Below are 57671 nucleotides of genomic sequence, written 5' to 3'. Positions count from 1 at the left end.
GCAAAGCCTGTTCAGCCTGCTTAAGCTCTTCAGACGATTGCTGGAGCTGCTGCTGGATTTGCTGAATTTGAACCTCTTGCGTAATTTGTTTCGTTTGCTCGGCAATTTGATCCGCCTGAGCAGCCGCATGCTGAACCGCTTGTTGAAGCTGCTGCTGAGAGTCACCTTGGCCTGACTGCTGTCCCGAGCCTTGCCCGGCATTTTGCTGCTGATTTTGCCCTGGCATGACGTTCACCTCCTATAAGTTTCCTTATAAGGATTTGTCAAATAAACGCCATCTATTCGCATGTAAAATCGGCATGACAAAATAACCTCAACGATATTTAACCTACAGGGTCAAACGTCCATAACGCCAAGGGGGTCCCAAGCATAACTTAATTTCGGGGCTATCAATTAAGGCTCACTTCAAAAATAGCATGAAGGGAGATATGAAACATGGGTGGACTCGTAGGTGGAGCAGGCTGCGGCGTAGGCGGCGTAGGCGGCGTATTTACAAGCGTTGGCGTTATTCTGGTTCTGTTCATTTTGTTGGTTATCGTTACTCGCGGCTGCTTGTACTAATATTTAAAAACAAACCCGCGTCCTATCAGGGACAGCGGGTTTTTATTTGGCTAGAAGGTTGGATTATTCCGCCGCTTCCGCTGCGGTCTCTGCTGCAGGTTCCACTTCGGAGATCGTATGGAACGGCGCGGCAATGACTTCATCGGCACGGGTCAGCACATGAACCCCTTCCGGAATGTCCAAATCCTTGACGAAGATAGCCTTACCTTCCCGTATCGGCGTCAAATCAAGGGCAATGGCCTCCGGTATTTGGCCGGGCAGGCAATCGACATGAATTTCATGAAGAAACATTTGATAAGGAATCATTTTACCGTCCGGGTCCGGAATCGGTTCAATACGAACATGCACCTTAACCCGTTCGTTCAATTGAATTTGATGCAGGTCAACCGCCAGAATGCGGTGATGAATCGGATCACGATCGACGGCGTGTATGACGGCCAGCTTGTTAAGGCCAGGCGCCTCCAGCTCAATAAGCGCATTAGGATAATGAAGCGCCTTTAGCAAAGCCTTCTCATCCAATGCAATGGAGACAGGCTCCGTCATTTTCCCGTATACGACTCCAGGAACCTTCTTTTCCTCACGCAGCTTGCGTATGGCAGATCTGGTTGTTGTTTGACGCAATTCCGCTTGCAGTTGTAATTTCATCGATATGTCCTCCCCTATGGTGTCAGGGCGAACACCTCTAGCCAGATTTGAGCTGTCACTTCCTTATGATTGAATTGGGGAAATCCCGGAGGTGTTCTCCCTGGCTTGATCTTGTCCTCATTATTTTACCATTGTTGGCTCCGGCAGTCAGAACGCTCGTTCCGCAAAATCAGCGATCCTATCGTAAAATGAACGATAATCTCCAATCATTGAAGGCTGCTCCACCCTTTTTGTCCATTTCCTCAAAGTTGGAACGCTTTGCCGGGAGCATAAGTACAAAGGATGTATTTTTCATAGCTGCATAAGCTCCAATTGCCGTTGACAAGTCATATCTGTCCGCCTCTATTAATAGACTACTTTGTACCTGACTATTAGGAACGGAGGGTTGTCCGTGCAATATTATTATGGAGATAAAATGCCGCTGCGCATTTTGGACGAGGGAGAATTCTGGAAGCTGCAGGAGACGGAGCATACCGATGTTATTCGGGCACTGGTTCCCGACCTGGAGCAGCCGTTCGTTGAAGCCTTGCAGGAATGGGAGCAGGCGCTGGCACAAACCCAAGCGAGGTTCGTGCGCTACATAGAGCTGGTCGGAAGGACGGGCCACCAGGTCAGCGGAGAGGTGTATAAGCAAATTATGGAGCTGGTTCAGTTTGCGCTTCATCAAAGCGAGCAATTCATTCAATTGCTTAACCAGCTTGGCAGCGGAAGTGCGGCCATGAGGAAAAATCCGACGGCTATTACCGTATTAAACCATATCCGGCGAGAATCCGAATACTTTATCGGCATCGCTCAAGCGCTGCTCTCCAGGGAGCAGAGTTATTAGTCTAATGATCCGGCAGGCAGTCTGCCTCATCTTCTTATGATTCCTGCCTCTATCGTTTGCGTTCCATTTGTGAGGACGTGTACAATAGAACCTAAATAAGGGATGAGGTGGATATGAAGATGAATCAAGCTGCAGCATTTGCAAGGCCTCCATTGGCGGATTGCATCCCGGATCTGGTTGCGTTTGCCTGTGGAGAAAAGAAGGCGACCCTGTTCATCCGCAACGGCAGTCTGGTTAATGTAATGTCCGGCGAAATTCTGCCGAATACCTGCGTAGCTGTCGTCGGAACGCGCATTGCCTATGTCGGCCCTTTCGTCGAGGGAATGATCGGCTCCGATACGAAGGTTATCGAGGCGGAGGGCAAATATATTGCTCCCGGCTTGTTGGACGGGCACTGCCATATTGAGAGCAGCCTGCTATCCGTAACGGAATTTGCGAACGGCGTCCTTCCGCTTGGAACGACAGGCGGCTTCTTCGATGCCCACGAAATATCGAATGTCCTTGGTCTGCCAGGACTGCGCATTATGCTGGACGAAGCAAGACAAACGCCGATGGCCGCTTATATGCAGGTAGCCTCCTGCGTCCCTTCGACGAACCCCGAGTTCGAAACGTCGGGAGCTGAGTTCGGACCGGAGGAGGTAGCCGAGGCATTAAGCTGGGGCCCGGATATGATTGCTCTTGGAGAGGTCATGAATTTCCCAGGTGTCGTCTACGGCGATCCGAAGATGATCGGTGAAATTCAGGCGACGCTCCGGGCGGGCAAGGTCGTGGACGGCCATTACACCTGGCCTGCCAATGACCCCCGGCTTGCCGCTTATGCAGCTGCAGGAGTATCGGGATGCCACGAGAGCGTCACGAAGGAAGACGTTGTCGAGCGTGTGAGACTTGGCATGTACGCCAAGATGCGCCGCGGCTCGGCATGGCATGATGTGGCCGCTACGATCAAGGCGCATACCGAGCTTGGCATTGATTCCCGCCGGATGATTCTTGTGTCGGACGACCGGATTTGCAGCTCTTTAAAAGAAGAAGGCCACATGAATTTCATTGTAAGACATGCTATCCAGCAGGGCGTGAAGCCGGTGACCGCCTTCCAAATGGCAACCTTAAATACGGCAGAGCGCTTCGGTGTCGCAAGAGATGTAGGCTCCGTAACGCCGGGCACGATCGCCGACATTATTTTGCTGGACGGCAACCTGGCTGATGTTAACGTCGTTATGACGATCGCCCGTGGCAATGTAGTCGCCGAGAATGGCGCCATGACCGTGAAGCTGACCCCGTTCGACTATCCCGATTATGCGGTGAATTCGGTTAAAATCAATAAAAAGCTGGCTCCTTCCGATTTTGAAGTGCAAGCGCCGGTATCGTCGGGCACTATTAAGACCCGTGTGGCCGTCGTGAGAGAAAATCACGTGGAGACGGAGGAAATCTTCGCCGATATTCCTGTGAAGGACGGCAAGCTTCAGATCACTCCGGAGAGCACGCTGTGCAAGATGGCCTTGTTCGAGCGCCATGGCAAAACCGGCGGTTCGGCTATAGGCATTGTCGGCAATGTAGGCTTCGATCAACCGGCGGCTATCGCCATGACCGTCGCTCATGACAGCCATAACCTGCTCGTCATCGGCAACGATGACGCAGTGATGGCCCAAGCCGCGAACGCCGTCATTGGCATGCAAGGCGGCATCGCCGTTGCGACAAGCCAGACCCTCGTCGAGCTGCCGCTTCGTCTGGCCGGCCTTATGTCGACGGAGCCTTACGAGAAGGTGGTCAAGCAGTCCATTGAGATCAACCAAGCGCTGGTGAAGGCCGGATGCACGATGAATTATGCGTTCATGACCCTATCCCTGCTCGCCTTGGTCGTGATCCCTACGCTGCATATTTCCGATACGGGCTTGATTCGGATATCCGACGCAGGGTTCGAGAAGGTATCCCTGTTCGCGGACGAAGGATAAGAAAATAAACAGCGGGGGCTTTGTGCCTCCGCTGTTTTTGTTTGAAACCTTTATCACTTGAAATATCGCCAATATACTCCGGTGGAATATACCCCTCCGGCCGCTATTGAAACCCGTGAAAGATGAATGTATTCAGCGGTATTTTCACGGGTTTCAAAGGCGGACGTAAACTCCTCCGAGGCATACCCCACCTCCATATGTAGCTATATTTCACGTAAATCGAGTCTCAAGACAACCACATCGGAGGCTTACGCCCCGACGTGGTTATTTTCTTTTTTCGTCCGCGGTGCTTTAATAGGTTGTTTCGCGCTGGGGGCGGTAGCGCTCACGGGGACGATTATATTGCGCCGGGAGTTACGGCTGAGCGATAGCCTGATGAAGCGCTTCGATATAAGCGAGCGCAAGCTTGGACAGCGCCGCATTTTGGTGACAGATCCAGCCGACATGAATCGTCTCCTCGCATGCCAGAGGGACGGGAATAATCTCATTCCCGTTCAAATCGGCGCTCAGCACCCCGGTAGAGATCGTATAGCCGTTCAACCCGATCAACAAATTGAACAGCGTGGCCCGGTCATTGACACGAATGCTTTTGGGATGCGTCAGCGTGCTCAATATTTCTTCGGAGAAATGAAAAGAATTATACTCCCCCTGCTCGAAGAACAGGTAAGGATAATCCTGAAGCTGGTCGATCGTCACGACGGATTGCTTGGCGAGCGGATTATGTACGCTTATAAAAATATGCGGCTTCGCCGTAAACAAGCCGGTAAATTTCAGATTGGCATCCTTCAGCAGCCGGTTGATGACCTTGGCGTTAAATTCATTGAGATACAGGATGCCGATCTCGCTGCGTTGGCTTTTGACATCCTGAATGATCTCATGTGTCTTCGTTTCGCGCAGCGCCAGCTCGTATTCCTCGTGGCCGTACTCACGAACCAAATGCACGAAGGCATTCACGGCAAATGCATAATGCTGTGTCGATACCGAGAAATGCTGGGGAGATGGCTTCGCGTTCAAGTATCTGCTCTCCAGCAGCTCGGCCTGCTCAATCACCTGACGGGCGTAGCCGAGAAACTCGGCCCCCTCCTTCGAGAGAGAAATGCCTTTGTTCGTGCGCTCGAAAATGGTGATCCCGATTTCCTCCTCGAGATCTTTTATCGCATTGGACAGACTCGGCTGGGAGATAAACAGCCGTTTGGCCGCTTCATTCATGGATCCCCGGTTGGCAACCTCAATCACATATTTCAACTGCTGCAGCGTCAATGTACTTCCTCTCTTTCGCCCTTAAATTGCTGCTTATTTGACCTGGACCACTTGTCCGCCGGTCATGGCAACCAGTTCTTCCGGCGTCAGCTCGAATACCGCCTTGGGATGTCCCGCTGCTGCCCACAGCGTCTTGTACTGGAACAGGTCCTCGTCAATGAGAGTCATCACGTCTTCGGCGTGCCCGATCGGAGCCACTCCGCCGATGACAAAACCGGTTCTCTCACGAACGTAGTCCGCGTCCGCTTTGCCGAGCCGGTCATTCAGCTTTCCGGCGATAAGCCTTTCATTAACCCGATTCACACCGCTGGCGACAACCAAAAGCGGCTTATCGGAGCTCTTAAGACGAAATATAATCGATTTGGCAATTTGCGCAACCTCGCAGCCAATAGCGTCTGCGGCCTCCTGGGCTGTGCGTGCGCTATCGGGCAGCTCCACAACCTTATTTGCATAACCCCACTCCGCCAGCAAGTCCTGCACTCGCTGAGCGCTTTCTTTCAGCGAACCCATCTCATAATTCCCTCCAATCCTTGATTTATGCCCTCTGATGAGGGAGGGGCCCCCAGGAAAGGAACCCCTTCGGGATAAACCTAGACAGCAGACCCTTGCTTCGCCATATCATCCAGCAAAGCGCCGTTAACGGCATTCAAGAACGCATTCGCGCTGGCTTTAATAATATCGGTGTCCATAGCGCGGCCGGAATATGTTTTGCCCTCGTATTGGATGCGGATGTTGACGCGGCCGATCGCTTCCTTGCCTCTCGACAGGCTGTTGATTTTATAATCCTTCAGCTGAACATCCATGCCTACCAAGGCTTTGATGACGCTGTACAACGCATCAATCGGACCGTCGCCTACTTCAGAGCCTTTCAAAACCTCAGAGCCCTTTCTCAATTTCACGGTAGCCGTAGGGTAAACATCGTTGGTCACCACCTGGAAGGATTCCAGCTCATACAGCTGCTTCTCGGTATCGCTGACGGTGCGGTGACTTGTCACCAAATAAAATACGTCATGATCATACACTTCTTTTTTGGCATCGGCCAGGGTAAGGAATTTTTGGAACAGCTGCTCAAAGTCCTCGTTATCGCTCGTATCAAAGCCCATCTTCTCGACGGCGTTCTTGAACGCGTGACGGCCGGAACGGGCGGTAAGAATCAGCTCCATGCTCTCCGCTCCCACATCCTCCGGAGACATGATTTCATAAACCTGCTTATCCTTAAGCAGCCCGTCCTGATGAATGCCCGAGGAGTGGGCGAAGGCGTTCTCGCCTGTAATCGCTTTGTTCACCTGAACATCCAGGCCGGTCAAATGAGTGACCAAGCGGGACGTTCTCAGAAGCTCTTTGGTCTGAATTTCGGTATAGGCTTGGAAGGAGCTTTCCCTTACCTTCAAGGCCATTACGACTTCTTCCAGCGAGGCGTTACCCGCGCGCTCACCCAAGCCGTTAATCGTGCATTCGATTTTGTCCGCTCCGTTCTTGACCGCGCTGAGCGTATTCGCGGTTGCAAGCCCCAAATCGTTATGGCAGTGCACGCTGAGAATGACCTTGTCGTTCAAGTTCTTCAAGCGGTCATTAATTCTGCGGATCAAGTCCCCGAATTCATCAGGGACGGCAAAGCCGACCGTATCCGGCACGTTAATCATCGTCGCCCCTGCTTTGACAACGGCTTCGATCGTTTTCCACAAATATTCGAAATCTGATCTCGATGCATCCTCTGTCGAATATTGAACGTAAGGCAGCAGCGTCTTGGCATATTTGACGGCTTCAACGCCCATCTCCATGACCGCTTCCTTGGATCGGTTGAACTTCTTCTCCACATGGATGTTGGAGGTTCCGAGAACGATATGGATGAGCGGATTTTGCGCCGCCTTAATGCTTTGATAGACAGCGTCAATATCGGTTCGAACGGCGCGGGCCAGCGCAGTAATCGATACGCTGTCGCCAAAGGTGCGGGCAATTTCCTGCACCGCCTGAAAATCTCCTTGGGAAGAAGCCGGGAAGCCCGCTTCGATAATATCTACATTCAGCCGTTTCAATTGCTGGGCGATTTCAATTTTTTGATGCATATTTAACTTAGCGCCAGGAACCTGCTCTCCGTCACGCAATGTAGTATCCAATACAATTATTTTACGATTCATGGTTAGTTCCTCCTAAACGAAATGGATATAATATATATCTATATAAAGCGAGGTTGGTTAAACCCGGAATTTAACCAACAAAAAAACCCCGTCTCTACGTATAGAGACGAGGTTGAACTCGCGGTACCACTCTAATTCATTTCATTAACGAAATGATCTCCTTCGATGGCCATCACCATCTATCCCTGTAACGGTGGAAATCCGGCTTACCCTACATATCAGGCAGCTGTTCATAGACGAGTTCGAAATGAAGGTCACTGCCGTTTCGCACCTGCCAACGGCTCTCTGAAAGGTCCAATCAATTCTACTATTTCTAATCGTAACATTTGGCTAATGAAATTAATGGTTATTATAGGGCATTCCTGATTCATTGTCAACAGCTGAAATTGGATAAGGGTATGGATTAGGCGAACGTTTAGATTTACAGCTGCATACAGTAACCGCATAGGGTCAAACGCCTAATATCCAATGAAAGTAGGGAATGACGTGGCCGTTTCATATATGGATTATGCCTCGCCATCGGCAGCATTTTCTTATGATTTAAGCGACAATCGATTTTTCACAAAAGATCCGCAGAACTACATTAACGCGCTTTCCATTAAACAGCTTAATACGCTTGGAAACGTATCTCTGCTCGATATTTTTCTCAGCGCCGGTAACATCGTAGAACCCCATATACACCAGAATGCTTCGGAATTGGTCTATTGCATTTCGGGAGCTGCTGTCGTCTCGTTGATCAATCCCTTTACGAAGGAACTGCTTAACTTCCCCATTCAGCCGGGTCAAGTAGCTAACGTGCCTCAAGGATGGTGGCATTATGAGGTTGCGTCCGTCGACAACACGCATTTGTTAGCCATCTTCGATGCCCCGACTCCGGAATTTATCGGCGGCTCCGATCTATTGCGTCTGACGCCCGCCAACATATTCGCACGCTCCTACTGCCTCGATGAAGACAAAGTGAAGGATACGCTCTCCCCCATTACCGGGACAGTTTTCATCGGTCCTCCAAAGGATTGCGATAAGTTTGAGGTTCAGGGCACCAGTGAGAAGGAAGCCAAACCAAACTATTCGAAGCCGATGTACCCGAATCCGCCCTTCCCTAATCAAGCATTCCCTAACCAGTCCTATCCGAACCAAGCCTTCCCGAACCAACCCAATTCCAGCATGCCGCAGTACCATCAAAGATACGAGTATCCCCTGCAGCAGCCTTATATAGGCAATGGATGGGGTTACAATTATAACAGCAATCTGTAAGACGCAGCGAACAACGGAAGACCATTCAGGACTGCTTGAGGCAGCTTGGAATGGTCTTTTTTCGTCTTCTATCCCATTGGGATAGATACTAGATGCTAATCCTTACCCATAACCTGCTTCGCCACGGAAACGGCTGACGCTGCCCGCGGCCAGCCTACATAGAAGGCCAAATGCGTGATGACCTCAATCAGCTCTTCCTCGGTAAGGCCATTATCCATAGCCAGCTTCAAATGGAAAGGCAGCTGGTTCGTGTGCTCGCCTGCCACAAGGGCGGCAACCGTAACGAGACTTCGGTCGCGAAGCGATAGCTCCTCCCTTCTCCATACATCCCCGAACAGCACCTCCTCCGAATAGTGTGCCAACGCCGGTGCCACATTCCCCAATGTTTCTCTCGCATTCGATACGATACGTCTGTGCTTCATCGCCTGCTCTCCTTTCACGTACTCGTTATAACGACGCTTTTCATAAAATCATCTGCGCGATCCCTTTGCCGAACGTCCAATCCTCCAGCTCGGTTTCCATCAAGACAGCGAATACGTCCTCTTCTCTGATCTCGCACTCTGCCGCCAATAGCTCAGCGAGCCTGCGGTAAAATGCTTTCTTCTGATCCCTGCTTCTCCCTGACCCTAACGTGATTTGAATATAGAGGAGCTTATCCGTTCTCTCCACATTTAGATAATGGGGGCTGTAGTAAAATTCGCTTCGCTTATGCGCATGAAAAACCTGAAAGTAATCATCCTCCGGGACATGAAAATGCTCTCTTAAAGCACGCATAATACATTGACTGATGATTGGCAACTCCTTGTCCCCGTATTGCTGCTCCAAATAACCGACTCGAATGAACGGCATGCTGGTTCCCTCCCTTTCAAGATAATTTGATTGTACACCTCAATTCTTCATCTGTATAATTGAATTAATTCATAAATATTATCATTTTATTAGATGGAGATGAGTGGTATGGATTTGAAGGAGCTCACGACCTTCCGCACGATTATTCAAGAGGGTACCTTCTCCAAGGCAGCCGCCAGATTAAATTACGCGCAGTCCACGGTGACCAATCAAATACAAAGGCTGGAAAAAGAGCTTGGGATCAAGCTGTTCAAACGGGGCTGGGATGCGGAGCTTACTCCTTCCGGGAAGGTATACGCGGAAGAGGTGGACAAGCTGATTCAGCACTGGAATTATGTATTGGATCAGGCCAAATCGCTGCAAAAGGAAGAAAAAGGGACCCTTCACATCGGGGTATCGGAGACGATGACGGCCAGCCTGCTGCCCGCTGTTCTGCACAGGTTCCGCGCCCTGAAGCCGCAGATTGAGTGTCATTTCACGGTCGGCAACGCGGATATGCTGGCCCAGTCGCTTCTGCAAAACACGCTGGATTTCGCAATAACCGGGGAGCCGCACGACATCTCCGCCCTGCGCTTCGAGCATCTGTATGATGAAAAAATCAGCTTTATCGTTTCCAAGAACCATCCCTATGCTGACGCTCCAACCGTTTCCATGAAAGCACTGTACGATTACCCGCTCTTCGTCGGCGGCAAAACCTGCTTGTACCATATGCGTCTGGTAAAAGAATTTGCCGGATATTCCGGCACGCCGTTCTTGTATACGGTGAGTCAGATTTCCGCCATACCGTCCTTCGTACAGCAAATCCCGTCAGTCGGAGCCGTCCTCTCCTCCCTCCAGCTGCCTCCTGACATTGTACATTTGGAGGTCAACATGAAGGAGCCGTTGATCCCGATCGGCATTTTGCAGCTTAGCAAGCTGCAGTACCGCTCCTCGGCAAGCACCTTATTCCTTCAATGCTTGAAGAAGGAGCTTGAGCTTTGGCGGCGTACATGAGAAGAAGGTTTAGTCTAGCTCTAGCTTACACTTACACATGCAAAAAAACGCCGCTGCTTTTCGCAGCGACGCTTTTGCAATAACGACACGCGGTCAAGATGCAACCGCCCTTTTTCCCTTGGCTGCCAGCGATAAGACAAAGCACACCAGCAATACAAGAGAGGCCGATACATACGGATACTGGATGTTAATATCGAAGAGGAACCCTGCGACAACGGGACCTACAATATTTCCCAAGCTCGTATAAGCGGAGTTCAAGCCGGCTACATAGCCCTGCTGGTCTTGGGCCATTTTGGACATTTGGGTGCTGACCGCCGGCCGCAAAATATCCGTTGCCAGGAAAACGATGAATGTAACCAGCAAAATCAGCCAGTAACGGCTCACAAAGAGCGTCAATAAAACAAATACCCCCGCGACAACCAGACAGACGGATATGACCCGTCTCTCGCCAAAACGGTTCAAAATCCAGCCGAAAATCGTAAGCTGTACGACAGCTCCCGCAATGGAACCGAAGGTGATGATAAAAGCAATATCCTTTGGAGTAAACCCGAATTTATGATCCACGAACAATCCGAATATCGTCTCATAATTTGCCAAGCCGAAGGACATGACGAAGACGATGATCAAGCCAAGAAAATAGGGCTCGCGGAAGGATTGTCTCAGCTGCGATATAAGACTTGGCTTGGCATCTTGAGACGAGCTCGGAGCCGGAGACGTTCCTTTAGCTGCTTTCATCGATTCCGGAAGCAGAATTAGCGAGATGATAGCAGCTACGACTCCCGCGGCAGCTGCCGCATAGAAGGGTGCTCGAATTCCATATACCGCAATAAATCCGCCGATCCCGGGGCCAATTATGAATCCGGTCGTAATGGCCGCATTAATGAAGCCCATTCCTTTGGCCCGTTCTTCCGTCGTAGTGACGTCGGCGGCGTAAGCCATAACCGCAGGCATGATCAGCGCCGCGCCTATACCTCCGAGCATCCTCGAGACGAAGAGAAACAACGGTGTGCTCACCACTCCGAACATCCATTCCGAGACGGCGAACACGAGCATTCCGCCAATAATAATCTTCTTTCTGCCGAGGGAATCGGATAACCGGCCTGCCATAGGAGAAAATAAGAGCTGGGTTAAAGAAAATGCGGCAACCAGCAAGCCGACGATGCTGCCGTTAATATGAAGCTCCTCCATATAAGTGGGCATGATGGGTATGACAAGCCCAATGCCTGTAAAAACCAGGAAAATATTGACCATCAAAAGTAAAATTGCGCCTCTGTTTCTAAATAATAATGACATGATAATCCTCCACATGCTGTTTCTTTCATAATTATACTGAACGTTCGTTTTGTATTATTCCAAAAGGCTTCACCGAAAAGGAATATTTTCGGCTCGGGTGTCTGTCTATAAAACCGATACGGCTATCGCTCCGGCTCCTCCGGCCGCGCGGCAATGCCGTAAAGAAATATTTTTACCGCCATCTGGTACAGCTCCAGTGCTTCCTTCATACTCGATTTACGCGACATCTGACTTAGGCCAAAGAACAAGCCCTCCAGGATGACAGCCAGACTCTCAACGTTAGCTTGCTTGAATTCGCCCTTCTCCATACCTTCCCGAATCAGCTTTCCGTTGAATTTCAAGTGCCTCGTGACCATCTCGGCCATCCGGTCCTCTACGTCGCTGGTTTTCTCCTCGTTATTGAAAAACTCATCCGCTGCTTTCGTAAGTGGATGATTCAAATCATCCAGCACCATCTGCTCGGCGATTCCGTACAATTTATCTATTGTCGTTTCATACTTGGATTCTTTCTCGAGCCATTTGTGCTCCCAATCATGGTCCCATTCCTCTACCAAATACAGGAACAAGCCTTCCTTGCTTTTAAAATGATAATAAATATTCCCTTTACTGCTGCCTGTCACCTCGACAATATCTTCGATGGAGGTCGCCTTGTACCCCTTTTGTATAAATAATACTCTAGCGGCGTCAGCTATTCGCTTTTTGGTCAACTCACTCTGCAACTGCTTTTTATTCATACGGTTCACTCCGATTTGGTGGAAGTCAGCGGAATCGTGACAATAATACTGAACGTTTATTCAGTATTCTAGCAAATGCGGTCCAATTCTGCAACCCCTCGTTCCTTTCGACGCTTAAGTCGGCATCAAAATGGTCAAAAAAACACCCCAATGAAAATCCATTGGAGTGTCTCACTTTTGCTACCGCTGAGCCTCTGCCGCCAGAGACTCCGCTGCCGCCGCCAAATAATAAGCCAAACCGGTTTGCTGATCCTCCAGCATACGCAGGTGGAAGTCATCCTGCAGGAAAAACCGGGTTTGCGCAGCAAAATCTGCCGGTGAAACCGCGTGGCCATGCTCGTTCATAAACGTTAAATGGCTGCGCAGCAGCTGCTTCATTTTGTCGTCGCTGTGCTTCAAGCCGTCTCTTAAGGATTGCGCCACCTCGTTCATGAAGGCTGCTGCCTCCGCCGCCTGCTCGTTCATCTCCTGAACGTCGACTGAAGCAGTTTCAAGAATGTCCACGTTGTAGGTTTCCTTCAGATGCTGGTTTTGCTCGCTTAGCGCCTCTTTCCATGCGTCCTCGCTTTCAAAGCCTTTGAATAGATCCTGACTGTTCATTGGTTCTCCTTTCTTCTTGCTCTGTATAGTTGTTCGCAAGGTGTGAAGAATGGTGTCCAGCCGCTGCTTGCGGGCCAGGAGGAGCTTTTCTTGCTCAGCAAGCATTGCCGTCCGTTCCGTTTCTTTGTCCAGAAGCGCTTTAATGGTCTCCAGCGGAAAGTCCAGCTCCTTATAAAACAAAATGTGCTGAAGACGCTCCAGCTCCTCCCTCCCGTACAACCTGTAGCCCGCGCTGCTGATTTCGCAAGGCACCAGAAGACCGATCCTGTGGTAATGGTGCAGCGTTTTGACGGTGACGTTGGACAGGGCCGATACTTCTTTTACGGTATACAGCATGGGGTTCACCTCCTTCAAAAACAAGTCTAAAGCCTCCCCCAAGAGGAGAGTCAACACTTTTATTGAACAATTCCGATGACGAAGCCGTCATATCCTTTGCTGCCGACGGTTTGAATTGCTGCAGCTGTCACCCGCGGCTCTTCCGCCAGCATGTCGAAAAACGTTCTTACCCCAAGGACCCTGGGGTCTACGCTATGCTCATTGACCACTTCTCCGTCACGGATGACATTATCGCCAATAATAACCGTTCCCGGACGGGAGAAGCGAAGCGCCCATTGTAAATAATGGGGATTGTTCGGCTTATCCGCATCGATAAAGATGAGATCAAACGGCTCCGTGCGTTCCTCCTCCAATAGAGCTAGCTGCTCCCGCGCATCTCCTACCCGAAGCTCGACCTTATGATCCTGCTGTGCAAGGGCCAGATTGACTCTGGCGACCTCCGCATGAAGCAGGTCCACTTCAATAGTAACCAAACGCCCTTCCGGCGGCAGCGCTCTCGACATCCAGATCGTACTGTACCCGCCCAACGTACCGATTTCCAAAATTCGCTGTGCGCCCTGCATTTGAACGAACAGGTTTAACAATTTCCCTTGTGACGGCGTTACGTCGTAAGAGGGTAACCCTGCCATCCGATTGTTAGCCAAAGCTTCTTCAAGAATAGCGTCGTACGGAATCAGCTTCTCCGTTACATACTGATCTACCTGGTTCCAAAGGTTTAATGGATTCATAGGTATCACTTCTCCTTTATTATCGTTTGGCTGGTTCTGTTTTTATTGTAGATGATCTATAATCATAATAAAAATATATCTTTTCATCCTACTTATATAATTTATATATAAATTGTACAAAGGAGCTTACCGCGATGAATCTTCACGCCTTACGATTATTTCATGTTATTGCCTCCACCCAAAGCGTGACACGGGCCTCGGAAATATTGAATATTAGTCAGCCTGCGATCACCGCCCAAATCAAAAAATTTGAAAAGGAATTGTCCATCCCGTTGTTCAAGCCTCAAGGCAGGGGAATCGCGTTGACAGACGCCGGGGAGAAAATGGAGCAGCTCGCCAAAAGACTGTTCGCAGTCGAGCAGCAGATCGAACAATTTACGCATGATTATCACCACGGTTCGATTGGACATATTCGAATTGCCGCGACATACTTGCCGGCCCATGTGCTGCTGCCCGCCTGGATCGCAAAGTTCAAGCAGCAGTATGAGCAAGTGGAAATGACCATCACAACGACCAATTCCAGCGATGCCTTGAAGCAGCTTCTGAATGTGGAGGCGGATCTGGCGATCTATGGGGGACTCCCGGAGGAATATCCGGATACGGTACAAACGGAGGAGCTGTTTCAGGACGAGCTGTGGTTTGTCGTAGCGCCCGGCCATAAATATGCGAACCAGCAGGTTTCTCTGCACGACATGATGAAGGAGGCTTTCGTTATGCGGGAGGAAGGAAGCTCGACACGGGAGCGATTATTGGCTCTATGCCGCACCTATAATTCCACCAATCCGAGAATTACCCTGCAGTTTAACGGATTGCATGAAGCTATTACCGCGGTGATTGCCGGGTACGGCGCAAGCTTCGTCTCGTCTCTGGTCGTGAGCCCGTATGTAGAACGCGGCGAGTTATGCCGGGTATATGTCGAAGGAATCCATTTGCAAAATACGATTGCCGTATGTACCCGCAGGCAAGAGCCTTTATCTCAAGCGGCGGCCCATTTCATCCAAATGATCCGGCAAAACCCTTATAGAAGGCCGTCCTGAACCGGTGCCGGTACGGCTCAATAACGCTGCAAGATAAGCCCTTGCCATCAAGGCTTAAGTCTGATGCTTTCCAAGTAATGCCAAAAAAGCCCGAACCTTTGGAGTGCCAAAGCATTCGGACTTTTTCATCATGCTGGTAGATCGTTCAATTATTGTTCCGGACCTACCTTAACGAGCATTTTACCGATATTGGTCCCTTTAAACAGCTGCACGAAAGCCTCAGGAACCTTCTCGAAGCCTTCCATAATCGTTTCTTCGTATTTCAGCTTGCCTTCGGACAGCCATTTGGTCAGATGCTCCATTCCCTCCGGCAGACGATCAGCGTAATCTCCGAGCACAAAGCCTTTGATCATGGAGCGCGTCTTAATCAGCTTGGTCAAAATCCGCGGACCGACATCGCTGCCCTCCTCCTTGTTGTAGGCCGAGATGGCTCCGCACAGCGGGATTCTCGCATGATCGTTCAGCAGACTCATGACGGCGTCGGAGACGTCTCCCCCGACGTTATCGAAGTAGACATCAACTCCCTGCGGGCAGGCTTGCTCCAGCGCTTGCTTCAGGTCGGATGTCTTGTAATTCACCGCGGCGTCAAAGCCCAGCTCGTCCACCAGAAACTTCGTTTTCTCATCCGAGCCGGCAATCCCAACGACTCTGGCTCCATGAATTTTAGCGATCTGACCGACGACCATGCCGACTGCGCCTGCCGCCCCGGATACGACCACTGTCTCTCCCGCTTTCGGTCGTCCAATGTCCATGAGACCGAAGTAGGCCGTCAAGCCGGTCAACCCGATAACGCTCAAATAGGCGGATAACGGTGCAAGCTTTCCGTCAATTTTGCGGAGCGATTTGGCATCTGCGATGTTATACAGCTGCCAGCCCAGCATGCCGAGCACCTTGTCCCCTGCGCTAAACAGCTCCGAACGGGATTCGATGACTTCCCCTACGACGCCGCCGCTGATGACCTCGCCAAGCTGATACGGCGGTACATAGGACTTGGTATCATTCATTCGTCCTCTCATATAGGGATCGACGGATAAGTAGATCGAGCGGACAAGGACCTGGCCTTCTTCCGGCTTGCCCGCAGGCGCCTCCTTCATTTCAAAGGTATCTTGATCAGGCCAGCCTTGCGGACGGTTTTTAAGTAAAATCATTTTGTTCATCATCATAGATCACTCTCTTTCTTGGGAATCATAACTTATCGGACACGGGACGCTTCATCGGTTAGCATCGGGCATGAAATTTGAATAGTTATAAAACTTTCAAACTATCGGATCAAAAAGAAAGTTTCTTGGCCCTTATAGGCTGTCCAAGAAACCGGGTAAATACATCTGAAATATATCGTCGACCAAATATATTTTTTTATTTTGCCCGTCGCGGACGACGCGAATCAGCTCCGCTTCGTTCATGATTTTCAAATGATACGTGACATTCGATTTGTCCATTCCCATCGCTTTGCCGCTTTCCCCGCAGCTATTCCGCGTCGGCTCCGTGTGGAGATAACGGACAATTTCTATACGCTTTTTTTCCGATAAAGCTTTAAAAATCCGTGCCCGCTTCTCATCGTCGGCTTGTAATTGTTCGATCATCATAGAACTATGATAAAAAGGAATGCGGTTTTTGTCAACCGGAGGGGCAAGAACAAGCGCTGATGAAGTCAGTGCCTGGGGATGTTGAGAAACCTGAAAATCTAAAAAATTGCTTTGGTACCCCGGTGGGGTATCCCCCTCCGGTCGCTGTTGTTCTCAGGAAATGTTGATTATATTCGCTTTATAGTGGGGATTTCCTGAGAACAAAGGCGAACGCTTTCGCTCCTCCAGGGGATACCCCACCTATCACCTTTCGCATTTTTTCTGTATGTTAAGGTTTCTCGAAAAACTCAAAAAACAAGCGCTGAAAAAAATCAGCGCTTGTTCTTGTATAAGAATTAATGATGAAAATCGAGTCCGGACGTTACCGCCTTCACATACCCCGTACGAATGACGAAATCGCCAAAATGCTCGCCTTCCGTACGATCTGCAGCATAATGATGAATCATAGGCCTCAGGATGTCGATAATATCTTCTTCACCGATGTTTTCCCGGTACAGCTTGCTCAAGCGGTCGCCGGAAAAACCGGCTCCCATGTACATATTGTATTTGCCCGGGGACTTACCGATGAAGGCAATCTCGCCCAGAGCAGGGCGCGCGCAGCCATTCGGGCATCCGGTCATGCGAATGTTGATTTCCTGCTCCCGCAAGCCGGCTTCCTCCAGGATAGGCTCCAGCTTCTCGATCAGCGTTGGCAGATAACGTTCCGCCTCCGCCATCGCCAATCCGCAGGTCGGAAGCGCTACGCAGGACAAAGCGCTGCGGCGAAGAGCGGACACCTGATCGCTCTCCAGAATGCCGTATTCCTTCAGCAAAGCTTGGATCTTTGGCTTTTTCTGGCTCGATACATTAGCTATCATCAAGTTCTGATTCGCGGTGAGACGGAAATCGCCGGTATGGATTTTGGCAACCTCACGCAGAGCGGTTTTCAGCTTGTAGCCTTCTTCATCGACAATCCGGCCGCTTTGAATATAGAGCGTCAAGCTCCATTTGCCGTCTTTCCCTTTGATCCAGCCATAGCGGTCGCCGGTATGATCGAACCGGAACTCGCGAGCGGGCTTGAGCTTCCAGCCAAGACGCTCGTGCAGCTCGTCAACGAACCATTCCAGACCGTGCCGGTCGATAGTGTACTTGAAGCGCGCATATTTCCGCACGGAGCGGTTTCCGTAATCGCGCTGAATCGTTACCGTCTTCTCCGCTACATCGAGAATCCGATCCGGCGTACAGAAGCCGATGACTCTGGCCAGCTGAGGATACGTTTGGGTATCGCCATGCGTCATGCCCATGCCGCCGCCGACGGCAACGTTGAAGCCGACCAGCTTGCCTTTTTCGATAATAGCGATAAAGCCGAGATCCTGGGAGTACACATCCACATCATTGGATGGAGGAACCGCGATACCGATCTTGAACTTCCGCGGCAAATATACCGGGCCATAGATCGGCTCCACTTCCTCTTGACTGCCGTTCTGCTCAAGGCTGTCCACAACCTTCTCGCCATCCAGCCAAATCTCATGATACGCCGGCGTACGCGGAGCAAGATGCTTCGTTAATTGCTGCGACCAATGGTACACCTCGCTGTGCACCTCGGACTGATAGGGATTCGGGTTGCACATGACGTTACGGCTGACGTCGCCGCATGCAGCCAAAGTGGTCAGCAGCGCATCGTTGATGTCCCGAATCGTTTGCTTCAAGTTCCATTTGAGCACTCCGTGCAGCTGGAATGCCTGCCGCGTAGTGAGGCGAATGCTGCCGCTGCCGTATTTCTCCGCCAGCTCGTCGATGACCTGCCATTGCTCCGAAGTAGCTACGCCTCCGGGGGTTACGACGCGAAGCATGAATTGAAACGATGGCTCCAGCTTCTGCTTTTGCCGTTCGTTACGCAAATCGCGGTCATCCTGCATATAGCTGCCGTGAAATTTCAGCAGCCGGTTGTCCAGTTCAGGCAATCCGCCGGTGATCCGGTTGGACAGCGATTCGACCAAAGATCCGCGCAAGTAATTACTTTCCCGTTTCAGCAATTCCACATCGCTTGGAGGTCCGCCAATCGGCTGCACTTTTTGTTTTTCTGCCATTGCTGTCAGCTCCTTTACTTAGGCACCGTTACTAGGTGCGTCCGTACTCTCTTTTTCCTTACCTCTATCCTTACGTTTCGATTAATAGACGTCGCGTTGGTAGCGCCCTTGCTCCTGCAGCTCGGCCAAATAAGCCGCAGCCTCTTCCGCGCTCTTGCCTCCCTGCTGTTCAAGGATCGTAAGCAGCGCTTTATGCACGTCATGGGCCATATGCTTCTCGTCACCGCAAATATAGACATGTGCGCCTTCCTGAAGCCATTGGTACAGCTCGGAGGCCTTCTCCAGCATTCTGTGCTGAACGTATACCTTCTCCTTCGTATCGCGGGAGAATGCCACATCCAAATGTGTCAGTACGCCGGATTTCAGCATGCGCTGCCAGTCGGTTTGGTACAGAAAGTCGGTTACAAAATGCCGGTCCCCATAGAACAGCCACGTTTTGCCGCCCACGCCAAGCTCTTCTCTCTCCTCCAGAAAAGCCCGGAAAGGCGCTACTCCGGTTCCTGGTCCAACCATAATCACCGGTGTATCCGGATTAACGGGCGGCTTGAAGTTCGGATTTTTCTGAATAAAAATCGGAAGCGTATCACCGGGCTGCAAGCGCTCCGACGTATAAACGGAGCATACGCCTCCCCGCTCTCTGCCATGGGCCTCATACTGCACTTTTCGGATGGTCAAATGCACTTCTTCCGGATGCGCTTTACTGCTGCTGGCGATCGAATAAAGACGCGGAGGCAGCTTGCGAAGCAGCACCGGGATATCTGCGGGACTGAGCGTCCATGGAGCAAAGTCGTTCAGCAGATCCAGCAAATCTCTGCCGCTCATGTATTCCTTCAAATCCTGCTTGTTCTCCGGCTTCACCAGCTCCGCCAGCCTGCTGTTCCCCGAGAATGCCGCGGCCTTCTCCAGCAACGGTTTGGTCAGAACCGTAATCTCATAATGATGAATCAGCGCGTCCCTAAGCGAAACGGTTTCTCCAGGCTTGCCGGCTGCAACACGCTCCTCCGGATTCCATTGCAGGAAGCGAATCAGCGCGTCGACCAGGGACGGGTCGTTTTGCGGGTACACACCGACGCAGTCACCCGGCTCGTAGGTTAACCCGGAGCCTTCCAGCGACAGCTCCAAATGCCGTGTTTCACGATCCGAGCCGCGGCCGTTCAAGTTAATATTGTCAAGAACCTCCGCCTGGAACGGATTGGAGCGGCCAAATTCCGACTCTCCCGAAGCGGATCTTTCGATTTCCACAACCGCAGCTGCTGAAGCCGGCGCCGCTTGTGCCGTCGCGCTTACCGCATCGGTAACGGTCGCAATCCAGGAGGATGCCGCCGCCTCGAAATCTACATCGCAATCAACGCGGTCGGCAATTCGCTGAGCGCCGAGCTCCTCCAGCCTTTTATCAAAATCCTGCCCTGTTTTGCAGAAAAACTCATAGGACGTGTCGCCAAGGGCCAGCACGGAGAATTTGACGTCATCCAGCTTCGGTGCCCGTTTGCTGAACAAAAATTCATAGAAGGTCAGCGCATTATCCGGCGGGTCTCCCTCTCCATGAGTGCTGGTCAGCAGGAACAAATAGCCGGCCTTTTTCAAATTGTTCGTCTTGTATTGATTCATCGCCGAGAGAGTGACCTGGAAGCCCTGCTCCTTCAGCTTATCGGATAAGCGGCCCGCCAGCCGCTGGGCGTTGCCGGTTTGGGAGCCGTACAGAATGGTCGCCTCGCAAGGCGCCTGCACCTCAGGAACCAAGGTCAGTACTTGGGGAGCCGTCGCGATCGTATTATTGACACTAGCCGGAGCTTCGCCTTGAACGGCAGAACGGTCCGGGCGATAAAAGGCTAAAAAGCCGCCCAGCCATTGAATTTGCGCCTCGGTCAACGTCGGCAGAAGCCGGTTAATCAGCTCGGCCTGCTCTTCTGTAAAAGGACTGTTCGTTACTTGGAGTTGCAACAACATCCACCTCGCATCGTTTCATAATTAGTATTATTCCAAGTTGCTTACTCTGTTTTTATTCCTGCTCTTATGCTACAGCAGTCTACCCACAGGGTCAATGCGATTCGTCGATATTTGTCTATAAAACTTTTTGTCAGTTGGTTTCAATTTTTCTTATAAATGAACATTTTGACGGATCGATTCCACCAATAGTGCTTCATGGGAGTGTCTAATGGTAAAATAAATCAACTGCAGCTTATTCGTTTTACTTAGAGAAAGGGGCATCATCATGTCTTCAGCTCTCAATGACTCCCATATTTTCGAGGTATTTCCGTTCTTACAATCGGTTCCGCATGCGGAATGGACTGCCGCACAGCCCAAAGTGTTGACCTATCCGGCACATGCCCGTGTTTTTCAAAAAAACGAAGCCGCCAATTACGCCGTGCTCCTATTGCGCGGTACGATGCGAATTACCTTGATCGGGGAGGACGGGAGTGAATCGTTATTGACCTTACTGTCCGCCGGCGAGGTTTGCTCACTCATGGTGCTCTGCGGGCTGAGCGGCCGCGACTACCCCGGTTCTCTTATAGCCGAGACAGAGGTCGAGGTGCTGCTCGTCTCCAAGTCCGGCTTTCTGAGCTGGATTCAGATGCAGCCGACGATTCGAACCGCCATCTTCGGCGGGCTACTGGACGGGATAGTCCGTACGAGTCAGATGCTGCAGGCAAAATATAATGAACCGTTGGAAGCCCGACTTGCCAAGGCTCTGCTTCGCACGACAAGCAGCGCCAATCCCATGCTTCAAATCACTCATCAAATGCTTGCTAATGAAATCGGATCGGCCCGCGAAGTCGTGTCTCGTGTGCTCAAGCGGTATCAAAGTAAAGGCTGGGTGGAAACAGGGCGAGGTTGGGTGCAAATTATCGATCGAGGAAGGCTGGAGGCACAGCTTGGTGACTAGGTCACAGAAGGAAGAACCGCGGTCCTGCTAAGGTAAGGCTGTAGACCAAAGGTCTGAGTTCAAACCCTCAGGAGGAATCCCTATGAATCAAAAGCTTCAGCCGGGCAGCAAGGCCCCCTTGTTTCAAGTTACCGATCAGCATGGAAAGCGTGTATCATTGGAGCAGTATCGCGGGCGCAAAGTATTGATTTCCTTTTTCCGTTACTCTGCCTGTGCGTTATGTAACCTTCGGATTCAGCATTTTATCGAGCGGCATCCGGCCTGGCAGCGGCAATCGCTAGACATCATCGCCTTCTTTGAATCGCCCGAAATCAACCTTCAAGCCTACGTCGGCAAACAAAACCCGCCGTTCCCGCTCATCGCCGATCCATCCGCTGTCATCTATGATCAATACGGGGTGGAGAGCTCGGAGGAAAAAGTGCAAAGCACCTTGGCCGCCCCCTCCATTAAAGACGTCATCGCGGAAGTGGAGGCGGCGGGCTATAAGCTGACGACCGAGGAAGGCTCGAATTTCTATCGCATGCCGGCCGAGTTCCTGGTGGATGAGGATGGAATTATCCGGATTTGTCACTACAGCCAGGTGGTTACGGAGCATTTACCCTTCGACACCATTGATCTCTTTGCTGCGGCAAGCCGATAGACCGCAAGATCCCGTTCGTCCAACAGGTCGATCCAGATTCGCCTGTTGGACCATCTCCTTGCATCAGACCGCTTGACGACGCTTGAAAAAAGCGATCACTTTGCCGCCCGAAGGCATAACGTTGACAAGCTCCCAACCGTACCGTCCCCAGTGAGACAAGGCTTCGTCCAGCGTCCAGCCGCTATGCTCCATTTCATTGTTCTGCAAGCAATCCCCGAGGGCCACCTCCGTCGCATATTCCCATCGGTCCCCCGCAGTCTGCAGCTCTGCAGGAAGCGGCAGCCTTTCCTCCATACGATCCCACCTTACTCGTGCAGTCGCTTGAGAGAGTGCTGCGATGATGGATTCTCTTTCAACAGCCTCCAGTGCAAACAGCCTCGGCGCCCGCGGAAGATGGAACGCTCTATGCGAATGATAGACCTGCAGCACCATCGTGCCGATCGAAGTCCCATTGACGTCGTAGAGAACGTACCATATACATCGTTCCCGCTCCTCAGGCGGTCCCCAGTTTTCCATGGAATCCTTGCGGTTGAATCCCGCCTTGGTGGTGTATCCTTCCGATTTCAGCTGCTCCAAGACCGGTACCATAAATTCTTGGATGCATACTCCGTAGGCACGGTCGCCATACTCCGCAAACATCTGTGTTAACTGCACCTTCTTATCCTCATAGACTGCCCTCCATGAAGCAGCCAATGTCTTTTCTATACCTCGAATTACCGTGTGAATGAGTGCTTTTTCCATAGATAATCATCTCCAATAGTAATATTCTAACACTGTTAGATTATATTTTAACACTGTTAGATTAATACTATATGGTATAATTGTCAAGAACTCATTGGAGGGGTAGCCATGGCACGAAGAAGAACATATCCAACGCAAACTGAAATTCAAAGCGGAAGCTTGGAACAGATTCATACGCCGCTCGACCGCTCGCGGATCATCCGTACGGTCTTGACCATGCTGCAAGCCGAAGGCTTGGAACAGATCAGCATGCGCAAAATCGCCGATGCCCTAGGAGTGAAGGCCGCCTCCCTCTACTATCACGTGAAGGATAAGGAGGAGCTGCTTCATTTATTGGCGGAGCAAATAAGCTCGGAGATTGAATTTCCTGACGAGCAGCTGGATTGGCGGGAGCAGCTTCGGCAGTGGTCGCTTCATTTTCGCCGGGTACTGCATAGGTATCGGGATTCTGTACAAATCATGGGGGCCACGATCGCGGCAAGCCCATACCGGCTGTCCCACATCGAATATTTATTCCGGGTATTGGCCCAGTCAGGGTTCAGAGAATCACAAATCCCTTGGCTTGCGTCTATGCTGAAAAACTACATTTACGGATTTACGGAGGAAGAGAACCGCTTGGCTGCCCGTGCCAAACAAGAGCTTGTGGATGTGGAGCAAATGGGGGACAAGCAAAAGGAACGATTTCAAGCTCTCTCATCAGAGCTTTATCCCTATCTTGGCCGGTTGGCCGCATACACGACGGCTGTCGATTGGGACCAGGAATTTACGTTTGGATTACAAGTACTGCTGGATGGGTTTGAGGCCCAGAGGTCAAATCAATAACCCCATAAGCGGGGGCTTGACTCCAAAAAGGAAAAAAATCCATAACCGAAAAAGGTAATGGATTTGGGGGCTGCCTAACAAATTTGCCTGGAACGAGCCAAATGCTCCTTGCCCCATTGATTCATCAGATCCAGCAGCGGGATCAGGCTCTCACCGTAAGGGGTCAAGGAATATTCCACCTTAGGAGGGATTTCCGGATAGATTTCACGCTTTACCAAGCCATGAGATTCCAGCTCTCTGAGTTGGTACGTCAACACTTTTTGCGTCAGGCCCGGAATCAATTGAGTAAACTCGCTGAATCGCTTCGTGCCGTTCCGCAGATGGCAAATAAGCAGCAGCTTCCACTTTCCTTCAAGAATGCCTAACGTTACGTTGGCGGCGTAATCAGAATCGGTCGGTCTCAAGATACCTTGCTCCTTTCACAAGCTTTTATTCAAAAATACGGCAGCCTCTAATAGCAATCCTATGTTACATAGCATAGTTGACTGGTTGCTGAAAATCAAAGGGAAAGAACCTGCAGCTCAGCTAGTCATGCTCCTTATTCTAATTTCTGCAATTCTAGGATTCCTTCTGTAATCCAAGCTCTCTCGCTGTTTGGCTCAACCATTCGGCGAAATGCTCTTTTTCCTCGAACTGCGGATAGTGGGCGGATTGCTCAAACAGCACAAAATGCTTCTCCGGAGCCTCCAGCGTATCCATATAGGATTTGGCCGCTCGGGCAGAAGTCATATAGTCGTATCGCCCCATGACAAAATAGCAGGGGATTTCCAAGCTTGTGATCAGGCTTGCCAAAGGATGCGCCGCTTCCTCCTTTAACAGCGGCTGCTGCGTTTCGGAAACTCCTCTTAAGAAACGGATAACGTCCAGCAAATTATACTCGGGCTGTAGAAGGAAACCTTTATAATAATCCATATTGTCGTCAATGAGCCTGGCGGCACCGCCATATTTGCGAACCATCCCCCGTGGAGTCAGCTGCGACCCTCCGGCTATAGAATCATGCAGAAGCTCCAAGCGCTTGACATCCTTCGCGTTGCCAGCCCGCTTTGCCTGCTCAAGGACAAATTCCCAGCCGTCCAGCTCGCTCTGTACCTGATCGGCTACCTGACCTATGCCAATATAAGCCGAAAAACGCTCAGGGGATCTGGCCGCGGCCTTCATCCCGATATAGGTTCCAAACGAATGGCCTATCAGCAGCACTTTCTTTTGTCCAAGCTTCTCAGCAGCATAATCGGTCAATGCCAACAAATCATCAACGAGTACATCGGTCGAAACCTTCGTGTAATCTTCCCCAAAATGATACGATTTCCCGCTCCCCCGTTGATCGTAATGCACTATAGTGAATTGCTCTTCCAAAAGCTGCTGGTATTTTCTCACATACGGAATCTCTGAGCAGCCCGGCCCGCCATGCACAAAAATAAGGATCGGATTGCGAACATTCTTCCCCCTAATCATGACTTCATGACCTGCTCCATTGATTTGGATTTGCTCCACCCTGCTGATGCTCCGTTCTCCTTGAATCGAAGGCGTCCAGGTGGGGAATATCAACCCAAGCACTAATAGAATAGCAATGACCGCGGCAACGGTCAGCCCTACTTTTACTTTTATTCGGTTCAATCGATATCTCCCTATTTTGCTTCCCTCTTAATTTTATTAGCTCCAACAGGAAGCAGAGTGTAAGTGATGGTATTAATATATTTCTGAACGCCCCATTAACTCGTTTAATTCATCCTCCGACAGCAATAGGTTCCCGCAATATACTTTGCTTGAATGAAATTCCCATTCACCATACGCGATCATAGTACTCTTGCATAACTTTCTTTTCACTAATGCCCACACTCCTAAATTGCTTTGTGCACTAGCTTGAAATAAAATCCAATCGTTATATTTTGTCATATAAGGTTTTTCAAAACTATGAAAATAATCTAAGTATCCCTCTCCATTTCTTTGTTTGAAGGTTTTATCGATGCAATTTAAAAGTATGACTTCCTCAGCCTTAATATTTATCCAAGCTCTTTCATCTGTTTTAGCAATAACGCTATCAAAGCTGCACCTAATCATTGCCGAAGATTCAATCTCATCTGGATGATCTTCCCATCCATTAAAGCTCGATAAAGCAGGTCTGAACAGAGTCCAAAATTTTTCTCCTACTGACATGTTGAAAGGAAAATGCACCTGCACTTTTTTCATCTCGCCAGCTATCGGGGGAAATGAACTCCTTTCCCAATACCTAGTACCAAGGTCTGGGACGTCTTGAGAAAAATTTGACCATTCCATGATCTCTTCAAATGCTACTATGTCAAAGCCCTCTTTATCATGCAAGCATCTTTCAGCTGTTTGTTTGCAGGCCTTGCATACAAATGCTAAACGTTCATTTCCCATACATTCCTGCCTTTTCTGTTTAAAAGACTTTCAGTAATCTGCAAATTCTTCAATGAAATTGGAGTCATTAAAGAAAATGAATTTTTAAACACCCGCAATATAGCTCCTGATGGTCTCTTCTAATGTTTCATTGTTTTTCTCATCCCATACAAAACTCATTTCGAAGGTACCCTGCTTAAAAAACAATGGAAACCTACGCTTAAACCAATTCTGCATGGGCAGGTTTAATGCCGCTTCAATTTCTACCCACAAAAGCTCCCCTTCAGGCGGATTGTCGATTAACTCTCCCTCAAATGAAGTAGCCAAATAGTTAAACACCATGTATCTTAGTCCTTTATTAGGTTCACAAAATTCATCTATACCTTTATATATAATGTCTTTAACGATTAATCCAGTCTCTTCTCTTACTTCACGAATTGCCCCATTCACAATACTCTCCGGAAAATCAACCTTACCTCCCGGTGCAATATAGCCTGGGAAGCCTTGTTTATCGGGCCTATTTATTAATAGTACTTTGGTTCCGTCTTGTACCATGCACATGGTATATAACTTGTGTGTTATATTGACCGACATAATTATCAACTCCTAAAGAATTGAGCGCCACACCAAAGTCGTTTATTCTTCAAAATGCATTAAATACATTGAGAATACGCGATAGATATTAGTAAAAATACTTATTTCAAGGTCATAATGTCCGGTGAACTCAACATTTGTTTGTTCCCCTTGATAGTAAATGATTCTATGACCATATCCCTGATTCCATATGCTCTGAAATGTCATTTTAACCGAAGCTTCCTTACTTAGTTCTATAAACCAATTACGAATGGATAGTGACTCAGAGAATAATTGATTAACTTTCCACTTCATAGGAATAAAACTAACTACTAGATTTTCTTTATCTCCTTTTATGTCTTCTTCCCGATAGTCAATTTTCCCTAACTTTACTTTATTATTTGTTCCAATCTGTTTATAAACATTATCTTTTCTAAATTGTGGTATAATACCTTGGGGTATTCCATATTCTTGTTCTCCATGTCCATCTTCCAGATACTTGAATAGGGTTGAGTCTAAATCAAAATATAAAACCACTTGGCCATGATCAAAGTAGCCATTTCTTTCAATATAGCTTCGTAATTTGTCAATATTATCTTTCTGAACTACAATTGAATATTTTTCTTCGAACTTATAATTTGTCTCATAATATGAAGTTAGAATATAGGGCAGATGATTACCAAATTCGTCCATAATACCAAGAAAACTGTTCTTTTTAACACAAAAGAATCCTTCACCTTTAAACTCTAAAAAAGTTTCGTTTCCGTTCAAATAAATTATCCTGTGCCCTTCAGCTTCCAAATCTACGTATGTAATAATGGAGTTAACTTTTTTACTTAATGCAATGAACCATTTCTTCACAGCTATTGAGTCTTGGAACAGCCGACTCATGTCAGATGTAGCAGCAGTGAAACTAACAATGAGTTCCTCAGGATTAATAGCTTTCACTTCCGTATAGTAGATGCATCCTATTTTGGCTTTATTGTCAGAAGTCAAGTGCTGATGAATTTCCTCTTTATCATAATGCGGCTTCCAATCATACCCACCTTCTAAATATTTCAGAATAAAGGAATCCACTTCGAAATTCATGCAGAAGCAGTCTGATCCGTTAACTTCCCCATTCTCTTTTACAAAATTGATTAACTCATCTTTTTTATATTTATTAATTACAAGCACATAACTATAGTCGAGTCCCATTTCAATGATCCCCTCTGTTGTATCTCCAAATGAGCCATCAATGGCGGTCGAATCACTTACTAAATGCTTTCAATAGATTTCCCCTATATCCCGTATCCTTTTCGTTCAACTCCAACATTCTTGTCTGTAAATTGATATTGATGTAAAGTTCAGAATATAATCCTAACTCATCCTGATCATCGTAAAAGACCTTAAACTTTAAATACTCGTTAGCAAAAGCTCGTGGATCTCCCTGCAAGGCGAAGCTGGTCAATATAATGGTATCTTTCATTTGCTTTTTATCGTTTGCCAGCTCGTATAACCCTGACAGCTTCTCAATAAAGACATCGGATTCCATTCCTATCGATCTTATTTGAATCCCGCCGGGACAAAATGCATTTCTATCCAGTTCGCCATGAACGACTCCCGGTAACATATCCGGCTTAAATAACACTTCAAATCCGACCACTTCGTTATTACAAATACCTAATGCTTTAATAATATGATTCGAATGTTCATCTTTTTTGTAATCGACAATACTAAATTCAAGATCCTGAAATCCTTCCTCGGTATTTTCGTTAATTATTCTTAGATTCATTGTCATGGTTGTAGGAACCTCCCCATATTTTATCCATGCTTCCCCTGGATCGAACCCGACAGCATACACGGTTATCCCCCTGCTTTAAACCTCTCGTTTCACGTTGGGCCTATATAATATCCTTCGATAATCCGAATCCTTGCTATCCATATCACCCAAGTATCTTCTTTCGTGTTCAGGTACAAGTTCATATTTCTTTCTTAAGTTTTCTCTGTAGAACTCGCTCGGATTTTCTAAATAGGAATAATAAGCCTCTCTACAAGCTTCTAACGATGATTTTTCTCCGTTCAGCTTTTTGTAAATATCCATAAGCTCCTTATACTTTTCTTCAATATTTGCGGCATATAACGGTTTGGATAAAATAACTTCGCCTAGATCCGATAAAGTAATCGGTATGGGGTTATCGTAAGTAGTGAAAAAAGTTCCATTTTCAAATAACGGCCCTATTTCTTTCACTCGATATTGCACTTCGTTCGGCAAATGGTAGATGACAACTAGCCCGTTCTTATATGCAATCAAATTAACTAAATAATGCTTCCCCTCATATTTCATAAAAATGAAAAAGCCATTTCCCTCAGCGGTTTGATAAAACATTTCATTCTCTACATAAAAATCCGTCGCTCTAGGAGAATGAACGATTCTTCTCGTCTCGGATAATGTCTTCTCCCGATTTGAAATTTCGTAGATATTAACAAACTCCGGATTAAGTACTTTTATGGTCTCTTTGATATGTTTGTAATAGCTCTTTTTGTTAAACTTCCAGTTCGCTTCGTCGATTCTGTATGACCCAAGACCGTGAATGGAAATCGTATCACCGATTGGAACGACGGGAGTTAACCAATTCGAATTTATTTTGCTTTCCAATCCTTTTAAATCGACAAGCTCCCAGCAATTCGTCATCCCATCCTCATAGATATCCACGTTGATATAAAAATAATGACCCCCATTATGAATAATCCCAGGGATCGACGTACCCTCTATCGTTTTTGTTCTTTGAATTTTTTTCATTTGTAAAACACTCCAATACAAAATAACTTTTAGTTTTAGCAAGACAGTTTAAAGCAAAGCAGGCTGCACGTTACTTCTTGATCAAAACCTAAAAAAACTTCCTCCCTACTCACTAAGCAACCAGCTTCTTGCCAATTTTGTGTCCCGCCAGAACAATGGGAATAAGGATGAAACCAAACGGTATGCTCAAAAACACTTCATTCCAGCTTACCAGCGATTCATTCGTCATTCGATACAGCACATAGCTTGTAAATGGAAGAACAACCAGCACTGCACTAACGACCCCCGGAGTGTAAATCCTAAGCAGCAGGGATTGCCCCAGATGTGTAAATACATGAATAAAAAATATCGTGATAAAAGCCAAATACCCCAAATACTCGCCGCGCTCTGCTGCCAAATAGGTTACGAACGTTAAAGGAATAAATTCAATCCATACAGCAACGGCAAACTGGCTGCTGGTTATATCCAGCATTGGTTCTGCTTTTGTTTTTAACCCGTTAGGTAACCGACTTAATATGGTTTTCCTATGCTTCTTGATAACCGGCTCCACCCAAATAATTTCCTCCAAGTCGTGTATGACGAACATAACCAAGGACATCCAGATTAAACCGTTTAGACTTATTAATGAGTCGATAGATTCTATCAATGAATATCACTGCCTTTATTTAGTTGGGTTCACTGCATTCACGTATTCGTATCCCTAAAAAGCATAAGAAGAAATGTTCTTACTTCCTCGAATAAGTCTAATTTCTCTTTTCATGAACCATTTTTGGATACTCAACCAGGAATAAGGATTCCCATTCACTCATGAATCCCTCATCGAATACTCTATTATAGTAATTTATATGAATCTTCCAGAATTCTTCCGAATTGCAATAGTGTGTTCCTAAAATAAATGAAGGATAGTTATGTACCGAACTCGCCATTATTCGCACTTTATCAAATTCCTGCAATTCAAGCTTTTTATATATTTCTTCTAGTATATAAATTATTGGCTCAACACTAATCTGGACCCGATTCATATTAAAATTCCCTGTTTTAACCCAAAATGAGTTTAATTCGGCAATCACTCTATTTCTGCACGCATCATTCCTAATCTTATTCAATCTAGCAACAAGCGTACGTATGGTTCTAAAGTCAAACTTTATATCTTTATGAAGCCAATCTAAAATTATACTTATTATTTCCTTATGTACGGGGTTCTCAGGTTCCGATCTAATAAAGATAAATATATAAAGCAGTGCCCTCATGAATTTGCTCACATATCTTTTTTGGAATATAATCTCGCACCTTCCTTCACTGTATTACACTTTCCACAATCTCTCTATATCTATCAACTTCTCTTCGCTAAATTCCATTCTATAAACCATTTCTTTACGATGTTCATAAACAAGTATTTCTTTACCCAATGAATCGGCTAATTTAGGAGATTGACCATGCCTCACCATGTAAATGATAGTCTTCATACATACCTCCGCGTTGATCATGATAAGAATAAAGCCGCGGTATTATCCCTTATCATATTCCCCCCGAAAATAACACTCGCTGCAATCAGCCCTATGAAAAATCCTGATAATGATGAGACGACAAGAATTCCTGCAACATTGGTACTTGAAGTAAACAGCAGTTTTGCGATGACGACAGCTATCCCTGTAATCAATACGACTAGCCAATAATATAGCTTTCTCTTCGAGTCTATTTTTCTAAAGTTTTTTGCAGTATTCGGGGTTTTGATTAGCAGCACTACTATTAGAAAGCCCTGGGCCGCCAAACCGATGAGAGAGAGAACGTATTGAAGCAGCTTATATAACGGGACGGATCCATACGTTTTTTGAAGAACAGGATACCTCATAACAAAATAACCAGATTGATGTGTGAACGCGTCCACAAAAATGTGACTATAGAAGCCAAGTGCAACGGAAACGAAAAGTACAATCCAATTCTTCACATTTCGAAAATCAAAGTGTCGGATGAGATGGCTCGCTCTGACATCTAGATGAAACACAGAAGGCAGATGGGCTGCTAAAGGTTTCATTATCAGGTGAAGCAGGATTAATAAGATTACACTTATGGGAAGCGCCTGCAATAAAAGTCCCTTATGGGTATGGCCTATCGTTTGATATGGCTCCAGCGCAATAAAATACTCATAATCCGGAGACATGCTTCCGAGAATAAGTCCTATTAAACTAAAATATCGGGGCCTGATGTATTTAATAGGCAACGAATACAATGGGTGAGCAAATGTAAACGGCAAACCATCACTCCTTGGATAAAAAGACTCAGCTTATGAAAACCCGCACTTTCATCATAACATTCGATGTAAATATTGGAAATGAAAAAGAGGCCCGCAAAGTCTTTCCTTAAGACTCAGCGAACCCTTTTTTCCAGCCCCATCTGCTATAAGCCGCGATACCGCACTCACCCTTGTTTTCTTACCTCTGCTCTGGTACGGGAAGCGCTATATTGAAAATAGTAAGCCATGAAAATAAGCACATGCAACCCGCCGAGGACGAGATAGATATTGCTGAATATGGCGCCTCCGGGAGTGAGATTCAACGGATTCCAGGAGTGTATAGTCCGGATATCCAATATGGTGCTGTACACCCCTGTTCCAATCGCTTGGGAAATGAAGTTCAGCATCGAGAACATCCCCATGCCGACTCCCGTTTGCTTCGGCTCCAAAGTTCTGGAGATGGTGTTGGACATCGTAATCATCATATAGGACTGGCCAACATTTCCGAGGATCAGAATGGCTGACACCCATAGCGGGGAGATCCCTGAGAAGGCTGAGAGCAGCAGGAAGCATGCTATAAGAAGCAAGGATGCCGTGTTGAAAAGAAAGGCATTGCCTCTGGCATCTGCCAGCTTTCCGCCTTTGCGGCCCAAGATAGCGGATGCAACGGCTGCCGGGACCATCGCCATGCCGATCCACTGAGGAGACAGCTGATGGACTTGTGACAGCAGCAATGGGGTAATAAAGTACAGGGACATCCCGATGCCATTGATGATAAATGCCAGTACAACCCCTGAAGCATACGGCTGATGCCGGAACAACCCCGGTTGAACGAACGGTACGGCTGCCGTGTGGATTCGCCATATAAAGCCTGCCGCTGCGATCAAGCCGCCTAACGCAAACCACCATCCCCCATTGGTAACACTGATTAAAAGCAGCACTACGGTAAGCGCTAAGGTTAGGCCGCCTATCCAATCGAAAGGAGCTGGTGTCCCCCGTTCGTCCCCCAGATGCTTGCGATAGAAAGGAAGTGTGATCAGAATGAGCAGCGGCACGGCAAATAGCCACCTCCAATGGGCAACGCTCACAATAAGCGAGGATACGACCGGTCCAATAGCGCTGCCGAGCGCTAACCCCGTAGCCGTCATCCCCAGAGCCATCCCTCTCCGTTCAGGGGCAAAATAACGTACGGGAATCAGCATTGCCGTTGCAGGAATAGCGGCCGCGCCAGCAGACTGAATACATCTTCCGATTAACGCCATGACGAAGGTTTGGGAGCACAGACCGATCAATGAGCCGACTCCGAACAAGACGAGCCCGAAGGTGATGACGCTTTTCAGCCTATATTGATCGGCCAGCTTCCCATAGGTTACCGTTCCTACGGCATAAATCAACGTATAGGCCGATGAAATCCAGCTAACCTGAGCGATGGAAAGCTGAAACTCCTGACTCATTTCCGGCAGGACAATGTTAAACATGAGAGCGCTCATCGAGGACAGCATGACCGTAAACATCAGGATACGTATCAGCGAGTCCCCTTGCTGCTTTACATCCGTATTCATAAGCTTTTTCCCCTCCAGATGTTTATTATTATATGATTATTTCTTGTATGCAAGTACTTACTTACATCACAGTTAAAAATAAATACTAGGGGGTTAATGCCCTAGCAAAGGTGCGTACGCTTTCCTCAATAAATGCATTCATCGGGGCTGCGGGAAAGCTCGGACTGTCCGAGTGGAGATTGCTGACGAAGGCTCCATAGTTCATCCACATAAACGACAAGGCCTGCAGCTCCCAATTCGCTTCGATCAGCTTTCCTTTTTCATGCATGGTCTGAAAATAGTTCGCCAGCAGCTCTTTCAATTTCTGAGGGTGTTTATTTGCTTTTTCCCGAAACTCCGAAAAGACACTCCCTTCTTTAAGGGCAATCTGGATGATTTTCCGGTTGCGGTTCATCGCCTCGTGATAGGTACGGCTGATCAAGAGCAGATCGGTGTGCAAATCCCATACAAGCTTTTCTTGAAACAGCCTTGTCATTTCTTCACTGTAATGATGCTGATGAAAGGCTGTCTCCAGAAGATTTTGCTTGCTGCCAAAAAGCCGAAACAGCGTCACTTCGTTCACTCCGGCTGCGGCTGCAATTTCTTTGGTTGAGACGCCGTTATACCCTCTCTCGGCAACAAGCTCGATCACGGCTGTAAGCAATCTGTCGCTGCTGCTCATCTCCTTGCTAATGCGGCTCTCCTCCTTTCCTTTATATGCAAGTGATCACTTACATGTGAAAACATGGTAAATCTTTTCCGTTCAAAAGTCAAGTGTCTTTTCCATAACCATCCCCTCCTTATCACGGATTGAGCAATAACGGATGTAAGCAAAAAAACACCTCTGCCCTCTCTCTTCATTGCGTTTGGAGGGGCAAAGGTGTTCCCTAACTCTTTGTTAATTCATTAACTGTGCATATTGCAGAAGGCGTTTGACCATAACGGCGGCTTCGGCTCTTGTTGCATGTTCCGCCGGAACGAAGGTACGGTCCGTCATCCCGTTAATAATGCCCGCGTTCACAGCTTGTGCCGTCGCCTCCTTAGCCCATCCGCTAATAGACGTTTGATCCGCGAATTTATCCAGAGCTTTGATGTCGGCAGCAGGCTGCTTAGTAGTGATCTTCATTGCTCTTGCAACCATGACCGCCATTTGCTCACGGGTCACGTTAGCGTCCGGTTTGAATGTGCCGTCCTCAAAGCCGTCAACCAGACCTGCTTTAGCAGCTGTACCAACCGCACCCGCATACCAGTCGGTTGTCTTTACATCGTTGAACTTGGCCGCATTGTTCTCGGAAAGTCCCAACCCGCGAACCAGGATCGCTGCAAATTCCGCGCGGGTAATCCGGTTATCCGGCGTAAAGCCGGTATCCGTCATTCCTTTGACTACTAGCTTGGAGGCCAGCAGCTCTACATCGGCTTTAGCCCAATGATTGCTCATATCGGCAAAGGTTTTGGAGGACTCTGCTACTGCATATATACTGTTGCCCGGACGCTGGATCATCACTTGAGTGGAGCCGCCTGCGGCGGTAAAGATCGCAGGCACAAAGCTGAACTCCCCGTTCGACGGGTTATACAGCACGGCTGTTGCCTTCTTCGCGTCCACCGATTTGCCGATGTTCATCGTTCTGGTTACATAATGAAGTCCAAAATCATTTACTGCAGCCGATTTTCCTTTGCCCTCTATGGTAACTTGAAAATCAATTGCTCCCGACAGGAGCGTCAAGCCGGATTGCTTGGCTCTATCCTTGATGGCCCCCAGAATCGTATCGTTCACCTTTTCCATCGTAATTGTAATACTCAAATCCTTCATGTCTACACCAAGTGACTTAGCCATTCCAGCAAAATCAACCGCTCTAATCGGCAGATCATACGTAACATCGCCATACTTCACGGACAAGATCAATGCAGGTAATTTGGACAACGCATCCGCCAATGGCTGTGCTGGAAGCTGGAATTTCGCTGTCGCTGCGTCACCATGTTTTGCTTCGATGGTCAATTTGCTTGCTGTGGAGCCGTTAGATGTTAGTGCCTCCATTGCTTTGGCCAGCGTCGTTGTATCGAGAGCTACCTTCGCAATCGAACGGCCGTCATCCGCCTTCTCCATAACAGGATCGAGTGTCACCGTCTGTGTCCCGTCCTTGGAAGGCTGTACGCTTGGAGTACCGGTTCCTGCAGAAGTACCGCCTGAGCTTCCACTGCTGCCTCTGCCGCTGCTTACTGCATAAGGTGTGACGAACACTTCGCTTGAGTTGATGCTTTCTCCCTTAGCATTGGCGGCCGTTACAACGTAATAATACTTCGTCCCGTTCAATAAGCCGGTATCTGTATATACATTGTTTGTTACATTCGCAGCTACTGTAGAATAGCCTCCTCCCGCCGTCATACTGTGTTTCACGTTATAGTAAGTCGCACCGCTGACCGTATTCCATGACAAAAAGACTTGGCTGTTCCTTGGTACCGCTGTAAGTCCAGTTGGAGCCGCGATGACACCTGGCTCTGGTGTACCTGGGTCGGTCGTTCCTGGATCCGTTGTACCCGGATCGGTTGTGCCTGGGTCGGTTGTGCCTGGATCTGTTGTGCCCGGATCGGTCGTGCCTGGGTCCGTACCCGAAGCAGGTAATGTAGTGACTTTAAGCGTCAATCCGCCCAATGTGGAATATACGGAATTATATACAGACTCGCTTACAGCCCTCACTTTGAATGTATAATCCGTATTTGGCGATAGATTCGTTGCCTTATAGCTATAAACATTAGCGGCTACCGTTGCTAGCTTGCCGTTTCCTTGATAGACTTCGTAGCTCGAAGCCGGAAGGTTCGTGGTTGCGCCGCCCCAGTTAAGATCAACGCTTGTATCTGTCTTATTCACAGCCTTTAGCGCAGATGCCCCTACAAAGGAAATAGGTCCGAAAGCCTTCACTTCATTTACATTAATGTCTCCGTCCACTTCATCAACCGTGAATTTTATAAATCTTGCATTGACGGGAGCAGGAATCGTAATCCTCTCCGCAATTTTAGAAATTGCCGGATTGCCGTACTTTCCTTGACTGACGCGATCGTCGGTCACGATTTTGATCCACTTGCTGCTGTTAGGATCTGTGAACGCCTCTCCATCCGTTGCATAGTAGAAAGACACCTTTTTCAGCTTATTCTGATAGCTGTAATATTCAAACGTATTGACCGGAGTCGTTTCCCCGATATCTACCATCATCCATGCCGATGCGGAGCCTTTGAGAGCAACCCATCGGGAACTGTCCACGTCGTTATCCAAAGCTTTACCTGCGCCGTAGCTGCTCGTATCATCGTTCCAGACTCTAGAGTACTGAACTTCCTTGTTAAACAATAGGTTATCGGAAGGGTTTCTGATCCCTGTAGTTATAATCTGTCCTTCCGCAGCTGCTGTCGACGGAGTACCCCGTCTTATCGAATACACCTTCACCTGGTACGGCATGCCTGGAGAAAGGTCTTTAATCGTATAACTGGTATCCTTATAATCATTAGCGATAGTTCTTTCATAACCGTCCGTAGCTAATACGACCCTGTAGCTCTGCGCATCCGATACGGCGTCCCAGCTGACGTTAATCGATTTATCCGACACGGCTGTCGCTGTAACCGATACAGGAGGGTTAGGGATGATCGGATTTCCGTCCGTATGCAGCACCTTTGCCTCACTTTCCGCGGAAAGCATCGGTTTGAACGAATACGGATCCGTATAAGCGGTTCTCACGGTAAACTCGTACTCAGCACCAGGATCTAAATTCGTCAGCTTGAAGCTGTTCGAAGCCGCATTCTCTACGAATGGTTTTCCGTTATCATAAATCACGAAATAATCAGCAGGCACCGGATCCCATGAAATCGTTGCTTCTGAACCCCCGGTGTAATCTACTTTTACATTTTTTGGCGTTTGCGGTGCGTTATAAATCTCCAGCTCCGTTAAACGCGGAGGACCTGTCATTTGCGCTGTCGTAGTGCCGGCTGTATTAGAGCCAGAACCATTTTCGAAATAAAACTTTACATATCTGGACGAATAGGCTTTTCCAAGATCGATGATGTATTGTTTATCCGCCGTATCATCTCCACCGCCATTAGCAGCGTTAAAGTAAGTCCAATCTTTGCCTCCATCTGTATACAACGGATCTACTGGTGTGAACGAAACGGATTCCAAAGCCCCTGCGTCATGATCAGCCGTATCATCTGTGATGGAGACGTTAACATATTTCAATCTCAAGGTTTTTGCAAAAAGCTTCACTTGGTTAAAGTCCATTTTCTTCCCTAAATCAACAATAAGATTCCCTTTTTTGGAGCTTTCGGTACCCATCCAGCTTAAGTCGCCAAGGGCGGATGTATTACTCAGGGGTACGGCAGTCAAGTTCGTATATTTCACCGGATCCACTTGTACGCCATCCGTTAGTCTCTCCGCTTTTGCGTTGGCTAACTGAAGGGCATTCCCTGTTTTTGTCCCCACATTGTAAGCCTTTTTATTATAGGCAAGGTTTACGGACGACACGCCTACGGCAGACTTGGCTACTGTCATATCGGCAAGATAAATTTTGGCATCCTTGACATTCGGGTTCGATTTGTCCGCTTTGCGGTAAATCCCCCATTTCGGACGGTTAATCATATTGGACACTGCAGGATAAGGCCCTTCAAAGGTCTGATTGTTATACTTGATCTCGGGACGTCTCCACATGTCCAGAACCCGGTTCGGATCGTTATATTCCATGATTACTTTGCCGGTCGCTGCATCCTTCATGGTCATGGTCACCCAGCCATACTCGGAGTTGAGCACTTTGACGGTAATATCGACCCACTTGTCCTTAACGGAGTTGAGCGGCACGCTCGCAAGCGTTTCTTGCCCGGCATCCGTTCCGATATCCGCATAACGGAACTCCAGATTCTGAGTCGCCGACGACGATATTGTGAACGTTAATATTGGATTGCCATCCTCGGAGCTGGAGAAGTTCGGGTAATTCGCCGCATCATGAAGCGGTAATTTGTTGCCGACTAGACCGAAGGAATTATAAGCCTTGTACTGGAAAATATGAAAAAAGCCGTCGGGCTTCTGAATATCCTTATCGATCTTGAGCTTCCAGTGAAAAGCCGTGATTTCATTTTCAACCGCTACCAGGTTCCTGCTTTCTTCCCCCGGCCTGATTTCAATTCTTTGTCTATCGTCATTGCCGCCGGTAAATTGACCGGTTGCCGGATCATACTTCGTTCCATGCAAATAACAGGTATAGCAATCATTACCGTTGACCTCGACTTTGAATACTTCCTGTCCCAATGCGGCGTCATATACATTTTCTACATGCCTGGCCGCTTCGGGCAGGATTTGTCTTACTGTTTTGGTAGCACCCTCAACAGGATTATCCGTGCCAAATGCCTCTCCGAAAACATCAAAAGGCGATCGGTTAGAATCTGCATCGATATGGACGAAATTACCTCCATGACTTGCTATAAAATCCGGATCCAGCACATCAACACCGGATGAACTGCTTGCGGATACGGAAGGAGCATTCCATATACCGGAACTGGTGACCATCAATGCGGTCAGTAATATCGCCGTTGTTTTCTTGAAACGCATAAAACCATCCATTGCAGTTTGACCCCTTTCCTCATAAATCCATGATGAAATGACTCTGATCGGCGGAACCGTTTACAAAATAGTATGGCAGCGATCGTCCCCCCTCTTCCTGTTGCTTCATTCATTGTAGGATACAAGCGTATGGCCGGGGATGTCATTTTTTATGGTAGGGGTGGTTTTTTTTATTATTATCCCGACTGCCCGGAGTCCTCGGACGAGCCTAAATTTGCAGCATTAAATCGAAAACAGCCAAGCAGCCCGGTGAACCGCCCGGCTGTACGCTTACTCAATGCCTACCCCCAATCCGGGATAAAAACTCCCAATCCCGTCAGCAGCAGCCCTGTGCCCAAGGTAAGGATGAAAGCGTACTAGTCGTCTCCATGGTATTAGCTCTGCAAGCATAGCCCAAGCAAACGTTACCGAAGGCACGATAGTAACAGGAATCGCAACCGTGCCTCCCGTTTCAATACATTCGTCTCTCTCGTTGTTTGAGGTCGATTGGCACCCCTTGTCTCAACAGCATCTTGTCATTTGCTTACCTTCATAAATATTTTTTGCATCAGGCTCGGTCCTGAGATTCTGCTGTTCTGAAACGCTGCTATGACCCACTTGCCGTTCTGTTTAACAACGATGTTGGTATTTATAGAGTCTCTTTTGCTCGGGGCCGTTTTTTGCCATCTTAATTTGACGACGCCAAGTCCATGGAAGATCGCTGTCTCCGGCGATAAGAACCGGATCTTCTTGATCTCTCCTTCCAGCGTAGACCCACGTAGTACACCGTTCCACAGCTGTTGATGGGTTTCGGCAATTGCTTTTCTCCCTATCAAATGTTCCCCCTGAAAGGTCACATAATCGGCATCTTCGGTAAAACAAGAACCGTAAGCCGTTCCATCCCCACGATCCCATGCCCATTTCAGCTTCTGAAAAAGCTCATTAATCTCTGCAATATCCTGCGAATGGTTCCTATCCATGCTAATCGCTCCTCATTTTTTTATTTCCAACCGTCACCGGTCGGATCGGCTTAAATAAGCCATTGAACTTCGATGCGAATCAACCCATTTGTCCTTACCACGATAAGATTTTTGTTAATTCAGATCACTTGTGATATACTTGGGAGGAACAAAATCTTAATACGTAAATTTTCTTTATCAATTAATTATCTTAACGAATCAAGATATATTTTTATCTTAATGCGGAGGTATGAAAATGTCAAGGGATAGTTTACCTTTTGCCGAGCTTTCATCAATACAGCAGGATTTACTCCACGAATTGCGGCAGAACAGCGCACGTGCCGTTATGTTTCACCAATTGATTTCCGAGAAGCTAGGTTTGAATGCCACCGATCACAAATGTCTGGATTACTTGAACGGAATCGGGCCCGCGACAGCCGGACAGCTGGCACAGCTTACCGGTCTTACTACGGGAGCCGTTACGAGCGTAATCGACCGTCTGGAACAAGCAGGCTATGTCGTTAGGGATAAGGATCCGAAGGATCGCAGACGCGTCATCGTCAAACCCGTGCCGGAAGGATCGGCTCAAATTTCACCCCTGTTCCAATCGGTCATGCAATCGACTCTCCAGATCTTCTCGCAATATACAGATCAGGAACTGCAGTTGATCCTTACCTTTATCAAACAATGTAATGAGATGACGCTGACTGAGATGACCAGGCTGAAGAAGGACAATGACAGCGCACCGTAAGCAGGCTCCACTACGGCAATATTGGCAGGCCTTTGCCCTATCTATAGGCAAAGGCCTTAGTTTCGTTCTATCGATGCTGTATTCAGACCGTCTATCCTCCCTTTGTATCATGTTGCATATGCCCTGTCTCTTGTGCCGCGAAAACCTCCCGCCATCCTCCTTGTTATATCCACCCATGACAGCCGCTCCCAAAAGCCGGATATCTTTAGCCTCTGGATGAGCTCCATCTAATGATGCCAAACGCTTAAACAGCAAAGTAAGCTTGCATAAATTTGGCTGTTCAGGGAATGTCTAAACATAGGAGGGATGCGCTTATGTTCAAAGATATCCGCAATCCGATGTCTTTCTTGAGACAAAAAAAACGGGCGTCGGACGAAGCTAAACTGGATGAGAAGCTCAACCAGATGGAGCAAATTGCGATCAGCCATCAGCTGGAGCATAACATTCAAATGCTTCACAAATCTTTGGGCAAAAGCGATGATCTAGTCATCCGCCATTTTCATATCGGGGGAAATCCGCGATACGCTGCGGCGCTGGTGTATATTGACGGATTAACCAATGCCATCATTATTGATGAATTTATTTTAAAAGCGGCAATGTTCAACACCCGCGAAGGCCTTGAGCCTGATCCATCCGCCGATTCGAGCCGTGTGTTTGATATGCTCAAGCAATACGGCTTACCTATTAATGAGGTTGGGGAAACCAACACCTTGAACAAGGCGATCCGCAGCATTTTATCTGGGGATACCGTCTTTCTTATGGACGGAACCGATACAACGTTTCTGTTAAACACCAAGGGCTGGGACAAACGGGGGGTCGAGGAGCCGAGAACTGAATCGGTCGTGCGCGGCCCGCGCAATGGCTTTACCGAAACGCTGAGAGTCAATACGGCACAAATCCGGCTTCGTCTGAAGGACCCGTCCCTCGTTATAAAAAATATGACCGTCGGAAGACGGAGCAATACAGATATCGCCGTCATTTACCTGGATGGCGTAGCCAACATGAAGATCGTGAACACGGTGATTCAAAGAATTGAGGCAATCGACATCGACGCCGCCATGGAAAGCGGATATATCGAGCAGCTGATCGAGGACGCCCATTGGACTCCTTTTCCCTTAATTCAGAATACGGAACGGCCGGATAAAGCGACCGCCAATATCCTGGAAGGAAAAGTGATCATCTTATGCGACGGCACACCGTTCGGCCTCATCGCACCTGCCGTGTTTTCCCAGTTTTATCACAGTCCTGAGGATTATTACGAACGGTTTCTCATAGGTACTCTTATCCGGCTGATCCGGTTCCTAAGCATGGTTATGGCACTGCTGCTGCCTTCTCTGTACATCGCCTTCAGCTCGTTTCATCCGGAGATGATCCCTTCGAGGCTGGTCATCGCGATGGCGGCGGGACGGTCCACCGTTCCTTTTCCTTCTATCGTCGAAGCGTTTCTAATGGAGGTAACGATGGAAATATTGCGTGAGGCCAGCGTTAGGCTGCCCGGACCGATCGGTCCGACCATTGGCATCGTCGGCGCCCTGGTCGTCGGACAAGCGGCGGTACAGGCCGGCATCGTCAGCCCGATCATGGTCATTGTCGTCGCTCTGACGACGATCGGTTCCTTCGCGGCCCCGAGCTACAGCGCCGCCATCGCGCTCCGAATGTTACGATTTCCGGTCATGATCGCCGCTGCGTTATTCGGATTGTACGGGATCATGCTGTTTCTGATTTTGATCATTATTCATTTGTGTTCGCTCAAATCGTTTGGCGTTCCTTACCTGTCCCCTCTGGCTCCCAGCAAAGTATCAGATATGAAGGATACGGTCATCCGCGCTCCGCTGTACTGGATGAAGAAACGGCCGAAAATTTTTAAACCGAAGGATGAAAATAGAATGGGCCCTAAGGAAGGAGGGACAACAAATTGAAGCATAACGGAGAGCAGGAAAATGATTCGTCCAATACGATGACCGTACGTCAATCTTCTTGGCTCATAGCAAGCACCATTATCGGTGTCGGTGTCCTCACCCTTCCCCGCAGCTCAGTGCACTATGCCCGGGAAAGCGGCTGGCTCTCGACCATTCTGGGTGCATTGCTGTCTATGGTGGCCATGTATATCATTGCGTCGCTGGCCAAACGGTTCCCATACCAAAGCATAGTCGAGTACGCCAGACAGATACTTGGGAACTCCAAGCATCCCGCAGTTGGCTGGATACTCAGTCTTCCTGTCCTCCTTCCGTATTATGTGTACTGGGTGATCAGCACGGCCATCGTTGCGAGAATCTTCGGCGAAGTGGTTGTAACTACCGTTCTGATTAGAACCCCTTTGGAGGTGATTATCATCTCCATGCTGCTGGTAGCCTTTGTTTTTACCTTACATGATGTGCAGGTGCTTGCGCGCGTCAATGAAATTTTGTTAGTCATCATCGTCATTCCAATATTGGGTATAGCTCTCTCCTCTTACCAGAGTGCGAATCTGGAAAATTTATTTCCGATGTTTCGTGTGAGCTGGTTCAACTTCATGAAAGGAGTCGCTTCGTCGGCGACCTCCTTTCTCGGCTTTGAGATCATGCTCATGTTTCTGGCTTACACCGCAGCCACTCAAAAAATTATAAAAGCCAGCATGTGGGGCATAGCCATACCGGGAATCGTGTATGCCCTGATCGTCATTGCGGGGACAGCTGTGTTCGGTGTAGATGAGCTGGAGCTGCTCGCCTGGCCTACCCTGGAGCTGGTCAAAACGACGCAGGTGCCTGGATTAATCCTGGAGCGTGTGGAATCCGCCTTCCTGGGCGTATGGGTAGCCGCCGTATTTACATCGGTCGGTAATACGTATTATGCCGGCTCACTTCTGTTGAGACAAATGTTTCATCTGAAAGGGCACCGTCTGATCGCGCTCTTCCATTTGCCCCTTTTTTACTGGCTGGCGATGTATCCCCCAAGCACGACGAAGCTGTTCGAGTACTCCGATTACTTGGGGTATTTTGGCAGCACGGTCGCCTTTACCATTCCCGGCATACTTTTGCTGCTGGCTATCATCCGAAAAAAAGGCTCGGGCGGCAAAAACAAGGAAGCAGCAACCAGTCCTCAGATTAATTTGGGGGGCGGTAAAGAATGACCTTCAGGCATCCTGTATTCAAATGGATTCTGCTTGCCTGCCTGTTTGGCTTCCAGCTCCTGATGACCGGCTGTTGGGATCGGCGTGAAATCGAGGAGCGCACCTCTGTCGTAGGTATCGCGATTGACAAATCCAAGGAGCACCCTTCCCATTTGCTCGTAACCGTTCAAATCCCCATCCCGATCAAAATAGCCGGTGCCAGCGGCGGGAGAGCGGGTGGCGGCAAACAAGCGGTTCGGGTGATGAGCTCGGAAGGAAAGACGGTTGTCGAAGCGTTTCAAAATCTGCAGAAACGGCTGAACCAAGAGCTGTTTTATGGACATACGAGGGTCATCGCCATCGGCGAAGCCGCTGCCCGTGAGGGTGTCAACCATATATTCGATCCATTCCGCAGAGATCCGCAAATCCGCCGGCTGCTTTGGCCTTTAATCGTAAAGGGAGAAGCCCGGGATCTGTTGAAGGCCGGTCCCAATCTCGAGCAAATCCCGATCGTATACGTCATGACCCTTATAGAAAACGGAGCCAAAAGCGGCCGAATCCCGGACATGAACCTGGGGAAATTTTATATCGATCTGACCTCCAAAACGCGCGACCCGTATTTGAATTACGTCGAAGTGAAGGACGACGATATCCGGTGGGAAGGGGTAGCCGTTTTCCGCGGGGTACGGATGGTCGGCGTTCTTCCAGGCCAGGATACGTGGCAAATGCTTAGAATCCGGGAAAGGAAAAGCGGGGGCAACATCACCTTTCCCTATCAGGGGAATCCGAGCCAACTGATTACCATCAATACGGAGTTCGTCAAATCCCGAAATGAAATTTCTTACGTCGACGGACATGTCGTCTCCAAAACACACATCTCTCTGGAAGGAGATTTACTGGAGAAAACATTCGGTTCCAATCTTTTCAAAGAAGAAGAAATCGCCAAAATGGAAAAGGATGCCGAGAAATATTTGGAGAAAGAAGCGAAGGTGGTTATTGCCAAGCTTCAGAATCAATATCGTTCAGACATCCTCGGGCTTGGGAGCAAAATCCGTTCCTTTCAGCCAAAAATATGGGAAAAGCTGGACTGGAAGGAGGATTTCCCGAAAGCCGAAATTCAAATCACCTACGATATGAAAATCCGGAATACAGGAATGGAAATGAGGTAGGGCTGGCAGTTGGCCTCCCGTCTATTATCCTGCCTCCTTTCCATCATCTCCCCGTCCGGGTCCATACCCAAAAGATAATGGCACAAGCGCTGACCGAGCCGCCCAGTATACATACGCCGCTCCAGCCGGCGAGGGAATAAGTGAGGGTGGATGCAATCGAACCTGTCGCGCTGCCGACCGAATAGAAGATCATATAAGCCGCAGTCAGACGGCTGCGCGATTCCGGCCTTACGCTTAGGATCATGCTCTGATTCGTGACGTGCACTGCCTGCACGGCAAAGTCCAGGACAATGACTCCAACGATCAGTAACCAATAGGAGGATTCAACCAAACGAATCAGCCCCCATGACGCAAGCAGCAGGATAAGTGCAACCCCTGTTGTCCATTGCCCTAATCCGCGATCCGCCCATTTGCCTGCCTTGGCCGCCGCCAGCGCCCCCGCTGCTCCTGCAAGCCCGAATGCTCCAATCGCGCTATGCGAGAGAGACAGCGGTGGCGCGCTGAGCGGCAAAACAAGCGAGGTCCACAGTATACTGAATGCGGTAAATATGAAAAAAGCCAGCAGCCCGCGGATACGCAGCGTTCGTTCCTCTACAAACAATAAGAGGACCGATCGCAGCAGCTGCCAATAAGACAAGGGTGAATTCTCGCGTTCCTTATTCGGCAAAGCCCGAAATAGCAAGAGGACCATAAGGAGCATCAAGGATGCAGAGACAAGATAGACCGAACGCCATCCGGCAAGGTCCGTCAGCAATCCGGCCACAGTTCTGGCAAGCAGAATGCCGATAACGATCCCGCTCGTTACCAAGCCTATGACCCGTCCGCGTTCGTGTGGAGAAGCCAGTGCAGCCACGAAGGCTACAAGTGTCTGAGTGACCACGGCCAGAAGCCCGACGAGAGCGATACCAGCAAAAAGCACCGTACTTGTGGGAGCCAGGCCTACCACAGATGAAGCCAGGACTAAAAGCAGCATCTGCCCTAAAATTAACCTCCGCTGATTCAACAAATCTCCAAGCGGCACCAGCAGGATCAATCCTAACGCATAGCAAACCTGCGTAACGGTAATCACGACGCCGATGGTTGAAGGGGCGATGCCAAATTCGTTTGACATAGCGTCGAGAAGCGGCTGAGCGTAGTAAATCCCGGCCACCGCCATCCCGCAAGCCACCGCAAATGTCAGCGCCGTACGGCGAGATACGGAGATAGCGGCCGAGGAGTGATTGTTCCCGACGGTACCCTCGTTTGCATCCCTGCTATCCCGGTCAGCTTCCTTCATGCAAGCCGATGACGTTTGTTCAAGCTTTTCCATTCCTTTCTCCCACCCTCTTATGTCATTGTGCAGCATAATTACATACCGAACGGTACATAACTAAGTTGAAAATAACATAACTTAGCGTCATCCTTGTTGTCAAGTCATTAAACGGACGTTATTGTTATGTATTAACTTTCCCCTGCTGCTTTTCTTCTTCACTATCAGAGTCTCATTGACATTGTGATGGCTTAGGGATACAATAATAACGTACCGATCGGTATGAAATATTTTTTTCAACAAGACGATTTTGAAAACAAGCTTGATGGAAATGAGGGGTATGATGGTTCGGCCTCGCGAATTTGATGAGGAGCAGGCGCTGGATGCAGCCCTGCAGCTATTTTGGGAAAAGGGGTACGAAGCTACTTCGTTAAGCGATCTGACCTCCAGAATGGGGATTCAAAAACCAAGTCTTTATGCTGCCTTCGGAGATAAGAAGGGTTTGTTCGAAGCCGCCTTGCGCAAATATACGAAAACTCACGCCGTACACGTTCGAGGTAAGCTGCAGCAGCCTTCGGTGAAAGAAGCGTTCCGCGCATTTCTGGAAGGCGTTGTAATGGAGGAATACCGGGAAGGCCCAAGCCGCGGCTGCTTTTGTATCAACACAATGGTCGAGCTTGCCCCCCACGATGAGAAATACGAAATCCTGACAAGGGAGCATCAAATGTATCTCTCCGCTTTGTTCCAGGAGACGATCGAGCGGGGCATAAGATCGGGCGAGCTCTCCGGTGAATTGAATGCCAAAGCGCTGGCGCAGACCTTGGTCGTTTCCTTAATCGGACTGACCGTCCTGCTCAAATCCCGTCCCGACAAGTCTTTCGTTGACAATAGCATTCATTCCATCCTTACCTTGCTGAGATAATCTGCTGGCCTTATAGATAGGAGAGGATGCAACTGCGTCACTTAAACTTCTGCTCAGTAAAAATAAAATAGCCCCACGAGTGGGGCCGGTCTGTTGAGAAACCTGCAGAAATTGAAAAACAGCATAGGTACCCCGGTGGGGTATACCCCTCCGGCCACTGTTGTTCTCGGAAAATTTTGATTATATTCGCTCTATAGCGGGTATTTTCCGAGAACAAAGGTGGACGCTATCGCTCCTACAAGGGATACCCCACCACCGGAATCAAGTTATGGACGCTTCGTAAATCGATTGTATGGAATGGGATAGCTTCGCATTGAATTCCTCATCGGTCTGCTGGGCTGTTAACCCCTCCGATAAGGCGCGCGAAAAGCTGGCGATCAACCCATGGTTGCGGGCCAGTATTTCATTAGCCTCCGTTTGATCATAGCCGCCGGACAAGGCAACAATCCTTACGACATGCGGATCGTCCATCAAATCGCGGTAAAAATCCGGCTCCGTCGGGATGGAGAGCTTCAGCATGATACGCGCATCCTGATCCAGGGCGGACAATTGTTTGTATAGCTCATCTTTTAACAGCTGCTCCGATTTCAGCTTGTCCGCACTATGAATATCCACCTCAGGCTCGATGATCGGTACAAGCCCCGCCGACACAATCCGTTTGCCGATTTCAAACTGCTGCTCCACCACGTTTCGAATGCCCGCGGCGTTAGCTTCCTTAATAACGGAACGCATTTTGGTCCCGAAAATATGTCTTTCATTCGCCCGCTTCAGCAGGCTGCCCAAATCAGGCATCGGCTTCATAAGCTGTACGCCTTCTTCCAGCCCGGCTAGTCCCTTGTCTACCTTCAAAAAAGGCACGATGCCTTTTTTCTCCCACAGGTAATCGGCCGTAAATTGTTGATCTATCGTGCGGTCCATCGTATTTTCAAACAAGATCGCACCTAAGATATACTTCGAATCAAAAGCCGGACTCTTGATAATACGCGTTCTCATTTCATGAACCTGCTCAAACATTTCTTCCTCATTGGAATAGCTGTTTTCCTTAATACCGTACTGAAGCAGCGCCTTGGGAGTGCTCCCTCCGCTCTGGTCCAACGCTGCGATAAACCCTTTTCCGGTATGAATTCGATCCAATTGCTCCTTGTTCAATGATAATTCTCCTTCCTTTTCTTGGAATAGACGACCTCTAACCCGGTACCTCGGAATAACCATCTTCGTAAGGCTTACAACGGAAACAACCAGTAACGCAATCGAAAGCTTGTGAACAATCTGCCTGCCGAAGTCACACCTGCGTAAATCGCAAACCGGTTAGGCATGTCCATGTATCGAGATCACTGGATCAGTTTTATTGTACACCAAAAATCATCCCTCAACCAAACCGAAGACTGCCCTAGAATCGCAGGAAAAGGATGAAAGGACTCTGATCAAGGCTGTTTAAGAGGAACGACTGTGTTCCATGGAACCCCGGAATTGAAAATTTATGATTTCAAAAAAAGGTTATCCTGCAAGGAAACCATAAGATTTCCTGCAGAATAACCTCTCCCCATGATTGGAGCATTACAATTACTTGTTTTTTTGTGCCAGCATGTTCAAGAGCACCGTTACCGCCTCGGCTCTTGTTGCAGGGGCTGCGGAAGCGAATTCGTTGTCTCCCTTACCTTCTACAAGCTGCTGTTTCTTCATCGCCGCTACGGCGCCTTTTGCCCATGCAGGAACGTCTTTATCGTCCGCAAAGCCGGTTACCGCATTAGCTTCGGTAGTCAAACCTAAAGCGTTGGACAGCATGACAGCCATCTCAGCACGAGTAATTTGGGCGTCCGGACGGAAGCTGCCATCCTCATAGCCTTTCACAATCCCCGCATGGAACGCCTGCGCCACGGCTTTCTGCGCCCAGGCTCCAATCTCCGCTTTATCGGTGAAGGTTAGTGCTGCTCCGTCTCCTTGCGGCTTCAATGTGTTCATCAGCATGACGGCGAATTCCGCTCTGGTTACCGTGTTATTCGGCTTGAATGTACCATCCGGATAGCCGCTGACGATTCCTTTGTTTACTGCTTGCTTAACATTAGCCTCTGCCCAATGACCCGTGAGATCGCTCAGGTTTACATCAGGAGCCGGCTTCTCCGCCGCAGAATCTACTGCTAGTACGGCAAATTTCGTAAAATGATCGACTTCGACGGAAATCTTGTTTCCGTTGATCTTGCTGCCTTTGACTTCAATCCATGCTTTCTTCGCTTCGTCATAATAGAAGATACCTGCCGCCTGATTGTTTTTCAAGCTTGCCGGATTGAACGTAAAGGTCAGCGTGACCGGATGACTGAAGTTTTCCGGGAAGTTTTTCAGAATCTCAAAGATCGAGCTGAGCAGAACCTCCTTCTTGATCAGAGACGAAGTGTCCGCCAATTTTTCAATGGTGAGCTTCAGTTCCTTACTGCTGGCATTGGCAGGGATCGAGACCACAATGTCGTTGTTCAAGCTCACTTCTCCGGACTTGCCTGCCGGTAACGTCAGCCTGCCGTCCGTCGAGGTCACTTTGGAGTCTCCTGGCGCAGCTACACCCCCGCTTCCGCCACTGCTGCCACGATTGCCGCTGCTGCCGGGTACACGCGTTACGGTTACGCTGTAGGTTTTCGTAGTTCCGTCTTGCGCTGTCACTACGATCGTAATCACATTGCTGCCAATCTGCAGGTTGATAGGGCTGCTGGCTTGGCCGCTTGCCACTGAATTTCCATTCACAGTCATCGTTGCGTTCTTATCGTACACACTGGCTGTTACCGTCAGGCTTGATACAGCGGCAGCCACATTCGACGTATAGGCTGTTGTGCCGGACGCAAAGGCAGGGCTCAGAGACCCGTTCGACAGGCTCAAAGAGCTTAAGTCGGCGTTGCTGCTATTCATGATGGTCAAATCATGTGTGCCTACGGCTTGCTGGATCACACCCGACGAAACAAACGTACCGTCTACCGTTGTTGCCGTGATGGTAACATTTCCTGCTGCAACGGCGGTCACTTTTCCGGTCGAATCCACGGTTGCAACAGCCGGGCTGCTGGATGTCCATATCACTTCTTTTACGGTTGCCGTGTCAGGTGTCACTTGTGCCTGGAGCTGCGCAGAGCTCTTTGCAATCAGTGCTGCCGGTCCTGTGACGGTGACTCCTGTAGGAGGCGTGTACTCCGGCTCTGCTTGAGGGAATACGGGACGAAGCCTCCAATAGTTATTCCATTGGTTCCCCGAATTTCCATTGCCTGAAATCCTAATAAAGCGAGCTTGTACAGGCTTGTCAAATGTAAACGTCTGTAAGGTGTTTGTTACCGGTACTTTTTTATTTATATCCGCGGTGATCGTTAGTGAGTTCATATACGTATTGGATTCTACGTTCCATGATGTTGGAGTCGTCGTAGTGTTGCTGACTACAGTTCCTGACGGAACAAAGGACCAGTTCTGCCCATCAGTCGAGTACTCAACTCTTAACTTATAGAAACGGGTACCGCTTGAGTTTTCTACAAACCCTATTTGTACGCCATTTATCGTTTTCGCAGTCTCTCCCAAATACATTCTAATCCATGCCGATCCATTAGCTGCCCAACGAAGCGAGGCTGCACCGGCATAATCACCAGGGTTCAGGACGTTTACCGCATAATTGGAGTTGCTCGTATCCACTTGCTGGTCGCTTGCAATCACAATCGGTGACTTTTGAATAGCGATAAATGATACACTATAAAAATTCTTCACGCCTTTAGCATCTGTCAGCGTAATTTGTGCCGTACCCTCTTGAGGATAGGCAATGTCAACGATAACGCCTGCATCCGCTTGTGCGGTTATCTCCGTTTTTTTGGAGTAATCATGATCTAGAGGCAGCGTAACGGTGTAGCTGTAAACATCCGGAGAAAAACCGGAAACCGCCTGTCCGTCAACCAAAAGATTTTTCAATTTCGGCCTTTCCGCGCTTGCCTGATCATCGATCGGTGGAACTGTTTTTTCTTCAAGATTAGCAGCGGCTTGTGGACCGTGGCTATTAATCAGCTGCTGAACATACAGGCTGTCCGGCATCTGGTTTGCCGCCGGTGTCACCTTTTGTGTCACACTGTATTCATATGCCTCAAAATTCGGTACCTTGCCTCCGTTTAGCCCGGCATTCGCCATGTTAACGGAGTCGCCTTTATCCGGTTTCTGTCGGCCGGTTGTTGAGTCCGTAGCAGACCCTAACAGATTATTATTCTTGTCAAAGAAGTGACCGATTACATAGTTCGGCGAAAGCTGAGGCTGCGCGGCTATGAACGGACCGGTGAAGTTATACAGCAGATAGTTAACTCCCGCCCAGCCGTGGGAGGTTCCCATGTTCCATCTATTTTGCAGATAGATCCGTGCACTGACATTATCGTACAACCCGCCCGACGACCAGCGGAAATGCGGTTCGGACGCATTGGACGTGTATTCGCTCACGCTATTATAAAAAACGTTAGGGCCCGAAGTATAGGAATCTACGATAAACGCATGACGCATATATCTCGAATATACACGCTGAGTAAACATGTACTCCGAATTTTTATAATACACCGAATAGCGGCGTTCTCCCGCATCCATCAAGCTGACAGGATCCAGAATATTACCGTCCTGTACGGTAATGTTACGCGAATTGCCGTCTGTCACAAATGCGCTGTCAATATGGTACGTCGTAAAGTTACGCAGCCATCCGTCGCGAACGTTCACCATCGCCACAAACACTTCAGCGTGGTTCTCGTCGTTATAGGATAAAAAGTATTTGCCATATTTATTGGACAGCAATGGCTTGTTGGTATTGTAGAAATGCGAGATGCCTTGAATATTTTCAACGCCCACATTACGGATACGGCCGCTCTCTGCGGTTTTTACGACTTTGGCAACGCCCCAGCGCATATCGAGATTATCCGAAAGCGGTTCTGCAAACGTTATCGTTTTGGAAGCCGCATCGATGCTCTTGATCGTACGTTCTGCGGTGAAAGGTGTGCCGGCAAAGCCGCCCTCCAGCTTACCATTAGGCAGCCAGTTGCTTGCGCCGTCTACCTTATCCATGTACATGGCTTGTACCCAGTTCGCGTTGACCGCTTTTTGCACCGTTACGAGGTCACCTGCGGACAGACCTTCTGTACTTGCAACGTGCACGGAATATTGCCCGGCGCCTACATATTGATCCGTAATGGTTGTGGATGCAGATGTCGTGACGCTTTGTCCGTTAAAGTTGATTAATGTACTGTTGGCCGTTTTTGTATAAGGACTGCCTGTTGTCGAAGCATGATCTTTCGCAGGTGTGTAGGAACTGTTGTTCACTATCGTCCAAGTTGAAATCAGCTTGGTAACTCCAGGCTCAGCTTCTTCACTAGCTATTTGCTCGTCATATGGGTTGGAAGCGGAACCATCGCCAACGACAGGAGTCACCGTTCCCGCACCAGCCCCACGTATAACAACACCGGAGGTTGTCACGTTAAGCGGCTTACTGATGCGGAATACACCCGGCTCCAAATATACGGCTCCGCGGAACCCATCCTCTTGAATCGGATACTTCGAGACGTAGTCAATGGCATCCTGAATGATTTGCCATGCATCGTCACTGTCATTGGCTAGAGGTGACACCTTTACACGCACGGGCACATTAGGAATGGCTACACCGCCGCCTTTGTATCCGACTGCCGAATAATCCATGATTTGGTTGCCTTTGTAATCCGGAATATAGGTTATTTTACCGGAAGCATCCATCTGGATGGCCGGATAGACTTGATTCTCCCAGGAATCAGGATTCACGTTGGCAACGTTTGCATTATTGGAATTCTGAACATTAGGGATGGATTTGTAATTCGCAAAATCATCAATCGCCGTGAAGTAGTAGCTGTCATACAACGTATTCCCGTCTTTTGTTAACGTTAATGCAGCTTTATAAGTTCCCTTAACCAACGGAACGGAATCAGGGACGGTGATGACAGCATTGCCGCTTGCATCCACACTAGCCGCAGGGAAAGTATAAACAGTCCCTCCATTAGGTGCTATGAGCGTACCTGCTATGGATGTTCCTGCAAACGCTTTCGATACATTGAAAACAGGAAACTTATTGGAAGCTGCATTGGCATCTACAACAGCCGGGCGGCCAATGGTAAGGCTCATTCCCGGATAGTTCGGCGTGATGAGGGCATAGCCGCTGCCTGGATCGTTTAGATAGGTGTCGGCGTATGTAGATGATGTCACGCTAATGGTATATTGCAGCTTGGATCCGCCTGAAAAATACAATGTCAGCGAGGTGCTACCATCCGGAAGGGAAGCAAGGTAAGTATCTGTAAATGTGACCGATTGAGTACCCCCGGAGATAGGACCGAGCTTGTAATCTTGAGTTTGATTAAGATAAACGACATCCGTTACTGATCCTGATTTTGCAATTCCGGTAAGGGAAGCGCCGTTAAGTGTGATCGTTGTCGAAGGAGCGCTGCCTGTCCCTTTTACATATGAGCTTGTTTCCGGAGAAATCGTAGGGCTAGTTGGGGTGCCTAGTATTTTAAGGTTCGACATCCCTAGTGTACCTGGATTTCCCGAAATCTGCGTAAAATGGATCATCACGTAACGAGCATCTACAGGCTTCGCTAAGGTTCCTGTAGTTGTGGCCGTCCAACTCGTATTGCTTGGCGTTAAGGATCCCCAATTCGGATCATTCGCAGCTATACTGTCTGGAACCTCAACGTGTTTGGCTAATTTCCATGATTTTGTGCTCCAATCATACGCGCTTGGAGTAGAATTATTTATCGCTGGAAGAGAAGCCCAAACATTATCATCTGAAGTGTATACTACATCATAGACAGACATACGGGCTTTCACACTAGAAAAGCTCGCCGGAATGTCGAAGCTGATTTCGTCAAAAGTTTGAGTCGTCCCCAAATCTACAGCTAACCAAAGGGAACTGGTATTACCGGCTGTTGGAAAAACATTCGCAGCGGACCCGCCATATTGCCAGAACTCGGTGCCGTTATGAGCAATGGCAAGCGGTGCTTTTTTTGTACTATTTTCCGAGCTAACCTTAACATTCGCACCTGTAGTTAATGCACTCGGCGCAACGTCAATCTTGCTTGTTGCTGCACGAGCAGCTTGCGGCGGAACAACAAAGAAACCGATCATTAAAGTGAATACTAACAGGATGGATAGTGTCTTATTCATAGTATTGTTCAATAGTGCTCACTCCCTTTAAATCGCTTACATTTCCATAAACACGTTAAACTCAAATAGTTAACTTAATCTAACTGTCCCTCACCTCCGAATCTTTAAATCTAACATTAACATAAAAAGAATCGATTCAATATCGCTAGAAAATGAAAAAATGTTGTTTGGTTACGATGAAGAGGCAAACAGCTTTCTCCAAAATAACCTAGAAAAAAACAAAATATGCCCAAGCCTTTGTATTGGCCAGGGCATTTCAATGCTAACTTTAAAGGAGCCAAGGGGAATGTTTGAATCTTCATTTAACGTGCTGACGGAGCTTCCCTCCGATGACAACCCTGGCAGTAGATTCAAACGCCGTGCTCGTCCGCTCCGCTCCCTGCGCGCGGACTGAACCCTCGGGGTTCGGCCCCGCTGGCTCAAAAAAAATCCCCGGAACCTTATGGTTCCGAAGAATATGCTTCTATGACAACTCAAGATCCAAAACTTGACGAAGCCACTCAGCCACCTGATGCGGAGCTTCCAAAGGGTATTGATGACCAAAGGGGATGAAGGTTGTATCGATGTGCTTGAATCGTTCCGGAATAAGATGTGCTGCATCCCGGTCACCCCAATGGATTCGTACTTTTTGGGCGTTCCATAATTCAGGTTTTAGCTGGAAAGACTGGACTTGTGTTAACGCTGACATGACCATTGCGTTGGTAGAACGAATGCGGACCGACTGCAGATCATGAATGACGTAGTTCGAGTAGTGATCCAGTCGTTCGCCGTCCGCGATAAAGTCATTGGCTTTCAGCAGTGTTTTTCTGAACGCGGAGCGAGATATAAGTTTCATTATCGACCTGGTAACACCTGCATATTTATATTTGGCATGAATGGGATGCAGTACGGGCTGCAATAGCAAGAGTTGTCTGATCTGCTGCTCGATTCTTTCCATGACCTTAGCAGCGATAAGTCCGCCGAACGAATGACCAATCAAAATAACAGGGCGATTCAGCTCAAGAATCATTTCGATCACAGCCTCTACATAGCCGTCCATCAGAGAAGGATGATGATGACGCGGTGAATGACCGAATCCGGGAAGGTCCACCAGCCAAGTATTGACATCATTCAATTGTTTCGCTATTGGAACGAAACAATCGGCCCCGCTGAATGTTCCGTGCAGAAAAATAACCGGTGTACCGTGATTCTCTTTTTCCAACGAAATTAGTTTGGATCTTCTGCGTTGCACGAACCCTTCGCGGTGCTCGGATGAGGGGTGGCTTAACCGGAAATCAAGATCGGCGATTACGTAGGGAAGCGTGGTCGGAACAACGGATGTCCGTACCCCGTTCTTGCGCTCAAGTTCAAACTTCGAGGTAACCGGGAATTCCGATTTCACGAGAAAATTCATCGATTCTTTGGGAATTCCCAATCGCTTGCCGATGCCAAGTCCTAATAAAGACTTCAACAAAGCAAGCGGAATTGTGCCGAAAGGCGGCGCCGCTCGCATCTCTATCGCAATTTGCCTGATCAATGAAGGGATCGACGGACTATCCTGCTTGGGATCCAATAAAAAATACGTATTACTCGCAAGCTCCTTTGTTTGCACTAAGTTAACAATGAATGATGCGACATGATCAATATGTACCATCGGCAGCCAGTAGTCCTTGCCTCCTGGAACGAGTGGCACAAGATTCCTTCTCACAGAAACTACCAGTACACTAAGACCGCCAATCTGCTCCGTAATTCCCGAGTAAGAATGGCCGATGACGGTACTGGGATTAACCGTGGACAGCGGAATGCCTAACGGTTTTAGTGCTTTTCGTATATAGGAGTCCGCTTGAAATTTCATCTTCTCATACGGGGGAGCTTTCTCAAGAACGGCATCCAGATTGTGAATAGCATTTTGCTCGTTATATGGACTCATATAGCCAACAACATGAATGAATTGCTTCAATCCTTTCTTTATATGGATTTTTTCGGAAAGTTCGGCCAATTCGATGGCAGGATTAAGAAAAGCTTGCTCTGCCTCAGTCTGGCTTAACTCAATATTCATGGGACCGCCCGCATGAACGATGATATCGGAATTTTGTATTCGTTTGTAATCGTTCGCGGATAGCCCTAATTTCGGTTTCGACAAATCTCCTATTACTGCAGTAACGTGTTGCGCCTCAAGCAAATGTAACCGCCCGAGGGTATGTTGAAAGCGATCAAGACTTCGCACGAGTACAATAATGTCGTGATGTTTGGATATTAACTCGGCAAGAATATGGCTACCGATATAACCCGTCCCGCCAGTCAGGAATATTTTCAATTGAATCATCTGCCTTTCGATTCATTTATTAGTACTGAATAGTGCTAGTCGGTGCAAAAAAAATGACTTAAGTAACTAATTACTTAAGCATCGAAGCAAAAGCTTGAATAAGATTCTGAGCTAGCATTGGATTGTTGGTGGCCTTGGTTAGGAATAGAGCTCCTTCGATGGAGGTGACAATCAATGCCGCTGTCTCATGGACGGGCAGATTCCGGCTCAATTCTTTCTTTTCTACGCCTTCTTCCAGCAGCTTCTCAACAACTTGTAGTTGTTTATCGAAGAATGCTTTTATTTTAGCTCTCGCTTCCGAAGAGGAATGGGAAGTCTGCGTATAAAGTGTCAGGAACGGACATCCACCAACATAATCGATTTGTTCATTATCCTCCGTGAGGATTCGAAATAATCGCTCCATTTTTGCAGGAATGGACATGTCTTGCGTCAAGGTACGGGATATTCGTTCTTCGTACCGCGAGATCAATTGATCGACAATTGCTAACAAAAGCTCCTCCTTACTTTTATAGTGGTAATAAATGTTGGTTTTTGAAACTTTGCTGAGGGCAACAATTTCGTCCATGCTTGTCACTTGAAACCCTTTTGTTAGAAATAAGGTCGATGCGGTCTGCAGGACGATATCTTTGTTAGAAATGCTTGATCTTTTGTTTGTCATATTACTACTATACAGTACTACAACATGCAAGTCAAACCCTCGATGTGATTGGAAATGATGCTCGAACATTATGGGGTTCGCTCTTTCGCCAACAACATTGCCAAATCAAAAAACACGCCGGATTGGCGTGTTTGAAGTTTATGTATGGTGGAGCCAAGGGGGATGTTTCAATCACTGATTGAACTTGCTGACGGAGCTTCCCTCCGATGACAACCCTGGCGGTAGATTCAAACGCCGTGCTCGTCCGCTCCGCTCCCTGCGCGCGGACTGAACCCCTTTCAGGGGTTCGCCCCCAGTGAACATAAAAAAAGGCCACTACGCTATCTAGTGTGCACCCCTTAGAATAGACATTGGAAAAACCCCCTGGTTAATCCGATGAATTCTAAGGGGTGTATT

The 57671-nt window shown here is 48.3% G+C and carries 50 protein-coding genes and 1 other annotated feature (1 of these 51 running past the window's edge); of the genes, 14 read left to right on the top strand and 36 right to left on the bottom strand.

All coding sequences use genetic code 11. The features are described 5' to 3' along the window. A protein-coding gene (locus tag ABEA66_RS23175) for a hypothetical protein (RefSeq protein WP_345591215.1) crosses the window boundary here: on the bottom strand, positions 1-226 show its 5' portion. 80 nt of this gene lie to the left of the window's left edge; only the first 226 of its 306 coding nucleotides appear in the window; its start codon is at positions 224-226; its stop codon lies off the left edge, out of view. A 209-nt stretch (positions 227-435) separates the two neighbouring features. On the opposite strand from ABEA66_RS23175, the gene ABEA66_RS23170 reads away from it, so the two are divergent. Beyond that, a complete protein-coding gene (locus ABEA66_RS23170) occupies positions 436-561 on the top strand; it encodes a hypothetical protein (RefSeq protein ID WP_256865195.1) in 126 nt (41 codons plus the stop codon). Between the two features lie 63 nt (positions 562-624). Here ABEA66_RS23170 and ABEA66_RS23165 read toward each other — a convergent pair whose 3' ends face one another. Beyond that, positions 625-1206: a 50S ribosomal protein L25 gene (locus ABEA66_RS23165; protein ID WP_345591212.1), complete on the bottom strand. Its 582-nt coding sequence runs from the start codon at positions 1204-1206 to the stop codon at positions 625-627. Between the two features lie 391 nt (positions 1207-1597). Here ABEA66_RS23165 and ABEA66_RS23160 point away from each other — a divergent pair, with 391 nt between their 5' ends. Beyond that, positions 1598-2032, top strand: coding sequence for a DUF2935 domain-containing protein (locus ABEA66_RS23160; RefSeq protein ID WP_079908497.1), 435 nt, complete (start codon positions 1598-1600; stop codon positions 2030-2032). 119 nt (positions 2033-2151) lie between these two features. Next, complete coding sequence (locus tag ABEA66_RS23155; protein WP_345591709.1) at positions 2152-3981, top strand: adenine deaminase; 1830 nt, start codon at positions 2152-2154, stop codon at positions 3979-3981. 354 nt (positions 3982-4335) lie between these two features. Here the strand turns inward: ABEA66_RS23155 and ABEA66_RS23150 are convergent, their stop codons facing one another. The 3 genes from ABEA66_RS23150 to ABEA66_RS23140 all read right to left on the bottom strand — a co-directional run bounded on the left by ABEA66_RS23150 (position 4336) and on the right by ABEA66_RS23140 (position 7379). Continuing rightward, entirely contained in the window at positions 4336-5241 is a 906-nt protein-coding gene (locus ABEA66_RS23150; protein WP_079908495.1) for a LysR family transcriptional regulator, read from the bottom strand. 33 nt (positions 5242-5274) lie between these two features. Beyond that, entirely contained in the window at positions 5275-5751 is a 477-nt protein-coding gene (locus tag ABEA66_RS23145; RefSeq protein WP_345591209.1) for a YbaK/EbsC family protein, read from the bottom strand. An 80-nt stretch (positions 5752-5831) separates the two neighbouring features. Then, positions 5832-7379 (bottom strand): 2-isopropylmalate synthase, encoded by a 1548-nt coding sequence (locus ABEA66_RS23140; protein WP_345591207.1) that lies wholly within the window; start codon positions 7377-7379, stop codon positions 5832-5834. A 99-nt stretch (positions 7380-7478) separates the two neighbouring features. Then, positions 7479-7709: a binding site (T-box leader), on the bottom strand. A 156-nt stretch (positions 7710-7865) separates the two neighbouring features. Here ABEA66_RS23140 and ABEA66_RS23135 point away from each other — a divergent pair. Further along, positions 7866-8633: a cupin domain-containing protein gene (locus tag ABEA66_RS23135; protein WP_079908492.1), complete on the top strand. Its 768-nt coding sequence runs from the start codon at positions 7866-7868 to the stop codon at positions 8631-8633. A gap of 95 nt (positions 8634-8728) precedes the next feature. On the opposite strand, the gene ABEA66_RS23130 is transcribed toward ABEA66_RS23135, so the two are convergent. Continuing rightward, positions 8729-9055 (bottom strand): carboxymuconolactone decarboxylase family protein, encoded by a 327-nt coding sequence (locus ABEA66_RS23130; protein ID WP_345591204.1) that lies wholly within the window; start codon positions 9053-9055, stop codon positions 8729-8731. Between the two features lie 40 nt (positions 9056-9095). Further along, positions 9096-9482, bottom strand: a complete 387-nt coding sequence (locus ABEA66_RS23125) for a tautomerase family protein (RefSeq protein ID WP_079908491.1) — start codon at positions 9480-9482, stop codon at positions 9096-9098. A 108-nt stretch (positions 9483-9590) separates the two neighbouring features. Here ABEA66_RS23125 and ABEA66_RS23120 point away from each other — a divergent pair, with 108 nt between their 5' ends. After that, positions 9591-10475 (top strand): LysR family transcriptional regulator, encoded by an 885-nt coding sequence (locus tag ABEA66_RS23120; protein WP_345591200.1) that lies wholly within the window; start codon positions 9591-9593, stop codon positions 10473-10475. A gap of 93 nt (positions 10476-10568) precedes the next feature. On the opposite strand, the gene ABEA66_RS23115 is transcribed toward ABEA66_RS23120, so the two are convergent. The 4 genes from ABEA66_RS23115 to ABEA66_RS23100 form a co-directional block, all read right to left on the bottom strand. Then, positions 10569-11768: an MFS transporter gene (locus tag ABEA66_RS23115; RefSeq protein WP_345591198.1), complete on the bottom strand. Its 1200-nt coding sequence runs from the start codon at positions 11766-11768 to the stop codon at positions 10569-10571. Positions 11769-11890: 122 nt separating this feature from the next. After that, positions 11891-12502, bottom strand: a complete 612-nt coding sequence (locus tag ABEA66_RS23110; RefSeq protein ID WP_079908488.1) for a TetR/AcrR family transcriptional regulator — start codon at positions 12500-12502, stop codon at positions 11891-11893. A 180-nt stretch (positions 12503-12682) separates the two neighbouring features. Continuing rightward, positions 12683-13438 (bottom strand): MerR family transcriptional regulator, encoded by a 756-nt coding sequence (locus tag ABEA66_RS23105; protein WP_192701065.1) that lies wholly within the window; start codon positions 13436-13438, stop codon positions 12683-12685. Positions 13439-13497: 59 nt separating this feature from the next. Next, positions 13498-14166: an O-methyltransferase gene (locus tag ABEA66_RS23100; protein WP_345591195.1), complete on the bottom strand. Its 669-nt coding sequence runs from the start codon at positions 14164-14166 to the stop codon at positions 13498-13500. Positions 14167-14300: 134 nt separating this feature from the next. On the opposite strand from ABEA66_RS23100, the gene ABEA66_RS23095 reads away from it, so the two are divergent. Then, positions 14301-15203, top strand: coding sequence for a LysR family transcriptional regulator (locus tag ABEA66_RS23095; protein ID WP_079908485.1), 903 nt, complete (start codon positions 14301-14303; stop codon positions 15201-15203). A 149-nt stretch (positions 15204-15352) separates the two neighbouring features. On the opposite strand, the gene ABEA66_RS23090 is transcribed toward ABEA66_RS23095, so the two are convergent. The 4 genes from ABEA66_RS23090 to ABEA66_RS23075 form a co-directional block, all read right to left on the bottom strand. After that, positions 15353-16360 (bottom strand): NADP-dependent oxidoreductase, encoded by a 1008-nt coding sequence (locus tag ABEA66_RS23090; protein WP_345591707.1) that lies wholly within the window; start codon positions 16358-16360, stop codon positions 15353-15355. Positions 16361-16495: 135 nt separating this feature from the next. Then, complete coding sequence (locus ABEA66_RS23085) at positions 16496-16789, bottom strand: ArsR/SmtB family transcription factor (RefSeq protein ID WP_345591191.1); 294 nt, start codon at positions 16787-16789, stop codon at positions 16496-16498. Positions 16790-17124: 335 nt separating this feature from the next. Beyond that, positions 17125-18858, bottom strand: a complete 1734-nt coding sequence (gene cysI / locus ABEA66_RS23080; RefSeq protein ID WP_345591189.1) for an assimilatory sulfite reductase (NADPH) hemoprotein subunit — start codon at positions 18856-18858, stop codon at positions 17125-17127. Between the two features lie 81 nt (positions 18859-18939). After that, on the bottom strand, positions 18940-20799 hold the full coding sequence (locus ABEA66_RS23075) for an assimilatory sulfite reductase (NADPH) flavoprotein subunit (RefSeq protein ID WP_345591187.1): 1860 nt from the start codon (positions 20797-20799) through the stop codon (positions 18940-18942). A gap of 271 nt (positions 20800-21070) precedes the next feature. On the opposite strand from ABEA66_RS23075, the gene ABEA66_RS23070 reads away from it, so the two are divergent. Both ABEA66_RS23070 and ABEA66_RS23065 read left to right on the top strand, forming a co-directional pair. Next, a complete protein-coding gene (locus ABEA66_RS23070) occupies positions 21071-21742 on the top strand; it encodes a Crp/Fnr family transcriptional regulator (RefSeq protein ID WP_345591185.1) in 672 nt (223 codons plus the stop codon). A gap of 82 nt (positions 21743-21824) precedes the next feature. Beyond that, entirely contained in the window at positions 21825-22382 is a 558-nt protein-coding gene (locus ABEA66_RS23065; RefSeq protein WP_345591182.1) for a peroxiredoxin-like family protein, read from the top strand. A gap of 63 nt (positions 22383-22445) precedes the next feature. Here ABEA66_RS23065 and ABEA66_RS23060 read toward each other — a convergent pair whose 3' ends face one another. Continuing rightward, on the bottom strand, positions 22446-23123 hold the full coding sequence (locus ABEA66_RS23060) for a DUF6022 family protein (protein WP_345591180.1): 678 nt from the start codon (positions 23121-23123) through the stop codon (positions 22446-22448). Positions 23124-23231: 108 nt separating this feature from the next. On the opposite strand from ABEA66_RS23060, the gene ABEA66_RS23055 reads away from it, so the two are divergent. Beyond that, positions 23232-23945, top strand: a complete 714-nt coding sequence (locus ABEA66_RS23055; RefSeq protein ID WP_192701071.1) for a TetR/AcrR family transcriptional regulator C-terminal domain-containing protein — start codon at positions 23232-23234, stop codon at positions 23943-23945. Between the two features lie 74 nt (positions 23946-24019). On the opposite strand, the gene ABEA66_RS23050 is transcribed toward ABEA66_RS23055, so the two are convergent. From ABEA66_RS23050 to ABEA66_RS22980, 15 genes are all read right to left on the bottom strand, one after another. Beyond that, entirely contained in the window at positions 24020-24349 is a 330-nt protein-coding gene (locus ABEA66_RS23050) for a winged helix-turn-helix transcriptional regulator (RefSeq protein ID WP_079908476.1), read from the bottom strand. Positions 24350-24503: 154 nt separating this feature from the next. Continuing rightward, positions 24504-25559, bottom strand: coding sequence for an alpha/beta fold hydrolase (locus tag ABEA66_RS23045; protein WP_345591177.1), 1056 nt, complete (start codon positions 25557-25559; stop codon positions 24504-24506). Positions 25560-25631: 72 nt separating this feature from the next. Further along, a complete protein-coding gene (locus ABEA66_RS23040) occupies positions 25632-26324 on the bottom strand; it encodes a hypothetical protein (protein ID WP_345591174.1) in 693 nt (230 codons plus the stop codon). 84 nt (positions 26325-26408) lie between these two features. Continuing rightward, complete coding sequence (locus ABEA66_RS23035) at positions 26409-26897, bottom strand: 8-oxo-dGTP diphosphatase (RefSeq protein ID WP_345591172.1); 489 nt, start codon at positions 26895-26897, stop codon at positions 26409-26411. A gap of 42 nt (positions 26898-26939) precedes the next feature. Next, positions 26940-28073, bottom strand: a complete 1134-nt coding sequence (locus ABEA66_RS23030; protein ID WP_345591170.1) for a hypothetical protein — start codon at positions 28071-28073, stop codon at positions 26940-26942. Positions 28074-28125: 52 nt separating this feature from the next. Further along, positions 28126-28719, bottom strand: coding sequence for a hypothetical protein (locus ABEA66_RS23025; RefSeq protein ID WP_345591169.1), 594 nt, complete (start codon positions 28717-28719; stop codon positions 28126-28128). 15 nt (positions 28720-28734) lie between these two features. Next, complete coding sequence (locus ABEA66_RS23020; RefSeq protein WP_345591168.1) at positions 28735-29658, bottom strand: DUF7638 domain-containing protein; 924 nt, start codon at positions 29656-29658, stop codon at positions 28735-28737. Between the two features lie 112 nt (positions 29659-29770). Then, positions 29771-30256, bottom strand: a complete 486-nt coding sequence (locus tag ABEA66_RS23015) for an HXXEE domain-containing protein (protein ID WP_345591166.1) — start codon at positions 30254-30256, stop codon at positions 29771-29773. A 145-nt stretch (positions 30257-30401) separates the two neighbouring features. After that, the gene (locus ABEA66_RS23010) at positions 30402-30908 is read right to left on the bottom strand and encodes a hypothetical protein (RefSeq protein WP_345591164.1); all 507 of its coding nucleotides are present in this window, start codon (positions 30906-30908) and stop codon (positions 30402-30404) included. Positions 30909-30962: 54 nt separating this feature from the next. Further along, a complete protein-coding gene (locus ABEA66_RS23005) occupies positions 30963-31124 on the bottom strand; it encodes a hypothetical protein (RefSeq protein ID WP_345591163.1) in 162 nt (53 codons plus the stop codon). 17 nt (positions 31125-31141) lie between these two features. Continuing rightward, on the bottom strand, positions 31142-31912 hold the full coding sequence (locus tag ABEA66_RS23000) for a DUF4184 family protein (RefSeq protein WP_345591162.1): 771 nt from the start codon (positions 31910-31912) through the stop codon (positions 31142-31144). Between the two features lie 164 nt (positions 31913-32076). Beyond that, positions 32077-33453, bottom strand: coding sequence for an MFS transporter (locus ABEA66_RS22995; protein ID WP_345591159.1), 1377 nt, complete (start codon positions 33451-33453; stop codon positions 32077-32079). 85 nt (positions 33454-33538) lie between these two features. Continuing rightward, positions 33539-34114: a TetR/AcrR family transcriptional regulator gene (locus tag ABEA66_RS22990; protein WP_345591157.1), complete on the bottom strand. Its 576-nt coding sequence runs from the start codon at positions 34112-34114 to the stop codon at positions 33539-33541. Positions 34115-34330: 216 nt separating this feature from the next. Continuing rightward, on the bottom strand, positions 34331-39025 hold the full coding sequence (locus ABEA66_RS22985; RefSeq protein WP_345591155.1) for an S-layer homology domain-containing protein: 4695 nt from the start codon (positions 39023-39025) through the stop codon (positions 34331-34333). 515 nt (positions 39026-39540) lie between these two features. Then, positions 39541-39984, bottom strand: a complete 444-nt coding sequence (locus tag ABEA66_RS22980; RefSeq protein WP_345591152.1) for an SgcJ/EcaC family oxidoreductase — start codon at positions 39982-39984, stop codon at positions 39541-39543. Between the two features lie 235 nt (positions 39985-40219). Between ABEA66_RS22980 and ABEA66_RS22975 the strand changes: the two genes are divergently transcribed. The 4 genes from ABEA66_RS22975 to ABEA66_RS22960 all read left to right on the top strand — a co-directional run bounded on the left by ABEA66_RS22975 (position 40220) and on the right by ABEA66_RS22960 (position 44971). After that, positions 40220-40714, top strand: a complete 495-nt coding sequence (locus tag ABEA66_RS22975) for a MarR family transcriptional regulator (protein WP_345591150.1) — start codon at positions 40220-40222, stop codon at positions 40712-40714. A gap of 314 nt (positions 40715-41028) precedes the next feature. Next, entirely contained in the window at positions 41029-42633 is a 1605-nt protein-coding gene (locus ABEA66_RS22970; protein WP_345591149.1) for a spore germination protein, read from the top strand. Beyond that, positions 42630-43823, top strand: a complete 1194-nt coding sequence (locus ABEA66_RS22965) for a GerAB/ArcD/ProY family transporter (RefSeq protein ID WP_345591148.1) — start codon at positions 42630-42632, stop codon at positions 43821-43823. The genes ABEA66_RS22970 and ABEA66_RS22965 overlap by 4 nt, the downstream gene beginning before the upstream one ends. Next, positions 43820-44971 carry a Ger(x)C family spore germination protein gene (locus ABEA66_RS22960; protein WP_345591147.1) on the top strand — a complete coding sequence of 384 codons (1152 nt, stop codon included), beginning with the start codon at positions 43820-43822 and terminating at the stop codon, positions 44969-44971. Before ABEA66_RS22965 ends, ABEA66_RS22960 begins: the two co-directional genes overlap by 4 nt. 43 nt (positions 44972-45014) lie before the next feature. Here the strand turns inward: ABEA66_RS22960 and ABEA66_RS22955 are convergent, their stop codons facing one another. Next, entirely contained in the window at positions 45015-46280 is a 1266-nt protein-coding gene (locus ABEA66_RS22955) for an MFS transporter (RefSeq protein ID WP_345591145.1), read from the bottom strand. A 283-nt stretch (positions 46281-46563) separates the two neighbouring features. Between ABEA66_RS22955 and ABEA66_RS22950 the strand changes: the two genes are divergently transcribed. Beyond that, a complete protein-coding gene (locus ABEA66_RS22950) occupies positions 46564-47142 on the top strand; it encodes a TetR/AcrR family transcriptional regulator (RefSeq protein WP_345591705.1) in 579 nt (192 codons plus the stop codon). Positions 47143-47403: 261 nt separating this feature from the next. Here ABEA66_RS22950 and ABEA66_RS22945 read toward each other — a convergent pair whose 3' ends face one another. From ABEA66_RS22945 to ABEA66_RS22930, 4 genes are all read right to left on the bottom strand, one after another. Continuing rightward, positions 47404-48291 carry a fructose bisphosphate aldolase gene (locus ABEA66_RS22945; RefSeq protein ID WP_345591143.1) on the bottom strand — a complete coding sequence of 296 codons (888 nt, stop codon included), beginning with the start codon at positions 48289-48291 and terminating at the stop codon, positions 47404-47406. Between the two features lie 414 nt (positions 48292-48705). Beyond that, complete coding sequence (locus ABEA66_RS22940) at positions 48706-54324, bottom strand: S-layer homology domain-containing protein (protein WP_345591141.1); 5619 nt, start codon at positions 54322-54324, stop codon at positions 48706-48708. A 451-nt stretch (positions 54325-54775) separates the two neighbouring features. Beyond that, a complete protein-coding gene (locus ABEA66_RS22935) occupies positions 54776-56617 on the bottom strand; it encodes an alpha/beta fold hydrolase (protein ID WP_345591137.1) in 1842 nt (613 codons plus the stop codon). A 70-nt stretch (positions 56618-56687) separates the two neighbouring features. Beyond that, complete coding sequence (locus ABEA66_RS22930) at positions 56688-57275, bottom strand: TetR/AcrR family transcriptional regulator (RefSeq protein ID WP_272949098.1); 588 nt, start codon at positions 57273-57275, stop codon at positions 56688-56690. Positions 57276-57671: the final 396 nt, after the last annotated feature.

This window comes from Paenibacillus vulneris, from assembly GCF_039543185.1.
In the GTDB taxonomy this organism is placed as follows: Bacteria; Bacillota; Bacilli; order Paenibacillales; family NBRC-103111; genus Paenibacillus_S; species Paenibacillus_S vulneris.
This window is presented reverse-complemented; position numbering and strand designations above follow the sequence as displayed.

What these genes read in the sequence shown, in the direction of transcription:
- ABEA66_RS22950 (WP_345591705.1), top strand. Translation starts at nt 46,564, where the DNA reads ATGGTTCGGCCTCGCGAATTTGATGAGGAGCAGGCGCTGGATGCAGCC.
- ABEA66_RS22975 (WP_345591150.1), top strand. Translation starts at nt 40,220, where the DNA reads ATGTCAAGGGATAGTTTACCTTTTGCCGAGCTTTCATCAATACAGCAG.
- ABEA66_RS22955 (WP_345591145.1), bottom strand. Translation starts at nt 46,280, where the DNA reads ATGGAAAAGCTTGAACAAACGTCATCGGCTTGCATGAAGGAAGCTGAC.
- ABEA66_RS22935 (WP_345591137.1), bottom strand. Translation starts at nt 56,617, where the DNA reads ATGATTCAATTGAAAATATTCCTGACTGGCGGGACGGGTTATATCGGT.
- ABEA66_RS23170 (WP_256865195.1), top strand. Translation starts at nt 436, where the DNA reads ATGGGTGGACTCGTAGGTGGAGCAGGCTGCGGCGTAGGCGGCGTAGGC.
- ABEA66_RS23095 (WP_079908485.1), top strand. Translation starts at nt 14,301, where the DNA reads ATGAATCTTCACGCCTTACGATTATTTCATGTTATTGCCTCCACCCAA.
- ABEA66_RS23145 (WP_345591209.1), bottom strand. Translation starts at nt 5,751, where the DNA reads ATGGGTTCGCTGAAAGAAAGCGCTCAGCGAGTGCAGGACTTGCTGGCG.
- cysI (WP_345591189.1), bottom strand. Translation starts at nt 18,858, where the DNA reads ATGGCAGAAAAACAAAAAGTGCAGCCGATTGGCGGACCTCCAAGCGAT.
- ABEA66_RS23040 (WP_345591174.1), bottom strand. Translation starts at nt 26,324, where the DNA reads ATGGGAAATGAACGTTTAGCATTTGTATGCAAGGCCTGCAAACAAACA.
- ABEA66_RS23110 (WP_079908488.1), bottom strand. Translation starts at nt 12,502, where the DNA reads ATGAATAAAAAGCAGTTGCAGAGTGAGTTGACCAAAAAGCGAATAGCT.
- ABEA66_RS23005 (WP_345591163.1), bottom strand. Translation starts at nt 31,124, where the DNA reads ATGAAGACTATCATTTACATGGTGAGGCATGGTCAATCTCCTAAATTA.
- ABEA66_RS22995 (WP_345591159.1), bottom strand. Translation starts at nt 33,453, where the DNA reads ATGAATACGGATGTAAAGCAGCAAGGGGACTCGCTGATACGTATCCTG.
- ABEA66_RS23055 (WP_192701071.1), top strand. Translation starts at nt 23,232, where the DNA reads ATGGCACGAAGAAGAACATATCCAACGCAAACTGAAATTCAAAGCGGA.
- ABEA66_RS23020 (WP_345591168.1), bottom strand. Translation starts at nt 29,658, where the DNA reads ATGAAAAAAATTCAAAGAACAAAAACGATAGAGGGTACGTCGATCCCT.
- ABEA66_RS23015 (WP_345591166.1), bottom strand. Translation starts at nt 30,256, where the DNA reads ATGTCCTTGGTTATGTTCGTCATACACGACTTGGAGGAAATTATTTGG.
- ABEA66_RS23105 (WP_192701065.1), bottom strand. Translation starts at nt 13,438, where the DNA reads ATGCTGTATACCGTAAAAGAAGTATCGGCCCTGTCCAACGTCACCGTC.
- ABEA66_RS23090 (WP_345591707.1), bottom strand. Translation starts at nt 16,360, where the DNA reads ATGAACAAAATGATTTTACTTAAAAACCGTCCGCAAGGCTGGCCTGAT.
- ABEA66_RS22930 (WP_272949098.1), bottom strand. Translation starts at nt 57,275, where the DNA reads ATGACAAACAAAAGATCAAGCATTTCTAACAAAGATATCGTCCTGCAG.
- ABEA66_RS23125 (WP_079908491.1), bottom strand. Translation starts at nt 9,482, where the DNA reads ATGCCGTTCATTCGAGTCGGTTATTTGGAGCAGCAATACGGGGACAAG.
- ABEA66_RS22985 (WP_345591155.1), bottom strand. Translation starts at nt 39,025, where the DNA reads ATGGATGGTTTTATGCGTTTCAAGAAAACAACGGCGATATTACTGACC.
- ABEA66_RS23165 (WP_345591212.1), bottom strand. Translation starts at nt 1,206, where the DNA reads ATGAAATTACAACTGCAAGCGGAATTGCGTCAAACAACAACCAGATCT.
- ABEA66_RS23070 (WP_345591185.1), top strand. Translation starts at nt 21,071, where the DNA reads ATGTCTTCAGCTCTCAATGACTCCCATATTTTCGAGGTATTTCCGTTC.
- ABEA66_RS23130 (WP_345591204.1), bottom strand. Translation starts at nt 9,055, where the DNA reads ATGAAGCACAGACGTATCGTATCGAATGCGAGAGAAACATTGGGGAAT.
- ABEA66_RS22960 (WP_345591147.1), top strand. Translation starts at nt 43,820, where the DNA reads ATGACCTTCAGGCATCCTGTATTCAAATGGATTCTGCTTGCCTGCCTG.
- ABEA66_RS22990 (WP_345591157.1), bottom strand. Translation starts at nt 34,114, where the DNA reads ATGAGCAGCAGCGACAGATTGCTTACAGCCGTGATCGAGCTTGTTGCC.
- ABEA66_RS22980 (WP_345591152.1), bottom strand. Translation starts at nt 39,984, where the DNA reads ATGGATAGGAACCATTCGCAGGATATTGCAGAGATTAATGAGCTTTTT.
- ABEA66_RS23065 (WP_345591182.1), top strand. Translation starts at nt 21,825, where the DNA reads ATGAATCAAAAGCTTCAGCCGGGCAGCAAGGCCCCCTTGTTTCAAGTT.
- ABEA66_RS23155 (WP_345591709.1), top strand. Translation starts at nt 2,152, where the DNA reads ATGAATCAAGCTGCAGCATTTGCAAGGCCTCCATTGGCGGATTGCATC.
- ABEA66_RS23115 (WP_345591198.1), bottom strand. Translation starts at nt 11,768, where the DNA reads ATGTCATTATTATTTAGAAACAGAGGCGCAATTTTACTTTTGATGGTC.
- ABEA66_RS23060 (WP_345591180.1), bottom strand. Translation starts at nt 23,123, where the DNA reads ATGGAAAAAGCACTCATTCACACGGTAATTCGAGGTATAGAAAAGACA.
- ABEA66_RS23085 (WP_345591191.1), bottom strand. Translation starts at nt 16,789, where the DNA reads ATGATGATCGAACAATTACAAGCCGACGATGAGAAGCGGGCACGGATT.
- ABEA66_RS23140 (WP_345591207.1), bottom strand. Translation starts at nt 7,379, where the DNA reads ATGAATCGTAAAATAATTGTATTGGATACTACATTGCGTGACGGAGAG.
- ABEA66_RS23100 (WP_345591195.1), bottom strand. Translation starts at nt 14,166, where the DNA reads ATGAATCCATTAAACCTTTGGAACCAGGTAGATCAGTATGTAACGGAG.
- ABEA66_RS23010 (WP_345591164.1), bottom strand. Translation starts at nt 30,908, where the DNA reads ATGAGGGCACTGCTTTATATATTTATCTTTATTAGATCGGAACCTGAG.
- ABEA66_RS23035 (WP_345591172.1), bottom strand. Translation starts at nt 26,897, where the DNA reads ATGTCGGTCAATATAACACACAAGTTATATACCATGTGCATGGTACAA.
- ABEA66_RS23120 (WP_345591200.1), top strand. Translation starts at nt 9,591, where the DNA reads ATGGATTTGAAGGAGCTCACGACCTTCCGCACGATTATTCAAGAGGGT.
- ABEA66_RS23030 (WP_345591170.1), bottom strand. Translation starts at nt 28,073, where the DNA reads ATGGGACTCGACTATAGTTATGTGCTTGTAATTAATAAATATAAAAAA.
- ABEA66_RS22970 (WP_345591149.1), top strand. Translation starts at nt 41,029, where the DNA reads ATGTTCAAAGATATCCGCAATCCGATGTCTTTCTTGAGACAAAAAAAA.